The organism is Agrobacterium larrymoorei (assembly GCF_005145045.1).
GTDB lineage: Bacteria > Pseudomonadota > Alphaproteobacteria > Rhizobiales > Rhizobiaceae > Agrobacterium > Agrobacterium larrymoorei.
This window is the reverse complement of record NZ_CP039691.1, coordinates 1481195-1536637: the sequence shown is the minus strand read 5'-3', so window position 1 is coordinate 1536637 and position 55443 is coordinate 1481195. Positions and strand designations below refer to the sequence as shown.

Here is a 55443-nt window from a genome sequence, read left to right as displayed (position 1 = left end):
CCATTCCGGGCGGCGCGAAACGCCGCCGGAAAGCACAACGCGGTCTATGCCGTTTGTGCTGAGAAGCTGACCGAGACTTCTGACATCGCCAACGCTGATCGCAGCACTTTCGAACTGCGACCAATCGAGATCAGCTTCGTTTTCCAGGCGGATGATCAGCGGGTTTTCCCCTGCCTCCCGTGCGGCCAGAGCCACATAGTAGGGAAGAAAACCACTACCGGCGATGATTGCCAGACGCTGAACGGCCTGAGACACCGCTTATTTACCGCGGTTGGGCGAAGAAATCGCCCGGTCGCTGGCTGCTGCGATGAAGTCGATAACTTCAAGCGCCTGGCTGCACTCAAGAAACTCTTCGCGAATGGCCGCAGCATTGGAGCGGATGTTGCCTTCGCTCTCGAAAATCTGCTTGAAAGCGCGGCGAACCGTGTGAATATCGGCGCGCTCGATGCCGGATCGCGTCATGCCGACAACGTTGAGGCCACCCAGAATTCCGGGGTTGCCATTCAGCATGCCGTAGGGAATCACATCGTAATTCACAGCTGAAAGACCGCCGATAAAGGCCTGCCGCCCAATGCGGGTGAATTGATGCACGGCACAGCCGCCGCCGAGGATCGCCTTGTCCGCGATATGCACATGGCCCGCCAGCATGACGTTGTTCGACAGAATGATCTCGTTGCCGAGAATGCAATCATGCGCGACATGCGAGTTGGCGAGGAAAAGGTTGTCATCGCCAACCACGGTTCTGCTGCCACCATCGGAGCTACCCGTATTCATCGTCACGCCTTCGCGGATTGTGCAGCGCGCGCCGATATCGAGCGTCGTCTCAGAACCATCATGACGGATGGCCTGGGGCTGGCCGCCAATAACGGCCATCGGGTGAATGACGGTGCCCTCGCCCACCACGGTACGCCCGGTAACGACCGCGTGGTTGAGAAGCTTTACGCCATCCCGCAGAGTTACCTTGGAGCCGACATGCGCAAATGCGCCGATTTCGACATTCTCGCCGATGACCGCACCATCCTCGACAACGGCCAAGGGGTGAATCTTGGCCGTAGCCGCGACCGCACTCATTGCTGATCCTCGGGGATCATCATTGCGCCGATATCGGCTTCCGCAACCAGAGCGCCATCGACCTTGGCTTCGCAGTGGAATTTCCAGACATTGCCGCGCTGGCGCTGCTTCACCACGTGAATTTCAAGCCGATCGCCCGGCACGACCGGCTTGCGGAAGCGGGCATTATCGATCGTCATGAAATAAACGAGATAGCCGCCGCCGTGCTGGTTGCGTGCGCAGATGGCGCCCGCCGTCTGCGCCATGGCTTCTACGATGAGAACACCGGGCATGATCGGGCGATCAGGAAAATGGCCGGTAAATTGCGGCTCATTGACCGTGACATTCTTGATGCCGATGGCTGAATTATCGCCGTCGATCTCGATGATCTTGTCGATCAGCAGAAATGGATAACGATGCGGCAGCAGCTTCATCACTTCAAGGATGTCAGCCGCGCCAAGCGTCGTCTTCGTCTCTTCAGACATTCTTGTCTCCTGTTTTCTTGTCCCTGTCCTCGGCGCGGGCCAGAATATCGGCCATGTCACGCAGGAAATGTTTCATTGGGCGCGCGGGCGTCCCACCATATTTTGCTCCCGCAGGCACATCCGAGACCACGCCGCTCATCGCCGCGATCTGGGCGCCATCGCCAATATTGATATGACCGTTGATGCCAGCCGCACCACCAATCATCACGCCATCACCGATGCGCGTGCTGCCCGCGATGCCGACCTTGCTGACGATGCCGCAATGGCGACCGATTCGCACATTGTGGCCGATCTGCACTTGGTTATCGATCTTGGTGCCTTCACCAATCACCGTGTCATCCATGGTGCCGCGATCAATCGTGGTGTTTGCACCGATCTCGACGTGATCCTGAATGATGACGCGACCGATCTGGACGATCTTGATCATTCCGCGTGGCCCCGGAGCGTAACCGAAGCCATCCTGCCCGATGCGTACACCATTATGGATGATGACGCCATTGCCAAGCAGCGCCGATAAAATGCTGGCACCACCCGCAATCGTGCAATCGCGACCGATCTGAACTTCTGCGCCGATAATGGCGCCAGGGCCAATCCGTGTGCCTGCGCCGATATGCGCATTCGCGCCGATGACGGCAAAAGGTTCAACGATAACGCCCGGCTCAATCTTTGCAGATGGATCGATATGAGCGGCAGAGGAAATGCCGCCATCCTGCGCCGCAACAGCGGAAGGACGCATTGCGGAGGGATGCAGAAGCTCCCCAGCCTGCGCGAAAAGCGTATGGGGATTTTTTGTGATTAGTACCGGAATATGATCAGGAACGAGGCTTCGCAGCGGCGTGTCGCAAATCACGGCTGCCGCATCGCAAGTCGTCAACTCTTCGCGGTTACGGCGAGATAGGGTGTAGCAAAGCTGATCCTGCTTGGCGCGAGACACGGGCGCGATGGATCGCACGAGACGATCACCGGCTGCCTCATCAGACAGTTCCGCCCCAAGACGGTCCGCGATGTCTTTCAATCGCATGCCTTCGTGGGGCGGAAAAAATGCATTGTATTCCATCAAACGGAAACTCCAGAACATTCAAATATGCAGTTCTGGACTGCCGATATCAGAAAGTGTTGGACATGCCAAACCGGAAATTCTGCGTTTCGTCGTAGTCTTCCTTGGCAAACGGCACTGCATAATCTACGCGCAGCGGACCGAATGGCGAAGCCCACATGATGCCGATACCGGCAGAAGCACGGATCGAGCTGTCATCCTGAACGCCCGTCGCATTGGCAACCTTGTTGCCATAGAGCGTACCGGCATCCACGAAGCCTGCAAGACGAAGGCCGAAGTCTTCCGGAACGCCTGGCATCGGTGCGGTAACTTCAGCCGAAGCGGCAAAGTAAGTCGTGCCACCGATTGCATCGTCGCCGATACGCGGGCCGATACCGTCGTTCTTGAAGCCACGGATAACGCGACCACCGATCTTGAACTGATCGAAAACGTAGAGATTATCACCCGTCGGAGCAACGTAACCAGCCTGCGCGGTCAGAGAACCGATGATGTCATACTCGTCAGACAAAGTATGGTAGTAACGTGCCTTACCGTAGATCTTGTAGTACTCAGAATCACCACCAAGACCTGCAAATTCGTTGGTGAGAGCAGCCTGCCAGCCTTCACGCGGCATGTTGCGATCATCAAGAGTATTGTAGCTCAGCGTGTTAGAGATGATGGACTGTGTCCATTCACCGTTATTCTGATCAATCAGATCGACGTAAGGAGAGGCCAGATTTGTCTGGTAGTCACCCTTACCGTCATACTGAATCTGCTTGTACGTGTACTTGAACGTCGTCGCGAGATTTTCGGTGATCGGCGCGGTTACGCGAAGTGCGAAGCCCTGCTCGTCGTAGTTATAGTAGTCTTCGCTCTTGGTCTGGCTCTTGAACAGATCAAAACCGGCAGCAAGGCGATAGCCGAGGAAGTAAGGCTCGGTGAAGGACAGCGTGTAGCTGCGCGCATCATCCTGACCTGCACCAGCGGCCAAGCGGATGTACTGACCACGACCGAGGAAGTTCTTCTCTTCGATGGAGGCTTCGAGCAGCGCACCGTCGTTCTGCGAGTAACCAGCACCGATACCGAAGGAGCCGGTTGCCTGATCTTCTACGTCAACGACGATCACGACGCGGTCAGGAGCGCTGCCCTGCGAGGTGCTGATATTGACCTTGGAGAAGTAACCCAGCGCTTCAAGACGACGCTTTGCAGCGCTGACAACGGTCTGGTTAAACGCATCGCCTTCGCTGATGTCGAACTCGCGACGGATGACATAGTCACGCGTGCGGGTGTTTCCGCGGATTTCGATACGCTCGACGTAAGCGCGCTCACCCTGATCAACGATGTAGGTAACGCCAATGGTGTTGCCTGAAAGGTCACGGTCGCCGCGCGGCGTTACACGGGCAAAAGGATAACCTTCTGCGGCAACGCGCTTGGAAATGGCTTCCATGCTCTGCTGAACTTCCTTGGCGCTGTAATTCGAGCCAGCCTTGGTCTCAACGAGACCCTGAAGCTGCGAACCATCGACGCCCGGAACAGTCGATTCGACGGCGACGTTACCGAATGCGTAGCGCTGGCCTTCATCCACAGTGATGGTGATGGTGTATTCGTTGCTCGCCTCATCGAGGACGGCATTCGAAGAGATTACGCGGAAGTCGGCATAGCCGCGATTGTAATAGAACTGGCGCAGCGCTTCTTCGTCAGCGCGCAGCTTGTCCTCATTATAGACGTCCTTACGTGTCAGGAACGACAGCATGTTGGACTTCTTGGTGTTGATAACGGCAGCCAGACGGCCATCGCTGTAGGCATTGTTGCCGACGAAATCGATGCGCGCGATCTTGGTGCGCTCACCTTCGTTGATCTGGAAAGCGAGGTTTACGCGACCCTGACCTACGGGAACGACCTGAGTCGTAACCTGAATGTCACTACGGCCAATGGCAGCATAGGCATCCTTGATGCGGGCGATATCAGCCGTCACGATCGTCTGATCATACGGGCCGAGAGACTGCGTCTGAACGATGCCCTGAAGCTTGTCGTCCTTGATCTTGCGGTTGCCGTTGAAAACGACCTGATTGACGAGATTGTTCTCGGCGACCGTAACAACGAGAGCGTTGCCGGAAACGCGCATGCTGACATTGGAGAAGTATCCCGTCGCATAAAGGCGCTTTACCGATTCATCGATATCGGAATTCGAGAAATTACGACCTGGAGCGATCGTGATGTTGGAACGAACAGCATCCGCACCGGAGCGTTCAGCACCGCGAACATCAATTCTGCTGACAACAGCCGCATTGGCAACACCGGCAGAAGCAAGCACCCCCACAGCTGCAATCGAAGAAACACCAGCAGACAGCGCAACCGCCGATACCGCGTTCAAAAATCTTGAACCAGCCTTCATTTTCAATTCTTACCTTTTCCCGTTGTCCCTCAGCGGGCAGAACCCGACTCCGGCCATCTGCGTCGTTTTACCTGCTTTTCCTCTACAAGCAAGCCCGACCGTTAATTTCTGTTTACTTCGCAAGCCACCGTGGCTCAATCGCCACTTTGGCATCAAAACAAGGTAAACGCCCTCTTAAAAAAACAGCTCTAAACCGAGGTTTAGCCGATCAAGCTGCTGATATCATTCCAAGTCGCAAACACCATCAGGCTGAAGATCATTGCCAAGCCGATGCGGAAAGCGACCTCCTGCGCGCCGGAACCAAGCGGTCTGCCGCGCACTGCTTCTATCGCATAGAACACAAGATGGCCGCCGTCCAGAATTGGAACGGGCATTAGATTGAGTAGTCCAATGGAAACTGAAAGGACTGCAGCAAGCTGGATAACAGCCGCAACGCCAAGGGTTGCCATCTGTCCCGATGCCTGCGCGACGCGCACCGGTCCGCCCAGCTGATCGGCATTCATGCGCCCGGTCACGAGATTGCCAATATAATTGAACGTCCCCGTGATCACATGGCCGGTTTCGCGAACGCCTTCGACCACGGCTTCGACCGGTCCGTAGGTCACATGGCGGAAATTGCCGCGTGTCTGGTCGGTCACGATGCCGATGATTCCCAGCTCGATCTTGTTGCCGAACTGGTCCGTCGTTTCCGTGCGCGCAGGCGTCATGGGCAGCGAAAGCTCCTGCCCGTTCCGCTCCACGGTCACATCGATCTGCGTGCCAGGACGGATGCTGACATAACGGCGAACATCTTCGAAGGTCGTCACTTTCTCGCCGTCGATGGCGATCAGCCGGTCGCCGGGCATGATACCAGCCGCCTGCGCCGCGCTATCGGGACGCACTTCGGAGACCACGGGATCTGAGATCATGCGGCCATAGATGGTGAAGAGCGTTGCGAAGATGAGAATCGCGAGGATGAAATTGGCAATCGGACCGGCGGCGACGGTGGCTGCTCTTTTCCACAGCTTTGCGCCTGCCAGCGTCTGCGCCCTCTCCTCAAGCGTCAGGCCGGAAAGGCTGTCATTGTCCGGCTTGCTCGATGCATCATCGTCGCCGAAGAACTTGACGTAGCCGCCGAGCGGAATGGCCGAAAGCTTCCAGCGGGTGCCGCGCTTGTCGGTGAAACCGATGAGTTCGGGGCCGAAACCGACGGAAAAGGCGGTCGAGCGAATACCGCACCAGCGCCCTACGAGGTAGTGACCCATCTCATGCACGAAGACCAGCAACGAAAGAACCAGAATGAACGGCACCATATAACCGGTCACAAAACCAACCGCAGCCATGATAGTGTCCATCCCTTACCCGGTCCCTTGTTCTGTTATCGTTTCGCGGCAGGCTCAGAAACCGAGCAGAATGCCATCGCCTGAGCCTGGCACATCGCCGGTTACCGCCGCGTGAACGACAGCAATCAGGAATACGGTAAAGCAGGCGAAAACAAGACCGTCAACCCGGTCCATGAAGCCGCCATGGCCGGGGATCAGGTTGCTGGAGTCCTTCACCTTGAAACGCCGCTTGATGAAGGATTCGAAAAGGTCGCCGATCTGGCTGAAGATGGACAGCGCAAGCGCCAGCAGAACCACCACCAGCGCAACGCGCCCATGATAGGCAAAGGCCACGATACCACCGGCGATGACGCCCGAAACCGTTCCGCCCACAGCACCCGACCATGTTTTGCCCGGCGAAATTGCCGGCGCAAGCTTCGGCCCGCCAATAGCACGTCCAACAAAATAGGCCAGAATGTCGGTTGCCCAGACGATGGCGAAGACGAAGAGCATGGCAACGAGGCCAACCGATTCTTCGCCGCGAATGGCGGCGAGCGAAATTCCACTCAGGCCCGCATAAACGATGCCGCCGACCAGCCACCAGTTTTTTCCGCGCAAAATCGGAAACAAGGCGGCCGTTATGGTAAAGCCGGAAAGAAGCGGCAGATCGAGCGAGCTCTCGCCGAAAATCGTGTTACCGCTCATCACGGCAACGGAGAACCATCCCCAGGCATAGCCTGTCGGGTTGGCGTCGGAAAGTTTCGTGATCGTGCTCCACTCATAATAGATGAGGAGCGCCAAAAGACCCGCGACGATGCGGAACATCAGTCCGCCATACCAGGTGGCCGTCAGAATGATCGCGGCCAGCACGATGGCGGAAATGATCCGCAGCTTCAATTCGCGGCTCATTATGCGCCCGCCAGAGCGACTTGACTGGAAAGCCCGCCGAAACGGCGGTCCCTTGTCATGAATTGATCGATGGCCGAGACGAATATCTGCCGGTTGAAGTCCGGCCAGAACTCTGGAATGAACAGGAATTCGGCATAGGCCGCCTGCCAGAGAAGGAAATTGGAGAGGCGCTCTTCCCCGCTGGTGCGGATTATGAGATCGGGATCAGGCATACCAGCCGTATCCAGCCGCTCGTTGATGGCCTCAGGCGTGATCGCCGAAGCATCGAGACGCCCCGCTGCCACATCCTGCGCCAGAGACGCTGCGGCGCGCGCGATCTCATCGCGAGAGCCGTAGTTGAAGGCGATGACAAGGGTTAGCGCGGTATTATCACGTGTCGTCTGTTCCGCCTCTTCAAGCAGGGAGCGGATATCGTCCTTCAGGCCAGCGCGGTCACCGATGACGCGCACGCGCACATTCTCCTTGTGGAGCTCGGCCAGATCGCGGCGGATGAACGCCTTCAGCAGACCGAGAAGATCCATCACTTCCGATTCGGGACGGCGCCAGTTTTCGGAGGAGAAGGCAAAGAGTGTGAGGTATTTCAGCCCGAACTCGCCCGCTGCCTTCACTGTTTCGCGCACGGCTTCAACACCACGCCGATGCCCCATGACGCGCGGAAGCCCGCGCTGTTTGGCCCAGCGTCCGTTACCATCCATGATGATGGCAACGTGTTCAGGTAATGGGGAACGTGTTGTTTCCGACATCTCAATCCAGTTTAGGCAGTGCGGAGTTGAAAAAAGCAATAGTATGCAGTGACTGGCAGAAAGCCAATCAGACGTGCATGATTTCTTTTTCCTTGTCCGCAAGCAAGCGATCAATTTCCGAAATCGTGTCGTCCGTCATTTTCTGAACCTTGTCGGACTGACCACGGCTTTCGTCCTGCCCGATGTCACCATCCTTTTCGGCCTTTTTTAGACCGTCCATGCCGTCACGGCGGACGTGGCGAATGGCGACCTTGGCCTTCTCGGCATAGTCATGAGCGACCTTGACGAGCGACTTGCGCCGCTCTTCGTTGAGCTCTGGAAGCGGAATGCGCAGGTTCTGACCATCGACAATCGGGTTCAGTCCGAGGTTGGATTCGCGGATCGCACGGTCGACTGCGCCGACCATGGACTTGTCCCAGATGTTGACGCCCAGCATGCGTGGCTCAGGTACGGTGATGTTGGCAACCTGCGACAGCGGAACGCGGGAACCATAGGCATCAACCGTAACCGGGTCGAGAATGTTGGCAGACGCACGTCCCGTGCGCAGCGAAGCGATATCGCTCTTGAACGCGTTGATGGCGCCATCCATGCGGCGCTTGATGTCATTGAGGTCAATACCACTCATTTTCATACTCCGTCAGTTCTGGCCCATGAGGCCCAATTTCATAGCGTGGAATCAACGCCCGTTCGATTATTTGTCGTGCACGATGGTCTTGCGACCGCCGCCCGTCAATATTTGCGCAAAACCGCCCTTCTCGTGGATCGAGAAGACGATGATCGGAATGTGGTTTTCGCGCGCAAGGGCCACGGCTGCAACGTCCATCACGGCCAGACCCTTGCCCAGAACTTCCGAGTGGGTCAGCTCGTCGAAGCGGGTCGCGGTCGGATCCTTCTTAGGATCGGCGGAATAGATGCCGTCGACCTGCGTGCCCTTGAAGATGGCTTCAGCGCCCATTTCGGCGGCGCGAAGGGCTGCAGCGGAATCGGTGGTGAAGAAGGGGTTGCCCGTGCCACCAGCAAAGATCACCACCCTGCCCTGAGACAGATGATGAATTGCGGCGCGCTGGGAGAAGCTTTCGCAGATTTCAGGCATGGCGATGGCCGACAGAACGACCGTATCGATCGCCTGTTTGCGCAGCGATGTTGCCAGCGCCAGCGCATTGATGACGGTTGCCAGCATGCCCATGTGGTCGCCGGTCACGCGGTCGCCGCCCTTGGAGGCCACGGCCACACCGCGAAAGATGTTACCGCCACCCACGACGACACCGACTTCGACGCCCATGGCGCGGGCCTCGGCAATATCGGAAGCGATACGGTCTGCGACGGCGACGTCGATACCGAACCCTTGATCGCCCATGAGGGCTTCGCCGGACGCTTTGAGAAGGACACGTTTATAGAGCGGCTTGGAAGACATCATGACTCCTTTGGGCAGGTCGCGCAAAGTCTGGCACCGGATTTGCTGCAACGGTATGCGAAACATAGAAAATCTACAGCCGCATGAAAACTCTTGGAATTTATCATGCAATGTAGACTGTAACCGCAACGCGGATACACGAAGGGCACCGCGTTGTCACGCGATGCCCCATAGTTTTCCAGCATTAGGATGAATCGATCAGCCCTTGGCGACCGCAGCAACTTCAGCAGCGAAGTCGCTCTCTTCCTTTTCGATGCCTTCGCCGAGAAGCAGGCGAGCCATGCCGACGACTTCGATCTTCGCGCCAGCTTCCTTTTCAGCTTCCTTGACAGCAGCCTCGACCGTCAGGTCAGGGTTGATGACGAAAGCCTGCGAGAGAAGAGCAACTTCTTCGAAGAACTTGCGCATACGGCCATCGACCATCTTTTCGATGATGGCTTCCGGCTTGCCGGATTCGCGGGCCTGCTCGATGAATACGTTGCGCTCGCGTTCTGCAACGGCGGCATCAACTTCTTCAGCGCGGATGGCGAGCGGGTTCGTTGCAGCGATGTGCATGGCAATCTGGCGACCGATGGACGTCAGAACAGCCTTGTCGCCTTCGGACTTCAGCGCAACCAGAACGCCGAGCTTGCCGATGCCGTCGCCAGCAGCGTTGTGAACGTAGGTCGCAACAACGCCATGCTCGACTTCGAGCAGGGCTGCGCGGCGCAGCGTCATGTTCTCGCCGATGGTGGCGATTGCGTCCTTGATGGTATCTGCAACGGTCTTGCCGGTTGCCGGATAGGTCGCAGCAGCGATGGCATCAACCGAACCATTGGTCGTCAGGGCAACCGAAGCAACGCCACGGACGATGTCCTGGAAAGCGTCGTTACGGGCAACGAAGTCGGTTTCGGAGTTGATTTCAATAACGACAGCCTTGTGGCCAGCAGAAGCGATACCGATGAGGCCTTCAGCAGCGGTGCGGCCAGACTTCTTGTCAGCCTTGGCGATACCCTTGGCGCGCAGCCAGTCGATTGCAGCTTCCATGTCGCCGCCCGTTTCAGCCAGCGCCTTTTTGCAATCCATCATACCTGCGCCAGACTTTTCGCGCAGTTCCTTTACCATTGCGGCTGTGATTTCGCTCATTGTGTGCCTCTTGTCGGTTCGGTCGGTCACGGCAGTTTGCCAGGCCGAAAATCGGATTTTGGGAACGAATGTACCCGGAACTGTGACAGCCTGATGAAGCAGCCGTCACGAAACTTGCTCAAACCCCCGCTGTTCCCCAACTCATCGTCTTTTGACGCGGCTACGGGACGTGCAGTGGCTTTAAACGAACAAGGCCGTCGAACATCTAGTCCAGAACGGCCTTGTCTTATCCTGATTGAACGGCGGCGTCACGACGCCGCCAGACGGCCCATTATCAGGCGTTGGATTCGTCTTCGAGAGCTGGCTCGACAGGAGCTTCTTCAGAAGCGCCGATGTCGCGGCCAGAAGCGCCCTGCTGACGTGCGATACCGTCGATTGCAGCGCGTGCAATCAGGTCGCAGTAGAGCGAGATGGCGCGCGAAGCGTCGTCGTTGCCTGGGATCGGGAAGTCGATGTGGTCCGGATCGCAGTTGCTGTCGATGATAGCAACAACCGGGATGCCAAGACGCTTGGCTTCTTCGATTGCGATCTTTTCCTTGTTGGTGTCGATGATGAACATCAGGTCCGGAACGCCGCCCATATCGCGGATACCGCCGAGAGCCTTTTCAAGCTTCTCGCGCTCGCGCTCAAGGTTCAGACGCTCCTTCTTGGAGTAGCCCGAAGCTTCGGAGTTCAGGATTTCATCAACCTTGCGAAGACGCTGGATAGAGTTCGAAATCGTCTTCCAGTTCGTCATCATGCCGCCGAGCCAACGCGAGTTGACGTAGTACTGAGCGGAGCGCTTTGCGCTGTCTGCGATGATTTCGGAAGCCTGACGCTTCGTACCAACGAACAGAACGCGGCCACCACGAGCAACAGTGTCGGAAACGACCTGAAGAGCGCGCGACAGCATCGGAACGGTCTGAGCCAGGTCGATGATGTGGATGTTGTTACGGTCGCCGAAGATGTACGGCTTCATCTTCGGGTTCCAGCGATGTGTCTGGTGACCAAAGTGAACACCAGCTTCGAGAAGCTGACGCATAGAAAAATCGGGCAATGCCATGCCTAGTTATCCTTTTCCGGTTGAACCCCCACGAAGCGAACAGCGCCGTTTTGAAGCGGCACCACCGGGCGGAATGGACCGGATTTCTCCCGGAACACCCCAAGCTTCGCGTGTGGAATGGTGAGCCGCATACAGCGCCCTCACCCAAATTGCAAGCATGCGACATTAAAAAACGCGCAATGCCGCTGCTTTTCAGCGCATGGGCGCCGCTTCGCAAGTCTCGGGCTTCAAAACATCGAGCTTCGCGAGTTTACCCGTCAGCACGAAATCCCCGTAATCCATGGTCAGATCGCGCGTGATTCCATTTTCATAGAGCTTGAACGACATGCGGTAGATCGGCAGAGAATCCGTTCCCGTCTTGTCGTTGTAATAGGCAATCGTCACCGGCCAGAACGGCGCTTTGGCGAAATCGCCCGCCATGCCCGCATCGGCGTCCGTATCGCCGTCCTTCGGCGTCTGCTGCTTGCCGACCAGCGTGGAGGTGATCAGGCTCTGGTCACCATCATCGGATCCATCGAAAACACGCGATTCGAAGATGCGCTTGCCGAGTTTGGCATTTTCGATGACCTGATACATATGCTCGGTCGGAAACTCACCGGCGCCGAGATCGATCTTTCGCGCATCCGGCTTGGTCAGATCCACGGTCATGTTGCCGTCATTGTCAGCCGCAGAACCCGTTACTTCCTTGTCCAGCTTGTCATCGGTAAAGGACTTGGTTTCGAAGGTGAATTTCTTCGACGCCGCATCCTCGAAGGTCGTCGTCTGCTGGTCAGTCAGCCGCACCGCGTCGCCGGTATTGATCTGCGTTACGAAGCGGAAATCCGTCTTGTAACCCTTGCACGAAGAGCCGGTGAACTCATACACCATACGTCCCGTCATACCTTCGATGCCGGAGCGGTCGGAGGCGTCCTTCAACTCGAGATCGTAGACGGCCCGATGCGAGATCAGGCTGGGAACGCTGGCAGGCACGGCACTTGCGATGCAGGGTGTGAAACCCACGCCAGCGGCAAGAACGAGAGCAAGGTTCCTGACGATCATACAATATCTCCTGTTGGACTCATCGCTCATACTGTACAAGCAACCGTCCGGCTTTTGGACATCATGAACTGAATGCCGGATTTTTGAAAGATTTACAACAAAAGCGGAAACGGAAAAAATGTCGGAAGCCATCGAAGCTCGCCTGAAGGAACTCGGTTACACTCTTCCCGCTGCCGCAGCGCCTGCTGCAAACTACGTGCCCTTCACCATCAGCGGCAATCTGCTCTACATCTCCGGTCAATTGCCCATGGAATCCGGCAAGATTGCGGTTACCGGCCATGTCGGCCGCGATGTGGATGTTGCGACGGCTCAGAAGGCCGCAGAACTCTGCGCGGTCAACATTCTGGCACAGGTCAAGGCAGCGCTGAACGGCGATCTCTCCAAGGTTCGCCGCGTGCTGAAGCTGAACGGCTTTGTCGCCTCCGTCCCGGAATTCACCGAGCAGCACCTCGTCATCAACGGCGCTTCGAACCTTATCGCGAACGTTCTTGGCGATGCTGGCAAGCATGCACGCGCAGCCGTCGGCATGGCGTCCCTGCCCTTCAATGCCGCTGTCGAGATCGACGCCATCGTGGAAATCGACGCATGACATTGAAGCTTTCCTGGCTGACGGCGCAGCCCGTGGCCCACCGTGGCTATCACGACATGAACAAGGCCGTATGGGAGAACACGCTTTCTGCATTCTCCCGCGCAATCGAAGCCGGATTCGCTATCGAATGCGATGTGCAACTGGCAGCGGACAGCGTTCCGGTCATTTTCCACGATGACGAGATGACGCGGCTGACGGGCATTAAAGGCGATGTGCGGGAGCGCACGTCCGCAGAACTCGGCATGCTCTCCATCGGCCAGACCAAGGATCGCGTGCCGACACTGAAGCAGCTTTTGAAGCTTTGCGCTGGTAAAGTGCCGCTTGTCATCGAACTCAAGGGTCGCGAAGGCCAAGGCGTGGATGACGGTTTTGCCGAAGCAGTGCTGGAAGACCTCGAAGGCTATCAGGGCCACGTTGCGCTGATGAGCTTCGACCACCATTTGCTGAAAGACCTGAAGGCAGCTGGTTCCCCCTGGCCGCTTGGCCTGACGGCGGAAGGCGCCAAGCCGGAAGACTTCTTCAAGCATGACGAGGCGATGCAGATCGGCCTCGATTTCATCTCCTATTTCTGGGGGCATCTGCCCAACAGCTTCATTGAAGCGCAGAGAAAACTGAACGTTCCGGTGATTACATGGACCGTGCGGGATGAAAACGCCAAAGAGAAGACCTATACATATACTGACCAGATGACGTTCGAAGGTTTCGACCCGAAGGCGTCAGCACCGACAGCATAATCTAAAGCGGGTCGCAGTGAATAGGATTCACCGCGACCCGCTTTAGATCCTTATTTTCTCGCATGTACGTTATCGTTTAATTGAAGACAATTAGACGCGACATGCTTTAGCCATTTGGCAGGCCGCATGAGCGATGAATATTCCATTCGCGTTGCACAGTCCTTCAAGGACATTGATCCGGAAAGCTGGAACAGGCTTTTCGGAACATCTAAAACTACATTAACAAAACCGTACAACCCCTTCATATCGCACGCCTTCCTCTCATCGATGGAAGACTCCGGCTCGGCCACAGCCAAGACTGGCTGGCTCGGCCAGCATCTCCTGCTGGAGCGCGGTGATGGTGAATTGATGGGGGCGATCCCGGCCTATCTGAAAAACCACAGCCGCGGCGAATATGTCTTCGATCACGGTTGGGCGGATGCTTTCGAGCAGGCGGGTGGGCGTTATTATCCCAAGCTCCAATGCTCGGTTCCCTTCACACCTGCAACCGGCCCCAGGCTGCTGACAGCCGGATTGGATTCTGCCGCTTTCCAACAGGTCCTCGCATCCGGCCTCGCCCAAGTGACGGAAAAGCTCGGCGTATCCTCGGCACATGTGACGTTTGCGCCCGAAGACGAGATCGAAGCACTCGAGGATAGCGGCTTCCTGCACCGCACCGACCAGCAGTTCCACTTCATCAATGAAGGTTACCGCGACCACGCAGATTTTCTCGACGCCCTGTCATCGCGAAAGCGCAAGACGCTGAAAAAAGAACGCCGCGCGGCGCTGGAAAACGGCATTGAGATCGACTGGCTGACCGGCAGCGATCTGACGGAAGATATCTGGGACCAGTTCTTCACCTTCTATATGGATACCGGCAGCCGCAAATGGGGCAAACCCTACCTCACCCGTGAGTTCTACTCGCTCATAGGCGAGCGGATGCCGGATGACATCCTGCTGGTCATGGCAAAGCGCGAGGGTAAGTATATTGCGGGCGCCATCAACTTCATCGGCAGCGATGCGCTTTATGGCCGCCATTGGGGCTGCATCGAGGATCATCCATTTCTGCATTTCGAGGTTTGTTATCATCAGGCCATCGACTTCGCTCTGTCAAAGGGCCTGAAACGCGTGGAAGCCGGTGCGCAGGGCGAACATAAGCTCGCCCGTGGCTACACACCAGTCACCACCCATTCCGCCCACTACATCGCCCATCCCGGCCTGCGCCGCGCGATTGCGGATTATCTGGAGCGAGAGCGTAGCGAGGTGGAAGAGATCAACGACTATCTTGAAGATCACAGCCCTTTCCGCAAAGGTGAGCGGCAGGAAACCGACGACTGACGCAGGTTGAACACCACGTCAGATAGCAAATCACGGCATCAAGGCGTGATGCAAGCAAGCATTGAGGGAGACGACATCATGACGACCTATGACACCAACAACATCTTCGCAAAGATCCTGCGCGGAGAAATCCCGTCCGTGAAGGTCTTTGAAGACGAAGATACGCTGGCGTTCATGGATGTGATGCCCCAAGCCCCAGGCCACCTTCTCGTCGTTCCCAAGACGGAAGCACGCAACATTCTCGATGCCGACCCAATGGTTCTGGCAAAGACAATCGTCACAGTCCAGAAACTCGCCATGGCAGCCAAGGACGCTTTCGAAGCGGACGGCGTCTACATCGCCCAATTCAACGAACCCGCCGCCGGCCAAACCGTCTTCCACCTCCACTTCCACATCATCCCCCGCAAGGAAGGCGAACCACTGAAGCCGCATAGCGGCACGATGGCGGATGCGGAGGTGTTGAAGGGCTATGCGGAGAGAATCAAGGCTGAGCTGGCGTAGTCACGTTGAAGTCGCCTAAGCCGTAGCGCTTGATGCGAAAAACGGCGGCAGATCATCAGGCCGACTACCCCATTCAATGTAACAAAACGCGCGAGCGAACACTTGCTCGCGCGTTTTTTACAGGATTGTTGTCCAAGCCCCCTCGTGCTTGTTGCAAACAGCGCTTATCTCTCAATCGCAACAAGATGAAGGAGACTGAATGAGCGACCGATTTGGACCACATGTACAGATGGGCATTCTCGCCGAACGAATGGCCGCCATGTACCAAATGGACGCGAACCTCGAACTCGCTCCTCACCTCTCACATTATATGGAAGAGGTGGAAGTCAACATCGCCGCCGACAGCTTCGACCACATTGGCTTCATGACCAGAATCCACGACAGGCTCGAATCGACTCTCACAGGCACCGTCCAGCCCCGACGTCGCGATTTTCTTCAAGCTGTTGTGACGTCTCTACAAGCGCGGATTGAGGGCCACAGAGCAAGTCTCGTTCAAGAAAGCTGATCTGGTACGTCCAGAATCCTCGTTGCGACGAACAGCTACTGCGGAGCATCAGTTCCTTAACGCGTAGCTTGCAGCTGTAAAGGTGTAGAGCCATGGCAGCTCACCAGCTATACACTCTTATAAGTTGTTCATGTTGCCGAGAATCTACATCATTTTCAATCAGAATGCGTTTTAATGAACTCTCTACTAAGGAGTTTATAGAACGTGAAAAAGATTATTGCGACCTTCGGATTTATTCTCGCAGCCTCCACAACTATGGCGGCCGACGCTGTTAGCGAAGTCCCTTCAGCACCGGTGGCAGACATTGCGCCCGCTTTCAGCTGGACAGGATTTACCGTCGGTGTTCAGGGTGGATACAATTGGAACAAACAAGATTCCCTTATTTCGAACGGTACCGAGTTCTCTGGCCGTTTTGATGGCGGCATCCTCGGCGGGTTTGTCGGTTACAACTATGACTTCGGAAACAGCTGGGTAGTCGGTGTCGAAGCTGACTTCGATAAGAACTGGGCCGACGGCTCCGCGTTCGACGGCGGACTCGAATATGGATTCGATTGGCAGGGCTCCGTTCGCGGTCGCGTAGGCTACGCATTTGACCGCGCACTTGTTTACGGTACCGCTGGCTGGGCATACGCCCGCGGATACGAAGACGTGATCGGTTTCGCTGATGAGAAGAAAAACTTCAACGGCTACGCAGTGGGTCTGGGAGTGGACTACGCATTCACTGACATGGTGTTTGGTCGCGTCGAATATCGCTACACCAACTTCGGCGATAAAACATTCGACTTCGATGTAATCACAATCAAGACAGACGTAGATCAGCACGCAATTCGCGTGGGTCTCGGCGTCAAATTCTGACAGCAGAAACATCGATAAAAAAGCCCGGTCGCAGTGCCGGGCTTTTTTATTGTCTAATTTCGAATCAATGGCAGTATTTGCTCATGTGAGCGAAGAGCGATGAAAATCCGGTCGCCTTAAGTTCATATAATAACGGAAAATTTGATGGCGACCCCTGCAGGACTCGAACCTGCGACCTACTGCTTAGAAGGCAGTTGCTCTATCCAGTTGAGCTAAGGGGCCGTCTTGAGCGCCAATGGCTGGCGCTGGAATTTAAACTTAGTGCGTCGCTATGTTAGTGCGTCCAGGGCTGCGTGCGCGTGTAGCGGAAGTTGTCCGTGTAGGACACCACCTTGCGCGTTGCGTCCTTGGGCTCGATGACGCGGTATTCGATGCCCTTGCGCTGAGCGTAAGCTTCCGCCTGCTCCTGGGTTTCGAAGTTGAGCTTGAGCTGCTGCTTCATGTCCGACGAAGACGTGTAGCCCATGATCGGATCGATCTTGCGCGGAACCTCGGCATCGAACTCCAGCACCCAGATATTCGTCTTGGCCTTGCCAGACTGCATTGCGGTCTTTGCCGGACGATAAATTTTTGCAGACATTTCAACTGCTCCAGTCTTGCGATCAAGCGAGATCACGCTCTTTCTAAGCTGTCACCCGTAACCGATTTATTACAGGCTCCAGCAGAATTTCACTTGGACCGACTCATGGCCGAAGTCAAGCCGCTTGAGGTGCTCAGCTTAAGGAAACATCATGCCTTCTACCAACAGAAATTAGCACGGGCGCACTTGAAGCCGTGCCGCGAAGCATATTCTATCGCGGCATTATCAGGAGAAACCGTTCATGAACGAAAACGTTATCAAGTTCCGCAAACCGCAGCCCCCGAAGCAGCCCCGCCGCGGCCTGCGCAAGCTTTTAACCGTGCTAGGCATCATCGCCTTCTTCATCGCCGCATGGGCGTACTTCCAATATCTTGGATGAGACGCACAAAAGCAGCGTCAAAACCGCGACGCGACTTGCTCAAATTTTACATGAAGGGAAACACGAAAGTCATTCAAATCGAATGACATTTAAGTGGTCGGAGTGGAGAGATTCGAACTCCCGACCCTCTGGTCCCAAACCAGATGCGCTACCAGACTGCGCTACACTCCGCCGATGTCGTGAGGCGGGTAATACATAGTTCGCGGCGACCCTGCAACAGCTAAAATCACCTTTTTGTTGATTTTTTTATAGCCGCCTGTGGAAAGCTTTTGCGGCAGGGGTTTGCATTCGTGTTCCTGCATTACCAAGTTTTCACTTCCCCGTGCAACGAAGCTATGCCAAGCGGGGTTGAGCAGGCAGATTATTTATCGGCAGTTGCATTGGCTCGCCAAATCCGAGCCTCTCACATGCCAGACCGCTGTAATAAAGCGGATGACGGGAATGGAAGACGTGGACACCAGCGCTGAGAACAAGAACAAGCCCGATGCCAATACAGGGCAGAAGCCGGATCTGCGGGATATTTTGGTTTCCTCGAAATCCGGCAAAAAGAAATCCCGCCGCACACTTTATATCACGCTGGCCTTTCTGCTGATCGCGGGCATAGGCATCTATTACTACGCCTTCGCAGGCTCACGCGTGGCCTATGTCTACACCACCGAGGCGGCGAAGACGGGAGAGCTTTCCGTTATCGTTACCTCCACAGGTTCGGTGCAGCCAACGGATCAGGTGGATATTTCCAGCGAACTGTCCGGCACCATCCGCAAGGTGAATGTGACTTATAACAGCCAGGTCAAAGCGGGCGAGGTTCTGGCGGAGCTGGATACCAACAAGCTGGAAGCGGATGTGCAGAGCGCCCGCGCGAAGCTGGCCTCCGCCAAGGCAAGCGTGTTGAAGGCCAGAGCCGATCTCGGTTCCGCCAATACTTCGCTGACGCGCCTTAAATCGCTGGTCCAGAATCGCGTATCCAGCCAGCAGGATCTCGATGCCGCGCAATTTGCTTATGATGCAGCGGCAGCCACGCTGGAAGTCAACGAAGCAGCCGTTCTGTCATCTGAAGCGGACTTGCGGCTGGCGGAGGTCAATCTGAGCAAGGCAAAAATCGTGTCGCCCATCGATGGCGTGATTCTAACGCGTGATGTCGACCCCGGCGCGACGGTGGCCTCCTCGCTCAACGCGCCCGTGCTGTTCACAATCGCAGGCGATCTGCGCCATATGGAGCTTCAGGTTTCCATCGATGAAGCGGATGTCGGCAAGGTGGTGACGGATCAGGAAGCGACTTTCAATGTGGATGCCTATCCCGACAAAAGCTTCCCGGCCAAAATCGAGACCGTGCGCTTCGCTTCCGAAACCGTATCCAACGTCGTTACTTATAAGGGCATATTGACGGTGGATAATGCGGAGCTTCTGCTGCGCCCGGGCATGACGGCAACCGCCAACATCGTGGTGGAGCACGTAAAAGATGCCCTCCTTGTGCCCAATGCTGCGCTACGCTACACGCCGCCCCGTGAAAATGCCTCTCGCAACCGCGGCCTCATGGGGCTCTTCAGCCCTCCCCGCCCAAGGCGGCAGCAGAATGGCGGCGCCAATGATGCAGCCACGAGCAAGCGCACTGTCTGGGTGTTGCGCAACAATGCGCCGGTCAGCGTTTCCGTGGAAACCGGTTCGACGGATGGTCAGTTCACGGCGGTCAAATCGGATGATCTGAAACCCGGCGATCAGGTGATTACCGACGCCACGCAGCGCAGCAGCTAGAGCGGGAGGTGAAGCATGACAGCGCCACCCCTCATCGAGTTTCGCGATGTCGTCAAGCAATATGGCAAGGGCGAAGCCACAATCCGCGCGCTGGATGGTGTGAGCCTCTCGATAGAGGAACACGACTTCGTCGCGATCATGGGTCCATCCGGCTCCGGAAAGTCCACATCCATGAACATCATCGGCTGTCTCGATACGCCGACGGCTGGCGAGTATCTGTTTCAGGGCGTGCCCACCAGCGGTTTCGATAATGAGCATCTGACCCTGCTTCGCCGCCACATGCTGGGTTTCGTGTTTCAGGGCTTCAACCTTCTGTCCCGTACCTCCGCCGTTGAAAATGTGGAACTGCCGCTCATCTATCGCGGCATGAAATCCACCGAGCGACGTGCGCTGGCGATGGAAGCGCTGGCGCAGGTTGGCCTCAAGGGTCGCGAGCACCACACCACACAGGAGCTTTCCGGCGGCCAGCAGCAGCGCGTGGCCATTGCGCGCGCCATCGTCACCAAGCCTGCCCTGCTTCTGGCGGACGAGCCCACGGGCAATCTGGACACGAAAACCAGCATCGAGATCATGGACCTGATAACCTCCCTGAACCGGGATAAGGGAATAACGGTCGTCATGGTCACGCACGAGGAAGATATTGCCGCCCACGCCAAGCGCTTGCTGCGCTTTGTGGATGGCCATCTGGCCTCCGATAGCGCGGCGGAAGACATGCGGGAGACATCCGATGTTCTTTGAGACGACCCGCCTTGCGATGCGCGCCATCAGCCGCAATATGCTGCGCTCCTTCCTCACCGTGCTTGGCGTGGTCATTGGTGTTGCGGCGGTCATTGCCATGGTCACCATCGGCAATGGCACGACGGAGCGGGTGAAATCCGAGCTGTCGCGGCTTGGCACCAACATGCTTTTCATCCGCCCCGGCCAGTTCGGGCCCGGTCGCGCAAGCGTTGATGCCAAGCGCTTCAACGATCATGACATTCAGGCAATCAAGGACCAGATCAGCGGCATCCGCGCTGTCGCACCTCTCAACAGGTCGTCCGCTGCCACCGTCATTTATGGCGGCAAGAACCACCAGACGAGCGTGGTCGGCACCACCAATGACTACCTGATTTCACAGGACTGGACGATTGCGCTCGGGCGCGAATTCCAGCCCGCGGAAGATCGCGGTGGCCAGATCGGCTGCATCATCGGCGAAACCGTGCGGCAGGAGCTGTTCGGCGCATCCAACCCCGTTGGGCAAACGATCCGCGTCAGCAATATCTCTTGTCCCGTCATCGCGGTTCTGGCACGCAAGGGCCAGTCCGGCATGGGAGATGATCAGGATGATACCGTCATCATGCCACTGAAAATCCACCAGCGGCGCATCGGTGGCACGACCACGATTTCCTCCATCATGGTATCCGCGCAAGATGGCGTTTCCACAGCCAAGGTGCAGTCTGATCTGGAAAACCTGCTGCGCGAACGCAGGCGCATCGCACTTGGCCGTCAGGATGATTTCACCGTCAATGACATGACGCAGATCGCATCGGCCATGACGGGCACCACGACGCTTCTCACCGGGTTGCTCGGTGCCGTGGCCGCCGTCAGCCTTCTCGTCGGCGGTATCGGCATCATGAATATCATGCTCGTTTCGGTCACCGAGCGCACGCGCGAGATCGGCATACGCCTTGCCATCGGCGCGCTGGAAAAACAGGTGCTCACCCAATTTCTGGTAGAAGCCGTTATGCTTTCCGCTTTCGGCGGCATTGCTGGCATCCTGACCGGCCTTGGATTGGCCTATGCGGTCGTCAGCTTTCTCGGCGTGCCCTTCGTCACCAGCCCCTCCATCATCGCCATCGCCTTTGCGTTTTCGGCAGCAATCGGCGTCGTCTTCGGTTACTTCCCCGCCCGCCGCGCCGCCAGCCTCAGCCCCATCGATGCGCTACGCCACGAATGAGGTCGAGGTTGCCAATGGAGGCGCCAATCTCCATATGAGAGATTGCCTATGTTGATGGAGTTGAAACCTTGAGCGTCGCCTTTGTTAAGGAAGAAAGTGCTGAAACGGCAGCGGAAACCCACCTGCCGGATCGCCCTATTTCCGAGCACCCCAACCTTGTCACCGAACAGGGACTGAAGCTGCTGGAAGAGCAGCTCAAGGCCGCGCGTGCCGCTCATGAAATTGCCAATGCCGTGGAAGACATAAACGAGCGCCGCCGCCAGCTTGCGCCGCATCTGCGCGATATCCGCTATCTTGCAGAGCGCTTGCGCACTGCTCAACTGATGCCAACACCAGAAATCACGGACACCGTCGCCTTCGGTCTGAAGGTAACCTACACCCGGGAAGACGGGCGCGTGCAGTCCTACCGCATCGTCGGCGAAGATGAGGCAGACCCGAAAACCGGATCGATCTCCTACGTCTCCCCCGTCGCTCGCGCCCTCAACGGAAAATCTGTGGGGGATGTGGCGATGGTCAGCGGTCAGGAACTGGAAATCACCGCGATTGAGTGATGTCGTCCATTGCCGCGGTGCAAAATAACCGCTAACTCCGCCGCAGTGACTATTCTCAACAAAAGGCCTTTTCTCCAATGACGGTGGAATTTCTCGTCACCCATTCCGGTGGCTTCCATGCTGATGAACTGCTTTCCAGCGTCATCCTCGCGCGGCTCTACCCTGAGGCCCGCATCGTGCGCAGCCGTGCGCCCGAATGGATTACACCTGCCGATGATCGGATCATCTATGATGTAGGCGGCGCTTACGATGCGAATGCCCGCATTTTCGATCACCATCAGCGCGGCGCGCCGCTGCGTGAAGATGGCCAGCCTTACAGCTCTTTCGGCCTCGTCTGGAAGCATTTTGGCCGAGAGTATCTCACAGCCTATGGCATAGCTGCCGACCACATCGAAGACGTTCACACCTCCTTCGACAAAAGCTTCGTGCTGCCAATCGATCTGGTCGATAATGGCGCACTTAGCCCATCCACGGCAGGACAACTCGCAGGCCTCACACTGCCTGCGTTGCTTGAGACGCTGAAGCCGACATTCGATAATCGCGAGCCCGGAGCGGATGACGCCGCCTTCCACGGCGCTCTCGCAATAGCCCGCGCCTTTGTGGAGGCTGCAATCGAGAAGAAGGCCGCTAAACTGCGTGCTGAAGGGATGGTCCTCAAAGCGATCGAAGCCACCGGCCAGGGCCGCGTTCTCGAACTCCCGCTCGGTATGCCTTTCCGCCCCGCCATCGTAAAAGCCGATGCCGACCACCTGCTCTTCGTCGTCCACCCGCGCGACAAGGACTGGTGCGTCACCGGCATCCGCCGCGCCGAGGAAGGCTTCGACCTGCGCGCAGACCTCCCCGCCTCCTGGGCTGGCCTGACGAATGGTGATCTCGAAAAAGCCAGCGGAGTAGAAGGCGCCACCTTCTGCCACAACGGCCGCTTCATCGCCGCAGCGAAGACCCGCGAAGCTGCACTTGCAATGGCGGAGATTGCGGTAAGGGAAGCGATTGCTGAGGTGGAGTTGGCGTAAAACCAACTCCACTGCTCAAGGACGATCCAAGTCTGGCCAAATCTCGATGTAACGAGATGGAAGTGCGGTGTTAGCAGCCCTCATCCTGAGGTGCCCCGCAGGGGCCTCGAAGGGCGCGGGTTGCGGGCGTAACACTAAGACTTTGAAGATAGAATGCCTGGCGCTATGCTTCGGGGCACCTCAGCATGAGGGTGGAGTTTGCGGCCACCTAAATTCACACCCGGCAAATAATCACACGCCCGCGCCCGCTGCCTCGCGCTGCTTGGCAAGCTCGGCAAGATCGGCGGCCTTGAGTTCTACGGATTCACCGCAGCCGCAGGCTGATGTCTGGTTCGGATTGCTGAAAATGAAGCCGGAGCGCATTTTGGTGACTTCGAAATCCATCTGGGTTCCCAGAAGATAAAGCACTGCCGAGGGCTGCACCCAGACGCTCGCACCATCGCGTTGGATCAGGTCATCCTTGGCGTCGGGCTCGGTCACGAGGTCGATGGTATATTCCATGCCCGCGCAGCCACCTTTTTTGATGCCGACGCGCACGCCCTTGGCATCCGGGCCGGAATTCTCGACGATTGCCTTGACGCGGGAGGCCGCGGCCTCCGTCATGGTCATTACTGCGAAGCCCATGGGCTTATTCTCCTTAAACAGTCGGGTTCAAGGCCCGATGCTTCATGGTATTCAATTTAGTCTCGGTGGACGACGGCCGCAAGAGGCGGTCACCATGCACTTACTTCGTCACCACGCACTTGTACTGCGGGGTCCAGCCGACGCGTGTCTACGCTGCGAGAAAACTCTTTCAGGCCAAAGACTTGGCCTGACTGGATACCGGCTCAAGGCGGGTATGACGGCGTTGTTAGTACCAACCAACCGCAACCTGAGCCTCTTCCGACATGCGGTCAGGCGTCCATGGTGGATCGAATGTCATCTCTACGGTGACACCTGAAACGCCTTCGACAGCACCGACGGCATTTTCCACCCAGCCCGGCATTTCGCCAGCTACAGGGCAACCGGGTGCGGTCAAGGTCATGACGATCTTGACCATGCGGTCGTCTTCGATATCGATCTTGTAGACGAGGCCGAGTTCGAAAATATCGGCGGGGATTTCCGGGTCGTAGACGGTTTTCAGCGCAGCGACGACATCGTCGCTAAGGCGGGCCAGTTCATCCGGTGGGATACTGGAGGCCTTTGCCGGAGCGGCGGTCTGCGTGGGAGCAGCGTCTTGCGCCACATCCGGAAGCTGTTCGGTCGTATCGGTCGTCATGGTCCTGATCCTCAGTTCGATCTCAGGCGAAGAAATTGCGGGCGTAATCCAGCGCTTCGGCAAGTGCATCCACTTCCGCGCGCGTATTATAAAGCCCGAAGGATGCACGGCATGTGGAGGTCACGCCGAAGCGTTTCAAGAGTGGCATGGCGCAATGCGTTCCCGCGCGCACCGCAACACCGCGACGGTCGATGACCATCGAAACATCGTGGGCGTGAATGCCCTCCAGCTCGAAGGAAAAGATGCCACCCTTATCCGGTGCATTGCCGATGATGCGCAGCGAGTTGATGTCGCGCAGACGCTCCGCCGCATAGGCAGCAAGATCAGCCTCATGTGCGGCAATCGCGGCGCGACCGAGATTGTCCATATAATCCAGCGCATAACCAAGGCCGATGGCCTGCACGATGGGCGGCGTGCCTGCCTCGAAGCGGTGCGGCGGCTCGTTATAGGTAATCTCGTCTTCGGATACGTCGAGGATCATCTCCCCGCCGCCCTGGAACGGGCGCATCTCGCGAAGGCGGTCGGCCTTGCCGTAAAGCACGCCAATGCCTGACGGACCGTAGAGCTTGTGGCCGGTCATCACATACCAGTCGCAATCGATATCGCGCACATCCACCGGCATGTGGACGGCACCTTGCGAGCCATCGATCAGCACCGGAATGCCACGCTCATGCGCGATGCGGCAAATCTCTTTGACCGGAACGATGGTGCCGAGCGCATTTGACATATGGGTGATAGCGACGAGCTTGGTGCGCTCCGTCAGGCTTCTCTCGAAAGCCTCGATGTGAAACGCGCCTTCATCATCCACCGGCACCCATACCAGCTTCGCACCCTGACGTTCACGAATGAAGTGCCACGGCACGATGTTGGAGTGGTGCTCCATGATCGAGATGACGATCTCGTCGCCTTCGCCGATACCGGGCATGCCATAACCGTAAGCGACCGTGTTGATCGCCTCGGTGGAAGACTTGGTGAAGACGATTTCGTCCACCGAACCGGCATTCAGGAAGCGCCGCACCTTTTCGCGTGACGCCTCATAAGCATCGGTCGCGGCATTGGAAAGGAAATGCAGGCCGCGGTGGACGTTGGCATATTCGTTTGCATAAGCATTCGAAATGGCATCGATGACCACCTGCGGCTTTTGTGCGGACGCGCCGTTGTCCAGATAGACCAGCGGCTTGCCATAGACCTCGCGCGAAAGGATTGGAAAATCCTTCCGCACGGCTTCGATGTCATAAGGGGCCACGGTTGCGGCGCGTTCGCTATGATCAGGCATGATGTTCCAGCCAGCCGGAGATGATACTCTCCAGCGCCTCTACCAAATTGTCTTCTTCCAGCTCTTCCACGATTTCCGCGACGAAAGCGTTGACGAGCATGGCGCGTGCCTTTGCCCGCGGCACGCCGCGCGCCATCAGGTAATAAAGGTGGTTGTCGCTGATATCGGCAACCGTCGCGCCGTGGCCGCACTGCACGTCGTCTGCGAAGATTTCAAGCTCGGGCTTTGCCGAGAACTCGCCGTCGTCAGACATCAGAAGCGTGTTGCAGGCCATCTTGGCGTCGGTCTTCTGGGCATCGGGCGCAACCCGGATCATACCCTGGAAGATGCCCTTCGCACGGTCGAACACAACGTTGCGGAAGACTTCCGTCGAGGTGGTGTTCGGCACGTTGTGGCCGAGAACCATGGTCACGTCCGTATGCGTTTCGCCGCCAAGAAGGTTGACGCCGCGAACGGAAAGATCCGTGCCCTCGCCTTCCACATCAATGCGCAGTTCCTGGCGAACCAGCTTGCCACCGGCATTGATGATGAACAGGCGAAGCTTGGCTTCCGCACCCAGCTTGATGCGAAGCTGCGAAAGGTGAATATCAGCCGCGCCCTGCTGTTGCAGAATGATGTAGAGCGCATCCGCGCCGTCCTGAACCTCGATGTCACTGACATGAGATACGAGAGCGGCTTCTTCAGTCACAGACAGGTGACGCTCGATAACCGTCGCCTTCGAGCCCTTGCCGAAACGCACTGGCGAGCGGCTGTGAACCTGACCCGCGCCGTGGATAGCCTGCAGCTCGAGCGGCTGCTCGATTTCGGCACCATCGGGCACTGCAACGGCAAAACCGTCACGCACGAAGCTGCCATTCAGGCGGCCGATCATGTCGTGGCTATCTGCTGCCACAAGAGCAGGTGCAGCCGTGCCATCCAGCAGGCTTTCGGCATAGCTGGTAACTTCGAAGTTTTCGATCTGCGCATCCGCAGCCTTGCCGTGCAGCAGGTAAGCCACCTGCGAACCGGAAATAGCGGCAGCACGCTTTTCGATAACCGGTGCGGAAACATCCTCTGGGATGCTGCGCAGCAGGCTCTTCATGTCGGTATAGTGCCAAGCCTCGATGCGGCGCGTCGGAAGACCGGCGGTCTTCAGATCATCGAACAGCACATCACGCGCGGCAACGACATCGCCATTGCCCGGCAACTCGCTGAACTTGGCCGTGAAGGCTTCCACCAGTGCGGTTTCCGCAGGTGTCAGCCGGTTGGTCGTTTGAATGTTCATGGACATCACCTCCTGGCCCTAAACTTAGGCCGCTTCACCGATGATGTCGGCGTAACCGTTGTTTTCCAGCTCCAGCGCCAGAGCTTTGTCGCCCGAACGGATGATCTTGCCCTTGTAGAGAACGTGAACGCTATCCGGCACGATGTAATCGAGCAGGCGCTGGTAGTGGGTGATGACGACGGTTGCACGATCCGGAGACTTCAGCGCGTTGACGCCATCGGCAACGATCTTCAGCGCGTCGATATCGAGACCTGAGTCCGTTTCATCCAGCACGCAAAGCTTCGGCTCCAGCAGAGCCAACTGCAGGATTTCGGCACGCTTCTTCTCACCACCGGAGAAGCCGACGTTCAGCGGGCGCTTCAGCATATCCATGTCGATCTTCAGATCGCCAGCGGCTTCCTTGACGCGCTTGATGAAATCAGGCGTCGTGAGTTCAGACTCGCCGCGTGCCTTGCGCTGCTCGTTCATCGCAACCTTCAGGAATTGCATGGTCGCAACGCCGGGAATTTCCACCGGATACTGGAATGCGAGGAAAACGCCCTTCGCCGCGCGCTCGGCAGCGTCCAGTTCCAGAATGCTTTCGCCGTTGTACAGAATGTCACCGGAGGTGACTTCATAGTCTTCGCGGCCGGACAGAATGTAGGACAGCGTAGACTTGCCGGAACCGTTAGGCCCCATGATAGCCGCCACTTCACCAGCAGCAACCTTCAGGTTCAGACCCTTGATGATCTCGGTTTCAGTATCGGCGATCTTTGCGTGCAGGTCGATGATTTCAAGCATGTTTTAGTTCCTATCCGTAGTGCGGTTTCAAAAACCGCCTCGCAGACCCGGTTTACGGGCCGTTCTCAATTCTCACATCCGTCATCCTCGGGCTTGACCCGAGGATCCAGTCGGTCAATTCAATTTGCACGTCGCGTCAATGGATCCTCGGGTCAAGCCCGAGGATGACGCCGAGCGAGGGGTTAGCCCACAGAACCTTCCAGCGAAATCCCGATCAGCTTCTGCGCTTCGACCGCAAATTCCATCGGCAGTTCCTGAATGACTTCCTTGACGAAGCCGTTGACGATCAGCGCGATTGCCGCTTCTTCGGGGATGCCGCGTTGCAGGCAGTAGAACAGCTGGTCCTCGGAAATCTTGGACGTCGTCGCCTCATGCTCGAAATGCGCGGACGAGTTCTTGGCTTCGATGTAAGGCACCGTATGCGCGCCGCACTTGTCGCCGATCAGCAAGCTGTCGCACTGTGTGAAGTTACGGGCGTTGGTAGCCTTGCGGTGCGCCGAAACCTGGCCGCGATAGACGTTTTCCGAGAAGCCGGCGGCGATGCCCTTGGCGATGATGCGGCTCGACGTGTTCTTGCCGAGGTGGATCATCTTGGTGCCGGAATCGACCTGCTGGTAACCGTTGGAAACGGCAATCGAGTAGAACTCGCCACGGCTGTCATCGCCGCGCAGAATGCAGGATGGGTACTTCCAGGTAATGGCGGAGCCGGTTTCGACCTGCGTCCAGGAAATCTTCGAGCGGTCGCCACGGCAATCGCCACGCTTGGTCACGAAGTTATAGATACCGCCCTTGCCTTCCTTATCGCCCGGATACCAGTTCTGGACGGTGGAATACTTGATCTCGGCATCATCAAGTGCAACGAGCTCGACCACGGCAGCGTGCAGCTGGTTCTCGTCGCGCTGGGGTGCGGTGCAGCCTTCGAGATAAGAAACGTAAGCGCCCTCTTCCGCGATGATCAGCGTGCGCTCGAACTGGCCCGTGTTCTTCTCATTGATGCGGAAATAGGTGGAAAGCTCCATCGGGCAACGAACGCCCTTCGGCACGAACACGAAGGAGCCATCGGTGAAGACGGCAGAGTTCAGCGTCGCATAGAAGTTGTCGGTCGTCGGAACGACGGAGCCGAGATACTTCTTCACCAGCTCAGGATGCTCGCGCACGGCTTCGGAGATGGACATGAAGATCACGCCCGCCTTCTTCAGCTCTTCCTTGAAGGTGGTGACGACGGAAACCGAATCGAACACGGCATCGACGGCAACCTTGCGCGTCTGCACACCGGCCAGAATTTCCTGTTCCTTCAGCGGAATGCCGAGCTTTTCATAAACCTTCAGAAGCTCCGGATCGACTTCGTCCAGAGACTTCGGGCCCGGCGTGCTCTTCGGCGCTGCATAATAATAGAGATCGTTGAAGTCGATCTTCGGGTAGTTGACGCGCGCCCATGTGGGCTCTTCCATCGTCAGCCAGCGCTGATAGGCTTCAAGACGCCATTCCAGCAGCCATTCCGGCTCCTGCTTCTTGGCGGAAATGAAACGGATCACCTCTTCCGACAGGCCCTTGGGCGCCTTGTCGACTTCGATCTGCGTTTCGAAACCGTATTTATACTGGTCCACATCGATCTGGCGAACCTGATCGATTGTTTCCTGAACCGCTGCCATTTTCGTTCTCCAATCTCGCCGGATACAAGGTCCGGTGGCTTGTCAACGTATCAAGGCGAAAACTCCGCCTTCATTCGCGCTTTCACATAAATGCGAGAGGCTTTGGAAGCCAGCGCTTTTATGCGTTAATTTAAGATCGGGTTGGCGCTTTTCACACCGCACCGCAAGCGAAATTTTGACATTTCGCAATTTATTGCCGCCTATCAGGCGGCCTGACCGGAGAGCTTTCGCCGCCCGGCAATCTTCGCAAAGGCAGTAATAGCCTTTTCAATATCGTCTTCCGTGGTGGCGTGACCGAGCGAAATGCGCAAAGCACCAAGCTTCGGATCATGCCCCATTGCCGTCAGCACATGGCTTTCACCCACCTTGCCCGAAGAGCAGGCCGAACCGGCAGACAGTGCAACACCTTCGATATCGAAAGCGATCTGCCCCGTTTCGGACTTCAGACCCGGCAGGGTGAAAAATGTCGTATTGGCAACGCGCTGAACATCGGCACCATGGATAATGACGTCAGGTGCCGCGGCCCGCATCGCATTCTCAAGCTGCATCCGCAGCCCCGCCAAACGCTCGCTTTCCGTGTCCAGCCTCTGCGCCGCTTCTGTTGCAGCAACGCCAAAGCCAAGAATGGCAAGCGTGTTTTCCGTGCCGGAACGATGCCCTTTCTCTTGACCACCGCCATGGATCAAAGGCTTCGGCATCATCACTTCGCCGCGCGAAATCAAGGCACCTACGCCCTTCGGACCACCGATCTTGTGCGAGGAGATGATCAGAAAATCAGCCCCAAGCGCCTCGATATCGACAGGGATACGCCCAACCGCCTGCACGGCATCGACAACCATCAACCCGCCAGCGGCGTGAACGAGCTTTGCTGCCTCTTCTACAGGCTGAATAACGCCCGTCTCGTTGTTGACGAGCATCACCGCCACCGTCGGCAGCCCGCTTGCCGCATCATGCCCGGCAAGCAGAGCTTCCAAAGCCGCCAGATCGACAAGTCCCTGGTGGGTGACAGGTACTTCCATCACATTCGAACGCTCGAAGCGACCGCCTTCGCGAAGCGCCGGATGCTCGATTGCCGAAACGTAGAGATGACCGATATTTAGGGAAGCACGGCCCATTTTAAAGAGCGGCGAAAGCACCAGATTGGCCGCTTCCGTCGCGCCGCTGGTAAAGACGACGTGCGATGCCTGCGCACCGACCAAAGCCGCAACATCCCGACGGGCCGATTCTATAGCGGCACGGACAGCGCGTCCCTCCTTATGAACGGACGATGGATTGCCGGACATTTCCAGAGCAGAAACAAGCGCATCACGGACGGCGGGCAACAGCGGTGCTGTCGCGTTCCAGTCCATATATGTGCGTGTCGTCATGCTCATGGCGCAAAAGCTGCCTTTATCCGGGTCATTCGCGCGTGAAAGCGCATTTTCCTTGAAATTTCCGTCGCCCTTGCCTTATGACACACCCAACTGTGCTGAAGGCACGCAAAGTTTCGAATAATTCTAAACTGGGTTTTAGAAAAGCTGACCATCCGCGTCAAGTCTTCTTGCGCATGGAAAGCGGTCAGAAACAGAAAAACCGACCGGAGTACCAATGCCCGAAGTCATTTTTAACGGCCCTGCGGGTCGCCTCGAAGGCCGTTACCAGCCCTCCAAGGAAAAAAGCGCACCGATCGCGATCATCCTTCATCCACACCCGCAGTTCGGCGGCACGATGAACAACCAGATCGTCTACCAGCTCTTCTACATGTTCCAGAAGCGCGGTTTTACGACATTGCGCTTCAACTTCCGCTCCATCGGCCGCAGCCAGGGCGAGTTCGACCACGGTGCGGGTGAGCTTTCCGACGCCGCTTCCGCGCTGGACTGGGTGCAGAGCCTGCATCCGGATTCGAAGAGCTGTTGGGTCGCCGGTTACTCCTTCGGCGCATGGATCGGCATGCAGCTTCTGATGCGCCGCCCGGAAATCGAAGGCTTCATGTCGATTGCGCCGCAGCCGAACACCTACGACTTCTCCTTCCTCGCTCCCTGCCCGTCCTCCGGCCTCATCATCAACGGTGATTCCGACAAGGTCGCGCCGGAAAAGGACGTGAACGGACTGGTGGAAAAGCTGAAGACCCAGAAGGGCATCCTCATCACCCACCGCACCCTGCCCGGCGCCAACCACTTCTTCTCCGGCAAGGTGGACGACCTGATGAACGAATGCGGCGACTACCTGGACCGCCGTTTGAACGGCGAACTGGTGCCGGAACCGGCGGCCAAGCGCATTCGGTAATCGAATTTGACGGCTGCCTCTGGCAGCCGTTTTGCTTTGAGGCACGTATTCAATGAAAGCTATTTCGATTTATGTATTCGCCGGATTGTCACTTTTGTTCGGCTTGCCCTCGGCCTTTGCATCCGGTGAAGACCAAAAACCCTGTGTGGGCCTATCCGGTGTAGATAAAGAAAATTGTCAAGCAGCCTTTGACCTGCTGACCAAAGAACAGGAAAAAGGTCCCGACTTCAAGATTTTTGCCAGTGGCAAGGCGTCGGGCTGGAAATTTCGTTATGACGCTGCCGACGGAACGTGCATCGAAAGCACAGAACTGCGTCTGCCGCACGATCAGCAACTAACTCTGCTGTACACCTCAGCGGATTATGCGAACACAGATGAGCTTCCAACCCTTCGAATTGATAGGCTTGGAGTAAACGTTACGGCGATACCAGGCCGAATATCTGAGTTAGCTATCAAAGCACAGGAAGAAGGAAAGCTAGAAGTAAGAGCCGGTCGGGAGGCGTTTCGCAGCCAAAACACGGAAGAATCCAAAGCAGATCAAGTCGTGCTAGCGGAAGTGATCAGCCCAAATAAATTTAGGGCTTGGATGAAGGAAAATGGCCGCAAGAACTGCGACGATTGATTCCCGCCTTTTCTTAGACCTGACTGCGCCATTCTCCCTTACATTCAAAAGTCGGGCACACCAGACCGTCAATCGTCATCGGCTGACACGGTCGCATACCGATCTTGGTGAGAACGTTTTGCGAAGCACGGTTCTCAGGATGGGTGAATGCGATGAAACGGTCGGCAACTCTTCTTTCGAAAAACCAGTCTCGCAAGGCAGAACTGATTTCAGTTGCATACCCCTTGCCCCATTCATGGTGGTGTAGGGAATATCCAAGCTCGAAATCGGGCCTCTCGTCGCCATAGAACGAGAAACCCGCCCGCCCCATGAACCGGTTATCATCCCGAGCCAACAGCTTGTACTTCGCAGTGCCGTGAAGCGCGTGCTCTTCAATCCATTTCGACAAGCGCTCCTCGCATTTTTCGAGGCTCCAGGGAGCGGCACCACCGAGATAACGCGTCGTTTCTATCGTGGAATGCAATTGATGAAGGTGTCTGATATCGCCGGGTTCCCACATCACAAGTCGCAGCCTGTCGGTTTTGAGAATGACCTCTTCATGCATAGCCGTTACCTCCTCGCGCCGGTGAAGACCCCACCCGTCACCGGCTCCTCCACCCCGGTCGTGCCGGGATAGGTAAGCGGCAATCCTTTCAGCGAACGGACCGCGAGATAGGCCCAGGCCTCCGCCTCCATCGCGCCACCATCGAAACCCGCCTCCTCCGCGGCAATCACACGTGCCCCGAGCTTGGAAGCCTGCTCGGAAAACTCCGTCATGATGACCGGGTTGAGGCGACCGCCGCCGCAGATGACGTAGGTTTTGGCAAGCTCCGGCAGATAGCTAGCGGATTTGAGGATGGCGGCGCCGGTGAGATGGGCGAGCGTTCTTGCGCCGTCTGCGAGGCTGACCTCGCCTTTTTCGGGAGGCGTAAAGTCCGAGCGATCCAGTGATCGGCGGATGTTGGCGGAGAAGAAGGGGCTTTGCATATAGCGCTCAACGAGCGATGGGACGACCCTGCCCTTTGCGGCGGTTTCGCCGCCCCTGTCGTAGGATTTGCCGGTATGGGCCTCGATCCATTGATCGATCAGCATATTGCCCGGGCCGCTATCGAAAGCGGCAAGCGTGCCGCTCGCGCCAATATGGGTGAGGTTTGAAATCCCGCCGATATTGACGAAGACGGCGGGCGTTTCGAAACGTTCCGGCAGATTGGCGGCAAGCGCTGCATGGTAGACCGGGATCAGCGGCGCGCCCTGCCCGCCATGCACCATGTCGTTGGCGCGCATGTCGTAAACGACATCGATGCCGGTTTCCTCTGCCAGGAGCGGCCCATCACCGATCTGAACAGTCAGGGCATCGTCAGGCCGGTGCAACACCGTCTGGCCGTGGAAGCCGATGACATCGACATCCCGCGAATGAAGCTTGTGTCGCGCCAGAAAGGATTTGACGGCAGCGGCGTGCGCGAGTGTTAGCTTGCGCTCTGCATCCGCCAGATCACCTGGACGCTCATCGCGCTGTTTAATGGCGCGGGCGGTGACGAGGGCCTTTTGCCAGATGCTGCGCAGTTGCGGATCGTAAGGGAAATAGCCGGATGGGCCGTGGCGCACGATGGTTTCGCCATCGGTCCGCAACAGCGCGATGTCGATGCCATCCATCGATGTGCCGCTCATCAGGCCGATTGCTGTTTTCACGTTGCCCATGCGCCGCTCCGCCTTCAAAGAATCATATCCTCATCAATGAGAACATTCATGGCGCAAACGGGTGCACTTTACAAAAAATGATGATAAAGGCGCTGGCATTCACTGAAACGCAGTGAGCATCACGACAAATCCCAGAAAGAAAAAGGTTATGTCCAGGTTCAAGTCCGATTTCCTCCGCACGCTCGATGAGCGCGGCTTCATTCACCAGATCTCCGATGAGGCAGGTCTCGACGAACTGTTCGCCAAGGAAACCGTGACCGCCTATATCGGCTATGACCCGACCGCATCGAGTTTGCATGTTGGCCATCTGACGCAGATCATGATGCTGCACTGGCTGCAGGCCACCGGCCACCAGCCGATTTCTCTCATGGGCGGCGGCACCGGTATGGTGGGCGATCCTTCCTTCAAGGAAGAGGCGCGCAAGCTGATGACGGTCGACTTGATCGAGGACAACATCACCTCGCTCAAGCACGTCTTCGCGAATTACCTCGATTACGATCGCAAGCCGAACCCGGCCTTGATGATCAACAATGCCGACTGGCTGCGCGGCCTGAATTACCTCGAATTCCTGCGCGATGTTGGCCGCCACTTCTCGGTCAACCGCATGCTGTCCTTCGACAGCGTCAAGACGCGTCTGGATCGCGAACAGTCGCTGTCCTTCCTCGAATTCAACTACATGATCCTTCAGGCCTACGATTTCGTGGAACTGAACCAGCGTGTCGGTTGCCGTTTGCAGATGGGCGGTTCGGATCAGTGGGGCAATATCATCAACGGCATCGACCTCGGTCACCGCATGGGAACGCCGCAGCTCTACGCACTGACTTCGCCACTTCTGACAACCTCTTCCGGTGCGAAGATGGGCAAATCCGCCTCCGGCGCCGTATGGCTGAACAAGGATTTGCTGCCGGTCTACGATTTCTGGCAATACTGGCGCAACACGGAAGACGCGGACGTCGTTCGCTTCGCCAAGCTGTTCACCACGCTGCCGATGGACGAGATCAACCGTCTGGCCCAGCTTGGCGGATCGGAAATCAACGACGCCAAGAAGATCCTCGCGACGGAAGTAACAGCCATCCTGCACGGCCGCGCCGCGGCAGAAGAAGCAGCAGAAACGGCCCGCAAGACCTTCGAAGAAGGCGCGCTGGCCGATAACCTGCCCTCCATCGAAGTGCCAAAGGCCGAACTGGAAGCCGGTGTCGGCCTGCTTTCGCTGATCGTCCGCGCCGGTCTCGCCACCTCCAACGGCGAAGCCCGCCGCCACGTTCAGGGCGGCGCGGTTCGTATCAACGACGAAAGCATGTCGGATGAGCGCAAGCTGATCGGTTCTGGCGAAGTAACTGCGGATGGCGTGATCAAGCTTTCGCTGGGCAAGAAGAAGCACATTCTGGTGCGTCCGGCCTAAATTGTAGGCCCTACGCCGGACTTTATCTTCATTGAATTTCTGTCGCCATGCACTGCTTGGCGACAGAAAATCGGCGTCCAAGCCGCGATCATTGATTAGAATTCCGGAAATTCAAGCTTGCTCGTATCGTAACCAAGCGCCCTCGCCTTTTTCACCATCACCGCAAGTTTCGCCTTGGACGGGACGGAACGTGAATAAATCCACAGGTTTTCCATGTCCGGTGTTGCGCTGATGAACCATGTGCGGTCGGGGGAATTGTAGAGTACCCAATAATCGAAGGTGAAGAAAAGCGGGTAGCGGACGTGCAGCTTGGCTTTCGTGGTTTTGGAATCTTTCAGCGTGCCCACGCCTTCTATCGTCTTCGGCTTGCCATTGGGTGAGCCTTCGCGACAGCCGTCCTCCACCAGAACCTGATCGGGTGACGCGCCGGGCTTGTAGATGGAGTATCCGGCCACGCAGCCGTCCGTCAGGCGCATCGGTGTTCTGCCGATTTCCAGCCATTTGCCTCGATAGTGAGACATGTCGGTCTGTGCCACGGCGGGCTCTTTTGCCTGCGCTTGAGGCACGATACCAAGGCTGCCGGTGCATAATGCCAGGCTTATGCCTGCAAGTCGAAGCAGTGTGTTCATGACTGTTCTCCGCGAGAGTATCGCGGAAAACGCCGTCTTATGAAGGCGGTTGCATCAACAAGATGGTGAAGAGGACATCAGGAGACGACGGCTCGCCCGTCGGGATATTCTGCCGGCCCCTTGATCTCCAGCGTGTTGCCGAAGGGGTCCTGTATATAGAAGGAGTGGCCCATGCCGCGCGCGCCGCCATGCATGGCCTCGCGGTGGATCAGCACGCCATGGCTCTCAAGGTGAGAACGCAGCGCATCATGCTCGAAAGGTCCGGTGGCGATGCAGATGTGATCGACATTGCGCCCACCGGCAACGGGCGGGCGGGCCTTCTCACCTCCGGGATGCGTCGTATCCCACAGCACGATGAGTGAGGCTCCGCACCATACCTGTTCCACGCCAAGTGCCGGGTAGGTGTAGCCGGGACGGCAACCCAATACGTCGTGATAGAATTTCAGCGCTTTTTCCATGTCGTCCACCAACAGAACGACGTGGTCTATACCCACAAGCGAAAACGGCACGTCCGATGTCACAGATATTTCCTCCCAGAATGTCGGCCTAACAATCGCCGTATCCAGAGGAAGGTCAACTACAAAACTCTACCCGTTGCCCGTGACCACTTTTTCCAAAAGCTCGTCTAGCTCAGTGGTTTCGCCAACCGCTATCTTCTGTAGCCCAAAGCGCTCCACCTCCTCCGCCATCAGATGGTTGAACGCCGCGGCGCGTTCTGCGAAGCTGTCGATCAGGAACCTGCCTTGAGCATCCCGGCTGTCATAGGCGCTTTCAATCCTGATCCGCCGTTCGACCACGCCTTCATCCGCAACGAGCCAAACCGCGCGCATCTCCTGCGAAAGAACCGTAACGACAAGTTCCGGAAGAAGCGCGGAGCCCTCAAGCACCAGCGGCTCATCACCCGTCATCAAAGGATGAACGAGCGGCTCCCACATGGAGCGGTAATGCTGGAGAACGGATTGCATGCGTTCATCCAGCGAAAGATCGCGATAATATTCGATGACGTGCGGCGGCACCTGCTCCGGCGCGTCCCGCCATGGACGGCCCGGATGCCGCGCGAGGCTATCGGTAGACACGCAGCGCCAGCCCAGACGACCGGCAACCGCCGCACCGAGCGTCGATTTTCCGGCATGAGACGTACCGCCGATGATGAACAGCCGTGGTGTCATAAAGTCCTCGTGCGTTAACAGGCAGCATGAAGACATACATCGACAACGGCAAAGGCGGACATATTTTAAGGGGAGAATATCAAACCAAGTGGTACGCCCTAGGGGAGTCGAACCCCTCTTTTCAGAATGAAAATCTGACGTCCTAACCGATAGACGAAGGGCGCATGCGCTTGGTTTGTGGCGCCCTTATAATCAGAGGTTTTGGATACGGCAAGCGGGAAAATGCGTGATTTGACAAAAAAATGACATCGCGCCCCAAAAGCCCTGCAAAACAAGGATTCTAAATTCAAAACAAAGGCTTGCTTGGCTGTGGATAAATGGTTTTAGAGGCGCTTTTCTGGATAAAAAGCGAAAGCCGATGGGGAATCCCCGGTGAATCGTCTATTGCGCCCAATCCTGTTTCTCGTCTTTGTGACAGCAGGATTTGGCTGCGAACGCTTCGCTTGCACCGCCGCCATCCCCCGTAAAAGTGAGAACAAAGTGCCGGATTGTGGGCATTCAAATGTATTTTCCTGTCGCACCGGAAAGCCTCTTGCGTTAAAGAACCGGAAAATCCCGTACCGGCTCGAACCCCGTGAGACCTATGACATTTCCAAATCATATTCAGATCACCCCGGAACTCGTTGCATCCCACGGGCTGAAGCCCGACGAATATCAGCGCATCCTTGACCTGATCGGGCGCGAGCCGAGCTTTACCGAGCTTGGCATCTTCTCTGCGATGTGGAACGAGCACTGCTCTTATAAGTCCTCCAAGAAGTGGCTGAAGACCCTGCCGACCACGGGTCCGCGCGTCATTCAGGGTCCGGGCGAAAATGCCGGTGTGGTAGATATCGATGACGGCGACTGCGTCGTCTTCAAGATGGAAAGCCACAACCACCCCTCCTACATCGAGCCCTATCAGGGCGCGGCGACCGGCGTCGGCGGAATCTTACGTGACGTCTTCACCATGGGCGCACGCCCGATTGCGGCCATGAACGCACTGCGTTTCGGCGCGCCTGACCACCCGAAGACCCGCCACCTCGTGGCTGGCGTCGTGGCCGGTGTCGGCGGTTACGGCAACTCCTTCGGCCTGCCGACTGTCGGCGGCGAAGTCGAGTTCGATCCGCGTTATAACGGCAACATCCTCGTCAACGCGTTTGCGGCTGGACTTGCCAAGTCCGACGCGATCTTTCTGTCGGAAGCCAAGGGCGTTGGCCTTCCGGTCGTTTATCTCGGCGCAAAAACAGGCCGTGACGGCGTCGGCGGCGCGACCATGGCCTCTGCGGAATTCGATGAATCCATCGAAGAAAAGCGCCCCACCGTTCAAGTCGGCGACCCCTTCACCGAAAAGTGCCTGCTGGAAGCCTGCCTCGAACTGATGAAGACAGGCGCCGTCATCGCCATTCAGGATATGGGTGCCGCTGGCCTCACCTGCTCCGCCGTCGAAATGGGCGCGAAGGGCGATCTCGGAATCGAACTCAATCTCGATCAGGTTCCGGTGCGCGAAGAGCGCATGACGGCCTACGAGATGATGCTTTCCGAAAGCCAGGAGCGTATGCTCATGGTTCTGGAACCCTCCAAGGAAGAAGTTGCCAAGGCGATCTTCGTCAAGTGGGGTCTGGATTTCGCCATCGTCGGCAAGACCACGGACGATCTGCGCTTCCGCGTTCTGCACAATGGCGAAGAAGTCGCCAACCTGCCGATCAAGGAACTGGGCGATGAAGCCCCGGAATATGATCGCCCATGGACCCCTGCCAAGGTTTCCGCACCACTGGCCGCAAACGACGTGCCGGAGGCAGATGTTGCCGACGCACTCGTCAAGCTCGTAGGTTCCGCCAACAACTCCTCGCGCCGCTGGGTTTACGAGCAGTACGACACGCTCATTCAGGGCAACTCGCTTCAGCTTCCGGGCGGTGACGCCGGCGTGGTGCGCGTCGAAGGTCACGACAAGAAGGCGCTGGCCTTCTCGTCTGATGTGACCCCGCGCTACGTGGAAGCCGATCCGTTCGAAGGTGGCAAGCAGGCCGTGGCCGAATGCTGGCGCAACATAACCGCGACTGGCGCTCTGCCGCTGGCTGCGACAGATAACCTGAACTTCGGCAATCCTGAAAAGCCTGAAATCATGAGCCAGCTCGTTCATGCCATCAAGGGCATCGGCGAAGCCTGCCGCGTTCTGGAATTCCCCATCGTTTCGGGCAACGTCTCGCTCTATAACGAGACCAACGGTCAGGCGATCCTGCCGACGCCAACCATCGGCGGCGTTGGCCTCATGAAAGACTGGGGCAAAATGGCCCGCATCCGTTTTGCCGCCGCAGATGACGTCATTCTCGTCGCTGGCGCACCGGAAGGCCTCGGCACGCACATCGCCCAGTCCGTTTACATGCGCGATATCCATGGCCGCATCGATGGCCCTGCCCCGCATGTCGATCTGGAAAACGAAAAGAAGACCGGCGACTTCGTCCGCTCCATCATCACCGAGGGACTGACGAGCGCGGTCCACGATTGCTCCTCCGGCGGCCTCGCTCTCGCCGTTGCCGAAATGGCAATCGCCTCCGACATCGGCGCGATTGTGGATGAAGTCTCGGGCAACCCGATCGTCGTTTTCTACGGCGAAGATCAGGGCCGCTACGTTCTGACGGTGAAGCAGTCGGACCTCGAAACCGTCAAGGCGCGGGCATCTTCTGCAGGCGTTTCGCTCGTTGCCATCGGCAAAACCGGCGGCTCCAGCGTTAAGCTGGGTAAGGCGCGCACAATCGAGATTAAAGAATTGCGCAACGCCCATGAATCGTGGTTCCCTCAATTCATGGACGGCGAAACGCTTGTCGCAGCAGAATAAGAACTGAGGAGTGAACACATGCCCATGAAGCCCGGCGACATTGAAGACATGATTAAGGCCGGAATTCCCGGAGCAAAGGTAACCATCCGCGATCTCGCCGGTGACGGAGATCACTACGCAGCCGAAGTCGTGGCGGATGCCTTCAAGGGCAAGACCCGCGTGCAGCAGCACCAGATGGTCTACGACGCGCTGAAGGGCAACATGGGCGGCGTTCTGCACGCTTTGGCGCTACAGACGTCTGCCCCGGAGTAAGCCTACCTATCGACTTGAAATGAAAATGGCCTGCGTGATGACATCACGCAGGCCATTTGTTTTTGGGAACGGGAAATGCTTGCTCCGTTTTCTCCCAACCACTGCCGTCATCCTCGCCCTTGAGGCGAGGATCCACTGGTCTGGCCGCAGTAATGGATCCTCGCCTCAAGGGCACTACTGTCCGGTTTAAATGTGCGGATGCGAGGCAAGGCTTTGAATACATTGCAGTTCCATCCTTCAAATCCGGTTGTGACACGCTTTGACCACGTTCGCTGCACGTTGACGACGGGTGCAACCCCCACATCCGTCATCCCGGACTTGATCCGGGATCCAGCCAGACCAAGTCCTTGGTCAAAAAGACTCTTTTGACACGCAGACGCGCGTCTGCTGGACCCCGCATCAAGTGCGGGGTGACGGGTGGGGGAGCTGTTCTCGCCCCAAACTACCCACCCACTTTAAACCGGACAGTAGTGCCTCAAGGGCGAGGATGATGCTGGAGGGTTAGGTTCGGCTGGAACAGCTTTTGAAAACCAACGCCTTACCGAAACATCTCCGGTGGCACGTCCGATTTTAGCTCTGCGAACTTCGCCGCAGGCAGCGGCCCCGCCGTCAGCAGCGTGAAGTCGAAGCCGGACTTTCTGTCAGAGCCCAGCACATATTGCCGGTGCATGCGCAGGAAATTGAGCTTGTTTTTCTTGTAGCGCTCATCCGAAAGCGAATGCTTGAACTTGATCCGCACAAGCCTTGGCTGGGCGGCATCGATATGGCCAGTCAGCGCCGCCGTATTACACTTGTAAAGGTGGATGGGGTCCGAGATACACTGGATATCGAACCAGTTCACCTCACGGTGACGCGCGAGGGTGCCGATGCTTTCCCGCAGCCGCGTTGCGCTGGAAACGAAGGCGCATTGCAAGGCCGCGCCGCCAAGCGTGACGAAGGAGACGTTGCGTCCGTCGAATGCGCTCGGCTTCAGCTCGAGCACGCGCGCGGCCACCGCGAGAGCCAGGCTCGCGCCCATGCTGTGCGAGACGAAGAGCACTTCGTCGCAAGGTGCGTCCAGCGCAAGCAATATCTTTTCCGCACGATCCTCGATCCAATCTCGCGCCATCGGCTCATCGCGACCGACGATCAGGGCGAAGCGCCAATCGGCGAAGAGGTGCAGCGTGTGGAAACGTTGGGAGAAACGCATGACGCAGAAGGCGAAAAACGCGTAAGCCGCCGGAATGCTGAGAAGACAGAGAAGCGGCGAGACGCCGAGCAAAAGCGGCAGGCTGGCGATGAAGCCGGAAAGAAGAAGCCCGCAGAGAATAAACAGATAGGGAAAGAGGAAAAACAGTCCGAAGCGCCAGGCGTGGCGGAAATATTGCGCTGCCGCACCCTCAGCGATGATCCCTGCCCCGGCTTTGAAGCCGAGAGCGATCTGTATCCAGACGGGAATCGCGCGTAAGCGCGATATGATAGCGTTGTGATCGTGGATAAAGATCGTGGATTCCGTGCGTTCGGACCCAACCGCCGAAGTCACATCGATGCGGCTTCCCGCCTCGGTTTCCGCAACATCGCTGACAGCATAATCGATGCCGAATGTCCTGCCGGATTGCGCCGCGCTTCGGCTGTAACGCTGCTGATGCGCCTTGGCGTCCAACGGGTCGAAACCCGGAAAATAAAAGACAAGACGTGAGTCGACAGACGTCATGATAACGATCCTTTGGTTCCAGAAAGCCCCAAAAGGATCGCTTGATACAGTGGGTGACGCCCGTATAGTAAAGACCGTGGCTTAATTATGATTTTACATCATAATCCACTGCTATGCCGGTTCGTTGTTGCGAGGTTTTCTTGTCCAAAATAGTCGAAGATATCATTGGCAGCGTCGTCAAAGGTGCCATGTCGGAAATATTGTCCAAGACGGGTGTTCGAAAGACGAGAAGGACGCGCGGAAAAGCGAAGGCTGGCACCTCTCTTGGCGGCGGCATCGTCGGAAGCATTCTGGAGGCTGCCCTCGGCGGAAAGCCTGCCAAGAAGACCAGACGCGCGCCCGCAAAGAAGCAGGTCAGCAAGCGCCGCACCGCCGCCGCGCGAAGCAGGCAGCGATCGCGTTAATCTGAACTCCTGGAAATCAGGTCGGACACGGTGACGAACTGAAAACCGCGCGCTTTCAGGCCGTCGATGACCTTAGGCAGAGCCTGCCGCGACGCCTCTCTGCTTCGATACATGACGTGCAGCAGAATGATCGATCCGTTGCGCGCATTCTCGATGACATGTTTTGCCATCGCATCCGCGTCTTCTGCAATATCGGCGTATGATTCAGGCTCAACATCCCAGGTGATACTGGTGCGTCCGGTTTGCGAGAGATACCAGGGCAATGTGATGAGCTTCTTGCCATAGGGCGGGCGAAAATAGATTTCGCCTTGATAACCCGCATTTCGAATGGCCTTGTCCGTGCGCTCGATTTCGTCGCGGATTTTGCCCGTGCTCATCAGCGTCATGTCCGAATGGGAATAGGAGTGATTGCCGATCTGGTGGCCACGGCGCACGATTTCGGCTGCTAAGGCTGGCGTTTCTTCGATTTCCCTGCCGGTCAGAAAGAAAGTCGCCTTGACGTCGCGATCATTCAGAATGTTCAGCACATCACGGGTATAGCGCAGCGTCGGCCCGTCATCGAGGGTCAGCGCCACCACCGGCTGGGCCGTTTCGACACGGGGAATGATCTTGCCGAAAAGCTGGTAACCACGAGCTTTGCTAAGCTGGAAAAGCCCGAACAGGATCGCAAAAACGAGAACCAGAATACCTGCTGCTATAAAATATCTACGCAAAGCTTGCCTCGGAATCAATTAAATAGGCTCGCAACGAAATACAGCTTTAGAGCGAAAGAAAGGCCTTGGGTTTCATTTAAATGACTCTGCCTTTTTTCGGCTTTACGACTGGAAATAATGGCATTCCGTGTTATTTAAGAGCAAACGAAGCAGCGGCCTTGAACCGCATGTGAAAGGAATTCGGCCATGAGCGGCATCCACGAAATGATCGACAACGAAGTGAAGAGCAACGACATCGTTCTTTTCCTGAAGGGCACCCCGCAGTTTCCACAGTGCGGATTTTCCGGTCAGGTCGTTCAGATTCTCGATTACCTTGGCGTTGAGTACAAGGGCGTGAACGTGCTTGCGGATGCCGATATTCGTCAGGGCATCAAGGATTATTCCAACTGGCCCACCATTCCGCAGCTCTATATCAAGGGTGAATTCGTTGGTGGCTGTGACATCGTGCGAGAGATGTTCCAGTCCGGCGAACTGCAAAGCCACTTCCAAGAACAGGGTATCAGCGTCCGCGGCGCGGCCTGATTTCGGCCGGTTCAAACCGGCCCATCCTGAACGTCAAAAATCTCTGCCAGGCGTTGCCCCAAGCAACGCCTTTGCCGTTCTTTCGGGACAATGTCTGTGACAAATCCTTCACAATCCACTTCCCGCTCCGTCACAATGGGGCGCACGGAATTCATATGTCTGGCCGCAGCGCTGATGGCGCTTAACGCACTCGCCATCGATATCATGCTGCCCGGTCTGCAGGAAATCGGGGCCTCGCTTGGTGTCGATAATGAAAATCACCGCCAATACGTGATTTCGGCCTATCTTCTCGGCTTCGGCATCGCCCAGCTTTTCTATGGCCCGATTGCGGATCGCTTCGGTCGCCGCAAGCCCATGCTGTTCGGTCTGGGCATCTACATTCTCTCCTCCATCGCCGTCGTTTTCGTGCCCTCCTTCGCCGGGCTTCTTGCCCTGCGTTTCATCCAGGGCATCGGCTCCGCCGCAACGCGCGTCATCACCATCTCCATCGTCCGCGATATCTATGGCGGTCGCCAGATGGCGGAAGTAATGTCGCTGATCATGATGGTGTTCATGGTCGTTCCGGTCATTGCGCCGGGCACGGGCCAGATCGTGCTGTTCTTCGGTGACTGGCACCTGATCTTCGGTTTCATGGCAGCGATTGCAGCCATCGTGTCCGTCTGGATGTATATTCGCCTGCCGGAAACGCTGCATGCGCAAGATGTTCGCCCGCTTACCGTTTCTTCGGTCATCGGCGGCTTCAAGATCGTCCTGACGAACCGTGTCGCCCTGTGCTACACCATTGCCAGCACCATCATCTTCGGCGCGCTGTTCGGCTTCATCAACTCGGCAGAGCAGGTCTACAAGGGCATTTACGATCTCGGCGCATGGTTCGCGGCGGCCTTTGCGGGCGTGGCGCTGTTCATGGCGCTGTCGTCCTTCCTGAACTCGAAGCTCGTCGGACGCTTCGGCATGCGCAAGCTGTCGCATGGCTCGCTGATCGGCTTCATCTGCATCACCTTCCTGTGGCTGGTGGCGCATGTTCTGGGGCCGCAGCCAATGCCATTCGCCATCTTCATCGCCTTCTTCGCGCTTGCCATGTTCCAGTTCGGCCTCATCGGCTCGAACTTCAACTCGCTCGCCATGGAGCCGCTCGGCCATGTTGCCGGAACGGCATCTTCCGTCATCGGCTTCATGAGCACGATTGGCGGATCGATGATCGGCGCTGCCATCGGTCAGGCATTCAACGGCACCGCGCTGCCAATGGTGATGGGCTTCTTCACCGTATCGCTCGTCGGTCTTGTCTTCGTTCTGATCGGTGAAAAGGGCAGGCTTTTCCACGCCCAGAACGCACCGACCCATTAAGAGCAGACACGAAACAAAAAGGGCGCGGCTGCATGGCAACCGCGCCCTTTTCTTTTGATAAGCCCAATTTAAACGGTGAAAATCTGCTCGCGCAGCAGGGTCCAGGTTTCCTTGTCCGGTGCCAGCAGCAGTCCACCGCTTACATGATGCGGCAGGTAGGGCGTGCCATCGAAGCGCGCGGCGTAGGCGCCGGCTTCCTGCGAGATCAGCGTTCCGGCCAGATGGTCCCAAGGCATCAGCTTGTTGTACATAAGGAAGTGCATGTGCCCGCCGCAGAAGATGCGGTATTCATGTGCGGCACAGCGATAGCTGGTAAACAGGCGCACATCGGCGAGATTATTCAGCAGGCGGCGACGCGTTTCGCCTTCGAAATAGCCCGTATTGGCAATGCCGACCATCTGTGAAAGCTCGGGCGCAGGAGAGACGTGCATTTGCGTCTGCGAACCATCGGCGCTGCACATCCACGCGCCGGAGCCCTTCTCCGCAATCACCCAGTCATTGCCCATTGGGTCGAAGATTAGGCCTGCAACGGTCTCGCCCTTGGAGATGACGCTCAGCATCACGCCGAAGAGCGGCAGGCCGGACGCGAAGTTGTAGGTGCCATCGATAGGATCGACCACGACGGCAAGATCCGCCCCGGCAAGCTTGTCCAGAAGCGAAGCATCCGCCGCCACCGCTTCTTCACCCACGAACAGCGCATCGGGCATGAACTCGGCCACGCGGGCGCGGATCAGGCGTTCCGCCGCCTCATCGGCCTCGGTCACGAGGTCGATTGCTTCGGTCTTCATCCGAACATCGCCATCTCCGAGATTTCGAAATCGTGGCAAAATTTCCACCGCCGCCGCTTCCTGCAAAGCATTGGCCAATGAGGCGATATCGAGTTCAACGGACATGGCTATTCCTTTTCACATTTTCAGTTCAGACCCAGTCTATAGGCCGACGATTTCGCGGCGAAGCATCTTCCAGCTTTCCTTGGTCGGGGCAGATAGAATGCCGCCTGCCGTTTCACCCGGGCGATAGGGCGTGCCATCCAGCTTTGCCGTGTAACCGCCCGCTTCCTGATGGGTTAGCACGCCTGCCAGATGGTCCCAAGGCATAAGCTTCTCATGGCCGATGAAATGCAGCTTGCCAGCCGCAACCAGCCAATATTCATGCGCCGAGCAGTTCAGCGAAAGCGCCATCCTGGCTTTTGCCATATTGGCGGCAATCACCGGGCGGCGGTCCTGATGAGCGTGGCTCCAGGAATAGATGCCGACCATTTCGGAAAGCTCGACTGGTTCGGCCACGCTCAGCTTCACATCGCTGCCGTTCTTGCGCTTCAGCCTCGCGCCCGCGCCTTTCACCGAAACGATGCTGTCTCCCATCACCGGATCGTGGATGATGCCCGCAACCGTTTCACCCTTTACGGTAACGGCCAGAAGCGTGCCGAAGGCGGGAAAGCCGGATGCAAAATTGAAGGTGCCATCGATGGGATCAATCACGAAAGCCAGCGGCGCATCGGCCAGTGCCGGAACCACGGAACGGTCCGCATCATAGGCCTCTTCGCCAACGATATGGGCGTTCGGAAAGCGGGCGAGCAGTGCGGCGGTGATACGCTTTTCTGCCAGCACATCTGCCTCGGTCACGAGGTCGACAGCAGATGTCTTCTCGGAAATGGCAGAGGCGCTGAGATTGCGAAAGCGCGGGAGGATTTCATTGACGCCCGCATCGGCGACGGTGGCAATGAGAAAATCGAGATCGGAATCGGAAAGCGTCATGAGGATTGAATTACCTGATGGGAGGGTGCGCCTCCCTACGCCTCTAGCATGACGGATCGGTGACAGTGAGACCCGAAAAATCGAAGAGTTTCGTGTCGAGAAGATGCGACGGATTTACATGGGAAAGTGCGCGCAGCATCACATCCTTGCGGCCCGGCATCCGCCTTTCGATATCCGCCAGCATGTCCTTCATGGCATTGCGCTGCAAGCCATCCTGCGAGCCGCACAGGTCGCAGGGGATGATCGGAAATTCCATGGCGGAGGCGAATTTCGCCATGTCTTCTTCTGCACAGTAAGCCAGCGGACGGAGAACCATGAGGTCGCCCTCGTCGTTCATCAGCTTGGCAGGCATGCCCGCCAACCGCCCGCCGTGAAAGAAATTCATGAAGAAGGTCTCGAGAATATCCTCGCGGTGATGACCGAGCAGAAGCGCGTCGCATCCCTCTTCCCGCGCAATGCGGTAGAGATTGCCACGGCGAAGGCGCGAACAGAGCGAACAATAGGTCCCGCCCGCCGGTACCTTCTCCTTCACGATGGAATAGGTATCGCGATACTCGATGCGGTGTTCGACGCCGATCTTCGAAAGATATTCCGGCAAGATATGCTTGGGAAAATTCGGCTGGCCCTGATCCAGATTGCAGGCAATCAGCTCCACCGGCAGCAGACCGCGCCATTTCAGATCGAGCAGCAGCGCCAGAAGACCATAGCTGTCCTTGCCGCCGGAAAGGCCGACAAGCCAGCGCTTCTGGCCCTTCAGCATATCGAAATCATCGAAAGCCTGACGCACATTGCGCAGAAGCCGCTTGCGCAGCTTGTTGAACGATACCGAGCGCGGCGCATTGGCAAAGAGCGGATGCGAACCACCCGTTTCCTCAACCTCACCGGTCTCCTGCATGTCATCGATGTTTGCGGCAATGTTCATGGTGATCTCGTTCAGAAGCGTCGAGGACAGGGAATGCCCTCATATCCGGCGAAGATCAAGCCCCGAATACGGACCAGCCCATGCGGTTCGCCAGCATTTCCAGCGCATCGGAGCCGAGCGCGGAGTTACCGACCTTGTTCAACCCCGGTGACCAGACCGCGATGGAGGCCTTGCCCGGTGCCACCGCCAGAATGCCGCCACCCACGCCGCTCTTGCCCGGAAGACCCACATGATAGGCGAAGTCTCCCGAGCCATCATAATGGCCGCAGGTCAGCATCAGGGCGTTGATACGGCGTGCGCGTCGATCCGAAACGACCGTATGGCCGCTCAACGGATTGCGCCCGCGATTGGCAAGGAACAGCCCTGCCCGCGCCAGCTGCACGCAGTTCATGGCCAGCGCGCATTGGTGAAAATAGACGCCTAGCGTGTGGTCCACCGGATGGTGTATATTGCCGAAACTGCGCATGAAATTGGCAAGCGCGAAGTTGCGAAAACCCGTCGCCTGCTCAGATTTCGCCACCGTGTCATCGATGGAAATCGTGTCGTCATCCGCAAGATAACGCACGAAACGAAGCAGCTCCCCAATCGCTTCCCGTGGCTGGTGCCCGGCCAACACCATATCCGTGACGACGATGGCGCCTGCATTGACGAAAGGATTGCGCGGAATTCCGTGTTCATGTTCCAGTTGGACGATGGAATTGAAGGCGGAACCCGATGGCTCCCGCCCTACCCGCTTCCAGACGGATTCACCCGCCTTGCCCAGCGCCAGCGTCAGCATGAAAACCTTGGAGATACTCTGGATCGAAAAGGGAACCGCAGCATCACCCGCAACGAAGGTCTCGCCTTCGACGGTGGTAACGGCGAGCCCGAACTGCCGCGGATCGATCTTGGCAAGCTCGGGAATATAATCCGCGACCTTGCCCTCGCCGAGCCGGTTCTTCATCTCATCATAGATGGAATCGATGACCGTCTGAATATTCTGCATGCCCCTGCCCACAGATGATGAATATGGTCACATTGGAAATTGGGGCCGCAACGCTCGGCCTTTTCTCGGCGTCTCCCTCAACCTTATTCTTGGCGTTATCCTCGGGCTTGACCCGAGGATCCACGTAGAGGGTGATGGATCCTCGGGTCAAGCCCGAGGATGACGATACGAGTGGGCCTCTGCGCCAAATCGCATCCGCACCACTTGCACCTCAGATCGAGGTGCCGCGTGCCTTGGTGGTGACATCGAACGCCTTCATCACGTAGCTATCGCGATCATAGACGTCATCGAAATACTGCACCTTGCCGTCCTTGTCCGGCCATGCAGTGAAATAGGACACGTAGACCGGAATCTTCGTCGGAACCTGAACCGCACGGTTCTGGCCGGAAGCGATCTGCTTGTTTACATTGTCCAGCGTCGTGCCAAGCACGGCTGCTGCCATGCGGCGGGGATCGACCAGACGAATGCAGCCGTGGCTCAGCGCGCGCATATCGCGGTTGAAGAAGCTCTTCGCTGGCGTGTCATGCATGTAGATGGCATGCGCGTTCGGGAAAAGGATTTTCAGGTCGCCCAGCGCGTTGTCACTGCTCGGTGGCTGACGCACGGAGATGGCGTTGGTGGAGCCGTACCAATTGACGCTGGAGGACGACACGGCGCGGCCATTGACCGAAACTTCGTATCCCAGACGATCCAGATAGGACGGATCGTTGCGCAGCTTTGGCAGCATTTCATTGACGATGATGGACTGCGGAACGCCCCAATATGGGTTGAACTCGACGGTTTCGATTTCGTCCTGGAAGAAGTAGGTCTGGTTCGTCTTGGAACCTATGACCACCTTCATGCCGAAGTCTTCCTTGCCCTCATTATGGTAGTAAGCCATGAACGCAGGCTGGTTGATGAAGACGAAACGGTCGCCGAGATCGGCAGGCAGCCAACGCACCTGCTCCATGGCAACTTCGAGCTTGGCAATCTTTGCCTCGTTGCTGTCACCCGTCATTGCACGCACGGTCGCGCGACCGATGACGCCATCCGGCTTCAGGCCGTTTTCGCTCTGGAATGCCTTCACCAGATCGACCAGATCCGGCGTGTATTCCGGCGTATGCTGATAGGAAGAGAAGGTCGCGGCATGCTGCGTCTTGAACGTATCGGAAGAGCGATGCTCGATGGCCTTGACCACATTCGCCACTTCCGGGTTGTTCTCACCCGGCTTCAAAACCAGATCGTTTGGAACAACGACCTTGCCTTCGCCCGACTTGTCCTCGTTATGCAGCTTCACGAGCTCGGCCTTCAGCGCCTGATATTCAGGGTTGGAAGGCTCGCGCGAGCGCAGATATGCGGTGATATCCGGGCTCATGGAGGAGAGCTTGAGAACCGGCGAAAGGTTCACCGTCTTGCGCTTGAAATCGTGGTAGCCGGAAAGCTTGTTAGGATCGACGCGACCGCGCGTCGTGTCCTGCACGTAGGCAAGAACCTTGGCGGAAAGCGCCAGTTCGAACTGCATCATGGCAGGGCTTGCAGGCTTCGTCTCGGCTTTCGTCACGCTGACCGTCTGCACTTCTGCCTGAGCCTGATCGGTAATGCTGGCGGTAACATCCTGCGAAGGCGCGGAGATGCTGTAATCGGTTGGGTTGAGGCCGCTGTCGCCGACGGTCTCGAAGAAAGCGAGAACGGCGCTGGCGCGTTCATTGATATCGCCATTCGTGACCCAGATCGGGTTAGCGTTGCCGGTGTAATAGGCTTCCAGCGCCTTGGCGATTTCCGGAGTGGCGGAAAGCTTTGCGCCAGCAAATGCCGGACCGAATTTGGACGTATCGACAGCGCGCGTACCATCGGCCTTGTAGGTATAGTAACGCGGGCCGGAAATCTTCGGCGTGGGCTCGGGATCGATATCGCGCGTTGCCGCCATGCCCGGCTGAACGACGCCTGGAAGGCCGCGATCCTGCCGCTCGCGCTCTACCTTGCCGGGGCCGCCGCGCAGAAGGTCCATGAGGGTAATTGCGCTAGCGGGCGCGGGAATGCCCGCCGAGACGGAAAGACCGAGAGCCAGTACAAATGCCGCCGATTTTTTTCCTGAAGTGATTTGCAATTTCGTCCTCATCGCGTCCAGCGCCGTCATCCATCGCGGCGCATGTGAATTATCTGTCTGTCTAGCCGATTGGCCTTCCCTTGGGAAGAAAACGCGCGAAGTCCAATCTCGTGCCAATATGCGGACGTCAATACCTCAAAAAAGCATTCCGCCATCCTCTTAACGTTTGTCAGGAATAGTTAAATTTCTCTTTAATTTCTTAACATTGCTGGCAGATGTTTTTCGTCTTCGGCAAGATATTTTGCAGCGCTGCTGCACTGGAATGCCACGTTACCGAAAAGTCACGGCGACAGACTTTCGAATCTGCTGCAAAATCTGACGCCGTGTGAGAAGTCAGACTTTCCAGACCTGCGCTATCCCTCTATATGTCGGGCCGCGCGCAAGGCGGGCGGAACGCGCCCCTTGCCGGAGGAACACTGGAGAGAAGGCAAGACTGATGACAGCCACACGCACGGAAACCGATACTTTTGGCCCGATCGAAGTCGCAAGCGACCGTTATTGGGGCGCTCAGGCACAACGTTCGCTCGGAAACTTCAAGATCGGCTGGGAAAAGCAGCCCACCTCCGTCATCCGCGCTCTCGGCATCGTCAAGCAGGCTGCCGCGCGCGCCAATATGGCGCTGGCAGGTCTCGATGCACAGGTCGGCGAGACCATCATCAAGGCCGCTCAGGAAGTCATCGATGGCAAGCTGAACGACCACTTTCCGCTGGTGGTCTGGCAGACCGGTTCGGGCACGCAGTCCAACATGAATGCCAATGAAGTCATCTCCAACCGCGCGATTGAACTGCTCGGCGGCGTGATGGGCTCCAAGAAGCCTGTTCATCCCAACGACCACGTCAATATGAGCCAGTCGTCCAACGACACCTACCCGACCGCAATGCACATTGCCTGCGCCGAGCAGATCGTTCACCACCTTCTGCCGGGCCTGAAGCATCTGCATGCAGCACTGGACAAGAAGGCGAAGGACTTCGCCCACATCATCAAGATTGGCCGCACGCACACGCAGGATGCAACGCCGCTGACACTCGGTCAGGAATTCTCCGGCTATGCCGCGCAGGTTGCCTCCGCCATCAAGCGCATCGAGCTTACCCTTCCCGGCCTTTGCGAACTGGCGCAGGGCGGCACCGCCGTCGGCACCGGTCTCAATGCCCCTGTCGGTTTTGCCGAGAAGGTTGCGGAAGAAATCGCCACCATCACCGGCCTTTCCTTCGTCACCGCGCCAAACAAGTTCGAAGCACTGGCCGCGCATGACTCGATGGTCTTCGCTCACGGCGCCATCAACGCCGCTGCCGCTGCCCTCTTCAAGATCGCCAACGATATCCGCTTCCTCGGTTCCGGCCCGCGCGCCGGTCTGGGCGAACTTTCGCTGCCGGAAAACGAGCCGGGCTCGTCCATCATGCCGGGCAAGGTCAACCCCACGCAGTCCGAAGCGCTGACGCAGGTTTGCGCCCACATCTTCGGCAATCAGGCCGCAATCACTTTTGCCGGTTCGCAGGGCCACTTCGAACTGAACGTCTATAACCCGATGATGGCCTACAACTTCTTGCAGTCGGTCCAGCTGCTGGGCGATGCTGCGGTATCCTTCACCGATAACTGCGTCGTCGGCATCGAAGCGCGCGAAGACAACATCAAAAAGGGCGTCGAAAACTCCCTGATGCTGGTCACGGCGCTGAATTCCAAGCTGGGCTACGACATTTGCGCCAAGATCGCCAAGACCGCGCACAAGAACGGCACCACGCTTCGCGAGGAAGCCGTGGGGGGTGGATATCTGACGAATGAAGAGTTCGACCAGTATGTCCGCCCGGAAAACATGATCGGCCCCAAGTAATAATAATGACACGGGACAACGGCATTCGCGCCGTTGTCCCTCCGCCCAAAATTGGCACCGCTGGATTTCAGAATTACTGTTTACAAAACAGTAATATGCCTAGATAAAATTACCCACAAATTGTAATAGGACTCACTCTTTCTGAAATGATTCCTCCGCTGAGGTTTCATCATCAGAAATCGGTGGATGACGCATGTAAGAAACAAGACTTACAACTTGAGAGAGTTTAGGTTTTGGGAACAGCTTCAGTCATATTATCGACCTGAAATATATTCCAATTCTTCGGAGGCGCTTGATGAGTACGGGTTCTACGCCAAGGGCGCCGATACCTGACATCGCCGGACAGATACTTTTTGCCATGCGCAATATGGGTGTCGCTCCCATTCCGCGTAACTATAACCTGTTCTATGAAGCCTATATCGGTTCCAATCCGGCGCTCAGCAAGGATTTGGCGGCACTCGGCAGCCGCGCCACTCAGGAAGAACTGGACGATCTCGGCGCGCGCTACTTCGACCACAACCACGCGCAGATCATCGAAACCGTTCAGGAAAAGCTCCACACGGAACTGGAATCTCTGCTCCTTCTTCTCAGGCACGAGCAGACGAGCCTTGAGAACTACAATCGCATTCTCGATGAAACCCGCGAGCGCATCGTCGACAAGAACCTTGCCAGCGCCAATATTCTGAAGACCGCGATCACGCTGCTTGCGGACGCAACCGGCCACAAGATTGCGCAGGGCGAAAACACCTCGCGCGATTTCGACCGCCACGCCGAAGAAATGCAGCAGGTGCGGCTGGAACTGGATGAATACAAGCGCATCGCCAACACCGATTCGCTGACCCGCCTCGCCAACCGCCGCGCCTTCGATGACAAGCTGGCCGCCGTGTACGACAGCAGCATGGGCCTGCATCTCTGCGCCCTCGTTCTGCTGGACATCGATAATTTCAAGCGGATCAACGACACCTACGGCCACCCCGTCGGCGACAAAATCCTCGCCAGCGTCGCCTCGGTCATTCGCGCCACGGTGCGCAAGGATGTCTTCGTTGCCCGAAGCGGCGGCGAGGAATTCGCCATCGTTCTGGAAAGCAGCAATGCGGAAGAAGTGATGGCCATGTGCGAACGCATCCGCTCCTCGCTCGAACGCACCCCCTTCCGCAACTCCAAATCCGGTACGGATTACGGCCAGGTCACCATCTCCATCGGCTTCGCCATGGCCTCGCAGGCTGGTAATCCAGGCGATCTCTACTCGCACGCTGATGTGGCGCTGTATAACGCCAAGGAGAATGGGCGCAATCGCACGGTGCTGTTCGAAGAAGGCATGCAGAAGAATTATGCCGGGAAGAGCTGGCTGATTTACAAGAAGTAGGATTTGTTTAAGCTGGCTTCTGCCGTCGGGAGCCCCTGAAGCTTGTCCGGCATTTTTGAACACACTTCTGATCGGTTCAGGATGGCCATCCCCACCACCTTCGTACCGCACTTTATTCGGTGCGCAAGTCAGACCCAGGTCATTGGCTTGAAAGACACTTGTTACGCGCAGACGCGCGTCTGCTGAATTCCGACTCAAAACCGCTTCTGTCCAGTCAAGTTGACTAGCGTTCTCGCATAGTCGCCCAAGTGAAGTAACTCAACGGCTCCGCCCCCCTCGACGTCATCCTCGGGCTTGACCCGAGGATCCATAACCGTTTGATTTCGTTGATAACGATGGATCCTCGGCCCAAGGCCGAGGATGACGGCAGTGGGTGTGGCAACGGTGTACCCACATATCCCACGGTATTCCTCCACCTGCGTCCACAGCCGCGCAAATGAACAGGATACCCTGTACATGCCTGAATATTTAAACCGGACAGCAGCGAAACAATGTCTATGCATAATCCGCCAGTAGTGCGCTCGAAAAACTCACACCACCTCACCACATCGTTTTCGCCGCGCGTTCCGGCCATTCCTTGTCATAGGCATCCTTATCGAAATCCGCCTTGGCGGCCTTCAGCAGTGCGCCGGGTGTTGGCAGGGTAGCCGGATCTAGGAAGTTTTCCGGCTTCCAGAGTTCCGAGCGGATCAGGGCGCGGGCGCATTGGAAGTAGACTTCATCGATGGTGACGACGGTCACTGTGCGGGGGTGTTTGCCGTCCATCTCGAAGCTTTCCAGCAGAGCGGGCTCTGCCGAAACGACAGCTTTGCCGTTGATCCGCATGGTCGTGGTGGAGCCCGGCACGAGGAACATGAGGGCGACGCGCGGGTCTCGAACGATGTTCATCAGGGAATCGACGCGGTTGTTGCCGCGCCAGTCCGGCAGGAGGATGGTCTTGTCGTCCTGAACCCGCACGACGCCACCCTTGTCACCGCGTGGTGAGCAATCCATTCCTTCAGGCCCAACTGTGGCCAAGGCAAGAAATGGTGCGGCTTCGATCATCTGCTTGTATTCAGGCGTCAGCGCGGTCGTCACCTTAACCAGCGACGCCTCGGAACAGCCCTCGTAAATCTTTCGCAGGTCCTCGACCGAACGAATAATGCTCATTTCCAACTCCCTTTGAAAATCCTTCACTGAAAACAGATCAGCCGCTTGCCTCGACCTCTTCGCGCGCCTCTCGTTCGGCACGCTCACGCGCGGTTCGGGCAGCCACGAGGTCGGCAGGAGATGCATTGCCGCGCATCAGCGAGCGACCGGCATAAATACCCCCGACGATTTCCAGTGCGAAGCGCTCCTTGTCGACATCGCGGAATTCACTGACCAGCTGCTGAGCCAGATCATGCTCCTCACCCACCGAGGTCAGAACCTTCTCGGTGAAATCCAGTGCGGATTCGTAGGTCTCGCGGATCTGATAATCCACCCCGGCCTTGACGAGATCGATGGCGTGGCCGCGGTCGAAAGCGCGCGCCA

Annotated in this window: 57 protein-coding genes and 3 tRNA genes (2 of these 60 only partly in view); 22 read left to right on the top strand and 38 right to left on the bottom strand. The window is 57.3% G+C overall.

Features of this window, described 5'->3' with window-relative positions; all coding sequences use genetic code 11:
* From CFBP5473_RS07275 to CFBP5473_RS07215, 13 genes are all read right to left on the bottom strand, one after another.
* Positions 1–255, bottom strand: partial view of an LpxI family protein gene (locus tag CFBP5473_RS07275; protein WP_027673330.1) — the start only. 612 nt of this gene lie to the left of the window's left edge; only the first 255 of its 867 coding nucleotides appear in the window; it begins with the start codon at positions 253–255; its stop codon lies off the left edge, out of view.
* Between the two features lie 3 nt (positions 256–258).
* A complete protein-coding gene (gene lpxA / locus CFBP5473_RS07270) occupies positions 259–1071 on the bottom strand; it encodes an acyl-ACP--UDP-N-acetylglucosamine O-acyltransferase (RefSeq protein WP_027673331.1) in 813 nt (270 codons plus the stop codon).
* On the bottom strand, positions 1068–1535 hold the full coding sequence (gene fabZ, locus CFBP5473_RS07265) for a 3-hydroxyacyl-ACP dehydratase FabZ (RefSeq protein WP_027673332.1): 468 nt from the start codon (positions 1533–1535) through the stop codon (positions 1068–1070). The genes lpxA and fabZ overlap by 4 nt, the downstream gene beginning before the upstream one ends.
* Complete coding sequence (gene lpxD / locus CFBP5473_RS07260; protein ID WP_027673333.1) at positions 1528–2592, bottom strand: UDP-3-O-(3-hydroxymyristoyl)glucosamine N-acyltransferase; 1065 nt, start codon at positions 2590–2592, stop codon at positions 1528–1530. The genes fabZ and lpxD overlap by 8 nt, the downstream gene beginning before the upstream one ends.
* A gap of 49 nt (positions 2593–2641) precedes the next feature.
* Positions 2642–4966: an outer membrane protein assembly factor BamA gene (gene bamA, locus CFBP5473_RS07255; protein WP_027673334.1), complete on the bottom strand. Its 2325-nt coding sequence runs from the start codon at positions 4964–4966 to the stop codon at positions 2642–2644.
* Positions 4967–5166: 200 nt separating this feature from the next.
* Positions 5167–6288, bottom strand: a complete 1122-nt coding sequence (gene rseP / locus CFBP5473_RS07250) for an RIP metalloprotease RseP (protein ID WP_169696878.1) — start codon at positions 6286–6288, stop codon at positions 5167–5169.
* Positions 6289–6342: 54 nt separating this feature from the next.
* Entirely contained in the window at positions 6343–7176 is an 834-nt protein-coding gene (locus CFBP5473_RS07245) for a phosphatidate cytidylyltransferase (protein WP_027673336.1), read from the bottom strand.
* Complete coding sequence (locus CFBP5473_RS07240) at positions 7176–7919, bottom strand: isoprenyl transferase (RefSeq protein WP_027673337.1); 744 nt, start codon at positions 7917–7919, stop codon at positions 7176–7178. Before CFBP5473_RS07240 ends, CFBP5473_RS07245 begins: the two co-directional genes overlap by 1 nt.
* Before the next feature lie 67 nt (positions 7920–7986).
* Positions 7987–8544, bottom strand: a complete 558-nt coding sequence (gene frr / locus CFBP5473_RS07235; RefSeq protein ID WP_027673338.1) for a ribosome recycling factor — start codon at positions 8542–8544, stop codon at positions 7987–7989.
* Between the two features lie 66 nt (positions 8545–8610).
* Positions 8611–9333: a UMP kinase gene (pyrH, locus tag CFBP5473_RS07230; RefSeq protein WP_027673339.1), complete on the bottom strand. Its 723-nt coding sequence runs from the start codon at positions 9331–9333 to the stop codon at positions 8611–8613.
* A gap of 198 nt (positions 9334–9531) precedes the next feature.
* Entirely contained in the window at positions 9532–10458 is a 927-nt protein-coding gene (gene tsf / locus CFBP5473_RS07225) for a translation elongation factor Ts (protein ID WP_027673340.1), read from the bottom strand.
* Between the two features lie 274 nt (positions 10459–10732).
* Complete coding sequence (gene rpsB, locus CFBP5473_RS07220) at positions 10733–11500, bottom strand: 30S ribosomal protein S2 (protein ID WP_027673341.1); 768 nt, start codon at positions 11498–11500, stop codon at positions 10733–10735.
* 192 nt (positions 11501–11692) lie between these two features.
* Positions 11693–12538 carry a cell envelope integrity EipB family protein gene (locus tag CFBP5473_RS07215; RefSeq protein ID WP_027673342.1) on the bottom strand — a complete coding sequence of 282 codons (846 nt, stop codon included), beginning with the start codon at positions 12536–12538 and terminating at the stop codon, positions 11693–11695.
* Between the two features lie 118 nt (positions 12539–12656).
* Between CFBP5473_RS07215 and CFBP5473_RS07210 the strand changes: the two genes are divergently transcribed.
* The 6 genes from CFBP5473_RS07210 (at position 12657) to CFBP5473_RS07185 (ending at position 17039) form a co-directional block, all read left to right on the top strand.
* The gene (locus tag CFBP5473_RS07210) at positions 12657–13127 is read left to right on the top strand and encodes a RidA family protein (RefSeq protein ID WP_027673343.1); all 471 of its coding nucleotides are present in this window, start codon (positions 12657–12659) and stop codon (positions 13125–13127) included.
* Positions 13124–13861, top strand: a complete 738-nt coding sequence (locus tag CFBP5473_RS07205; protein ID WP_027673344.1) for a glycerophosphodiester phosphodiesterase — start codon at positions 13124–13126, stop codon at positions 13859–13861. The genes CFBP5473_RS07210 and CFBP5473_RS07205 overlap by 4 nt, the downstream gene beginning before the upstream one ends.
* A 126-nt stretch (positions 13862–13987) precedes the next feature.
* Positions 13988–15178 carry a GNAT family N-acetyltransferase gene (locus CFBP5473_RS07200; RefSeq protein ID WP_027673345.1) on the top strand — a complete coding sequence of 397 codons (1191 nt, stop codon included), beginning with the start codon at positions 13988–13990 and terminating at the stop codon, positions 15176–15178.
* 78 nt (positions 15179–15256) lie between these two features.
* On the top strand, positions 15257–15679 hold the full coding sequence (locus CFBP5473_RS07195; protein ID WP_027673346.1) for an HIT family protein: 423 nt from the start codon (positions 15257–15259) through the stop codon (positions 15677–15679).
* A gap of 199 nt (positions 15680–15878) precedes the next feature.
* Positions 15879–16184 carry a hypothetical protein gene (locus CFBP5473_RS07190; RefSeq protein ID WP_027673347.1) on the top strand — a complete coding sequence of 102 codons (306 nt, stop codon included), beginning with the start codon at positions 15879–15881 and terminating at the stop codon, positions 16182–16184.
* Between the two features lie 204 nt (positions 16185–16388).
* Positions 16389–17039 carry an outer membrane protein gene (locus CFBP5473_RS07185; protein ID WP_027673348.1) on the top strand — a complete coding sequence of 217 codons (651 nt, stop codon included), beginning with the start codon at positions 16389–16391 and terminating at the stop codon, positions 17037–17039.
* A 145-nt stretch (positions 17040–17184) separates the two neighbouring features.
* Here the strand turns inward: CFBP5473_RS07185 and CFBP5473_RS07180 are convergent.
* Both CFBP5473_RS07180 and CFBP5473_RS07175 read right to left on the bottom strand, forming a co-directional pair.
* Positions 17185–17261, bottom strand: a tRNA-Arg gene (locus tag CFBP5473_RS07180).
* A 52-nt stretch (positions 17262–17313) separates the two neighbouring features.
* Positions 17314–17619, bottom strand: coding sequence for an ETC complex I subunit (locus CFBP5473_RS07175; RefSeq protein ID WP_027673349.1), 306 nt, complete (start codon positions 17617–17619; stop codon positions 17314–17316).
* A 241-nt stretch (positions 17620–17860) separates the two neighbouring features.
* On the opposite strand from CFBP5473_RS07175, the gene CFBP5473_RS25015 reads away from it, so the two are divergent.
* Positions 17861–17998 carry a hypothetical protein gene (locus tag CFBP5473_RS25015; RefSeq protein WP_169696877.1) on the top strand — a complete coding sequence of 46 codons (138 nt, stop codon included), beginning with the start codon at positions 17861–17863 and terminating at the stop codon, positions 17996–17998.
* Positions 17999–18092: 94 nt separating this feature from the next.
* Here CFBP5473_RS25015 and CFBP5473_RS07170 read toward each other — a convergent pair.
* Positions 18093–18169: transfer RNA gene (locus tag CFBP5473_RS07170), tRNA-Pro, on the bottom strand.
* 270 nt (positions 18170–18439) lie between these two features.
* Between CFBP5473_RS07170 and CFBP5473_RS07165 the strand changes: the two genes are divergently transcribed.
* The 5 genes from CFBP5473_RS07165 (at position 18440) to CFBP5473_RS07145 (ending at position 23250) form a co-directional block, all read left to right on the top strand.
* Positions 18440–19750 carry an efflux RND transporter periplasmic adaptor subunit gene (locus CFBP5473_RS07165; protein WP_027673350.1) on the top strand — a complete coding sequence of 437 codons (1311 nt, stop codon included), beginning with the start codon at positions 18440–18442 and terminating at the stop codon, positions 19748–19750.
* Between the two features lie 15 nt (positions 19751–19765).
* On the top strand, positions 19766–20488 hold the full coding sequence (locus CFBP5473_RS07160; protein WP_027673351.1) for an ABC transporter ATP-binding protein: 723 nt from the start codon (positions 19766–19768) through the stop codon (positions 20486–20488).
* On the top strand, positions 20478–21686 hold the full coding sequence (locus CFBP5473_RS07155; RefSeq protein ID WP_027673352.1) for an ABC transporter permease: 1209 nt from the start codon (positions 20478–20480) through the stop codon (positions 21684–21686). The genes CFBP5473_RS07160 and CFBP5473_RS07155 overlap by 11 nt, the downstream gene beginning before the upstream one ends.
* Positions 21687–21754: 68 nt before the next feature.
* On the top strand, positions 21755–22237 hold the full coding sequence (gene greA / locus CFBP5473_RS07150) for a transcription elongation factor GreA (protein WP_027673353.1): 483 nt from the start codon (positions 21755–21757) through the stop codon (positions 22235–22237).
* 77 nt (positions 22238–22314) lie between these two features.
* Entirely contained in the window at positions 22315–23250 is a 936-nt protein-coding gene (locus CFBP5473_RS07145) for an MYG1 family protein (protein WP_027673354.1), read from the top strand.
* 231 nt (positions 23251–23481) lie between these two features.
* On the opposite strand, the gene sufA is transcribed toward CFBP5473_RS07145, so the two are convergent.
* From sufA to CFBP5473_RS07110, 7 genes are all read right to left on the bottom strand, one after another.
* Complete coding sequence (gene sufA, locus CFBP5473_RS07140; RefSeq protein WP_027673355.1) at positions 23482–23874, bottom strand: Fe-S cluster assembly scaffold SufA; 393 nt, start codon at positions 23872–23874, stop codon at positions 23482–23484.
* A gap of 226 nt (positions 23875–24100) precedes the next feature.
* Entirely contained in the window at positions 24101–24508 is a 408-nt protein-coding gene (locus CFBP5473_RS07135; RefSeq protein ID WP_027673356.1) for an SUF system Fe-S cluster assembly protein, read from the bottom strand.
* A gap of 22 nt (positions 24509–24530) precedes the next feature.
* On the bottom strand, positions 24531–25784 hold the full coding sequence (locus tag CFBP5473_RS07130) for a cysteine desulfurase (protein WP_051441111.1): 1254 nt from the start codon (positions 25782–25784) through the stop codon (positions 24531–24533).
* Positions 25777–27048: a Fe-S cluster assembly protein SufD gene (sufD, locus tag CFBP5473_RS07125; protein WP_027673358.1), complete on the bottom strand. Its 1272-nt coding sequence runs from the start codon at positions 27046–27048 to the stop codon at positions 25777–25779. The genes CFBP5473_RS07130 and sufD overlap by 8 nt, the downstream gene beginning before the upstream one ends.
* Positions 27049–27072: 24 nt before the next feature.
* Positions 27073–27828, bottom strand: a complete 756-nt coding sequence (gene sufC / locus CFBP5473_RS07120; protein WP_027673359.1) for a Fe-S cluster assembly ATPase SufC — start codon at positions 27826–27828, stop codon at positions 27073–27075.
* 182 nt (positions 27829–28010) lie between these two features.
* Positions 28011–29480: a Fe-S cluster assembly protein SufB gene (sufB, locus tag CFBP5473_RS07115; protein ID WP_027673360.1), complete on the bottom strand. Its 1470-nt coding sequence runs from the start codon at positions 29478–29480 to the stop codon at positions 28011–28013.
* A 203-nt stretch (positions 29481–29683) separates the two neighbouring features.
* Positions 29684–30853 (bottom strand): cysteine desulfurase family protein, encoded by a 1170-nt coding sequence (locus CFBP5473_RS07110; RefSeq protein WP_027673361.1) that lies wholly within the window; start codon positions 30851–30853, stop codon positions 29684–29686.
* A gap of 214 nt (positions 30854–31067) precedes the next feature.
* Between CFBP5473_RS07110 and CFBP5473_RS07105 the strand changes: the two genes are divergently transcribed.
* A complete protein-coding gene (locus tag CFBP5473_RS07105) occupies positions 31068–31745 on the top strand; it encodes an alpha/beta hydrolase (RefSeq protein ID WP_027673362.1) in 678 nt (225 codons plus the stop codon).
* A gap of 52 nt (positions 31746–31797) precedes the next feature.
* A complete protein-coding gene (locus CFBP5473_RS07100) occupies positions 31798–32367 on the top strand; it encodes a cytochrome c oxidase subunit II (protein ID WP_027673363.1) in 570 nt (189 codons plus the stop codon).
* 13 nt (positions 32368–32380) lie between these two features.
* Here the strand turns inward: CFBP5473_RS07100 and CFBP5473_RS07095 are convergent, their stop codons facing one another.
* Together CFBP5473_RS07095 and CFBP5473_RS07090 are read right to left on the bottom strand one after the other, a co-directional pair.
* Entirely contained in the window at positions 32381–32911 is a 531-nt protein-coding gene (locus CFBP5473_RS07095) for a GNAT family N-acetyltransferase (RefSeq protein ID WP_027673364.1), read from the bottom strand.
* A gap of 5 nt (positions 32912–32916) precedes the next feature.
* Complete coding sequence (locus CFBP5473_RS07090; RefSeq protein ID WP_027673365.1) at positions 32917–34044, bottom strand: anhydro-N-acetylmuramic acid kinase; 1128 nt, start codon at positions 34042–34044, stop codon at positions 32917–32919.
* A gap of 148 nt (positions 34045–34192) precedes the next feature.
* On the opposite strand from CFBP5473_RS07090, the gene tyrS reads away from it, so the two are divergent.
* Entirely contained in the window at positions 34193–35446 is a 1254-nt protein-coding gene (tyrS, locus tag CFBP5473_RS07085) for a tyrosine--tRNA ligase (protein WP_027673366.1), read from the top strand.
* A 95-nt stretch (positions 35447–35541) separates the two neighbouring features.
* Here the strand turns inward: tyrS and CFBP5473_RS07080 are convergent, their stop codons facing one another.
* The 4 genes from CFBP5473_RS07080 to CFBP5473_RS07065 all read right to left on the bottom strand — a co-directional run bounded on the left by CFBP5473_RS07080 (position 35542) and on the right by CFBP5473_RS07065 (position 37408).
* Positions 35542–36075 carry a lipocalin family protein gene (locus tag CFBP5473_RS07080; RefSeq protein ID WP_027673367.1) on the bottom strand — a complete coding sequence of 178 codons (534 nt, stop codon included), beginning with the start codon at positions 36073–36075 and terminating at the stop codon, positions 35542–35544.
* 77 nt (positions 36076–36152) lie between these two features.
* The gene (locus CFBP5473_RS07075; protein WP_234881735.1) at positions 36153–36596 is read right to left on the bottom strand and encodes a VOC family protein; all 444 of its coding nucleotides are present in this window, start codon (positions 36594–36596) and stop codon (positions 36153–36155) included.
* 66 nt (positions 36597–36662) lie between these two features.
* Positions 36663–37244: a hypothetical protein gene (locus CFBP5473_RS07070; RefSeq protein WP_051441112.1), complete on the bottom strand. Its 582-nt coding sequence runs from the start codon at positions 37242–37244 to the stop codon at positions 36663–36665.
* Between the two features lie 89 nt (positions 37245–37333).
* Positions 37334–37408 (bottom strand) — tRNA-Glu (locus CFBP5473_RS07065).
* Between the two features lie 419 nt (positions 37409–37827).
* On the opposite strand from CFBP5473_RS07065, the gene purL reads away from it, so the two are divergent.
* Together purL and CFBP5473_RS07055 are read left to right on the top strand one after the other, a co-directional pair.
* The gene (gene purL / locus CFBP5473_RS07060; protein ID WP_027673370.1) at positions 37828–40059 is read left to right on the top strand and encodes a phosphoribosylformylglycinamidine synthase subunit PurL; all 2232 of its coding nucleotides are present in this window, start codon (positions 37828–37830) and stop codon (positions 40057–40059) included.
* Positions 40060–40077: 18 nt separating this feature from the next.
* A complete protein-coding gene (locus CFBP5473_RS07055) occupies positions 40078–40311 on the top strand; it encodes a BolA family protein (RefSeq protein WP_003516012.1) in 234 nt (77 codons plus the stop codon).
* A gap of 538 nt (positions 40312–40849) precedes the next feature.
* On the opposite strand, the gene CFBP5473_RS07050 is transcribed toward CFBP5473_RS07055, so the two are convergent.
* Positions 40850–42004 carry an alpha/beta fold hydrolase gene (locus CFBP5473_RS07050; RefSeq protein WP_027673371.1) on the bottom strand — a complete coding sequence of 385 codons (1155 nt, stop codon included), beginning with the start codon at positions 42002–42004 and terminating at the stop codon, positions 40850–40852.
* 140 nt (positions 42005–42144) lie between these two features.
* On the opposite strand from CFBP5473_RS07050, the gene CFBP5473_RS07045 reads away from it, so the two are divergent.
* A complete protein-coding gene (locus CFBP5473_RS07045; protein ID WP_027673372.1) occupies positions 42145–42408 on the top strand; it encodes a hypothetical protein in 264 nt (87 codons plus the stop codon).
* Here CFBP5473_RS07045 and CFBP5473_RS07040 read toward each other — a convergent pair.
* The gene (locus CFBP5473_RS07040; protein ID WP_051441113.1) at positions 42405–43121 is read right to left on the bottom strand and encodes a polysaccharide deacetylase family protein; all 717 of its coding nucleotides are present in this window, start codon (positions 43119–43121) and stop codon (positions 42405–42407) included. The genes CFBP5473_RS07045 and CFBP5473_RS07040 overlap by 4 nt on opposite strands.
* A 186-nt stretch (positions 43122–43307) precedes the next feature.
* Here CFBP5473_RS07040 and grxD point away from each other — a divergent pair, with 186 nt between their 5' ends.
* Positions 43308–43643, top strand: coding sequence for a Grx4 family monothiol glutaredoxin (gene grxD / locus CFBP5473_RS07035; RefSeq protein ID WP_027673374.1), 336 nt, complete (start codon positions 43308–43310; stop codon positions 43641–43643).
* A 135-nt stretch (positions 43644–43778) separates the two neighbouring features.
* Complete coding sequence (locus CFBP5473_RS07030; RefSeq protein WP_027673375.1) at positions 43779–44987, top strand: multidrug effflux MFS transporter; 1209 nt, start codon at positions 43779–43781, stop codon at positions 44985–44987.
* Positions 44988–45055: 68 nt separating this feature from the next.
* Here CFBP5473_RS07030 and CFBP5473_RS07025 read toward each other — a convergent pair whose 3' ends face one another.
* The 5 genes from CFBP5473_RS07025 to CFBP5473_RS07005 all read right to left on the bottom strand — a co-directional run bounded on the left by CFBP5473_RS07025 (position 45056) and on the right by CFBP5473_RS07005 (position 50749).
* Entirely contained in the window at positions 45056–45880 is an 825-nt protein-coding gene (locus CFBP5473_RS07025; RefSeq protein ID WP_027673376.1) for an inositol monophosphatase family protein, read from the bottom strand.
* A 36-nt stretch (positions 45881–45916) separates the two neighbouring features.
* Positions 45917–46744 carry an inositol monophosphatase family protein gene (locus CFBP5473_RS07020; protein WP_027673377.1) on the bottom strand — a complete coding sequence of 276 codons (828 nt, stop codon included), beginning with the start codon at positions 46742–46744 and terminating at the stop codon, positions 45917–45919.
* A 43-nt stretch (positions 46745–46787) separates the two neighbouring features.
* Positions 46788–47666 carry a tRNA 2-thiocytidine(32) synthetase TtcA gene (ttcA, locus tag CFBP5473_RS07015; RefSeq protein WP_027673378.1) on the bottom strand — a complete coding sequence of 293 codons (879 nt, stop codon included), beginning with the start codon at positions 47664–47666 and terminating at the stop codon, positions 46788–46790.
* Between the two features lie 55 nt (positions 47667–47721).
* Complete coding sequence (locus CFBP5473_RS07010) at positions 47722–48651, bottom strand: glutaminase (RefSeq protein ID WP_027673379.1); 930 nt, start codon at positions 48649–48651, stop codon at positions 47722–47724.
* Between the two features lie 211 nt (positions 48652–48862).
* Positions 48863–50749, bottom strand: a complete 1887-nt coding sequence (locus CFBP5473_RS07005; protein ID WP_084631397.1) for a L,D-transpeptidase family protein — start codon at positions 50747–50749, stop codon at positions 48863–48865.
* A 424-nt stretch (positions 50750–51173) separates the two neighbouring features.
* On the opposite strand from CFBP5473_RS07005, the gene fumC reads away from it, so the two are divergent.
* Together fumC and CFBP5473_RS06995 are read left to right on the top strand one after the other, a co-directional pair.
* Positions 51174–52565, top strand: a complete 1392-nt coding sequence (fumC, locus tag CFBP5473_RS07000; RefSeq protein WP_027673381.1) for a class II fumarate hydratase — start codon at positions 51174–51176, stop codon at positions 52563–52565.
* A 295-nt stretch (positions 52566–52860) separates the two neighbouring features.
* Complete coding sequence (locus CFBP5473_RS06995) at positions 52861–53931, top strand: GGDEF domain-containing protein (protein ID WP_027673382.1); 1071 nt, start codon at positions 52861–52863, stop codon at positions 53929–53931.
* Between the two features lie 540 nt (positions 53932–54471).
* On the opposite strand, the gene CFBP5473_RS06990 is transcribed toward CFBP5473_RS06995, so the two are convergent.
* Positions 54472–55080 carry a pyridoxamine 5'-phosphate oxidase family protein gene (locus CFBP5473_RS06990; RefSeq protein ID WP_027673383.1) on the bottom strand — a complete coding sequence of 203 codons (609 nt, stop codon included), beginning with the start codon at positions 55078–55080 and terminating at the stop codon, positions 54472–54474.
* Positions 55081–55117: 37 nt separating this feature from the next.
* Positions 55118–55443 carry the final stretch of a monovalent cation:proton antiporter-2 (CPA2) family protein gene (locus CFBP5473_RS06985; protein ID WP_027673384.1) on the bottom strand. It continues 1492 nt past the right edge of the window, so the window shows 326 of its 1818 coding nt (coding positions 1493–1818); its start codon lies off the right edge, out of view — the gene reads right to left on this strand; it ends in the stop codon at positions 55118–55120.

What these genes read in the sequence shown, in the direction of transcription:
- fabZ (WP_027673332.1), bottom strand. Translation starts at nt 1,535, where the DNA reads ATGTCTGAAGAGACGAAGACGACGCTTGGCGCGGCTGACATCCTTGAA.
- sufD (WP_027673358.1), bottom strand. Translation starts at nt 27,048, where the DNA reads ATGAACATTCAAACGACCAACCGGCTGACACCTGCGGAAACCGCACTG.
- purL (WP_027673370.1), top strand. Translation starts at nt 37,828, where the DNA reads ATGACATTTCCAAATCATATTCAGATCACCCCGGAACTCGTTGCATCC.
- CFBP5473_RS07025 (WP_027673376.1), bottom strand. Translation starts at nt 45,880, where the DNA reads ATGTCCGTTGAACTCGATATCGCCTCATTGGCCAATGCTTTGCAGGAA.
- CFBP5473_RS07005 (WP_084631397.1), bottom strand. Translation starts at nt 50,749, where the DNA reads ATGAGGACGAAATTGCAAATCACTTCAGGAAAAAAATCGGCGGCATTT.
- CFBP5473_RS07030 (WP_027673375.1), top strand. Translation starts at nt 43,779, where the DNA reads ATGGGGCGCACGGAATTCATATGTCTGGCCGCAGCGCTGATGGCGCTT.
- CFBP5473_RS07055 (WP_003516012.1), top strand. Translation starts at nt 40,078, where the DNA reads ATGCCCATGAAGCCCGGCGACATTGAAGACATGATTAAGGCCGGAATT.
- sufC (WP_027673359.1), bottom strand. Translation starts at nt 27,828, where the DNA reads ATGCTTGAAATCATCGACCTGCACGCAAAGATCGCCGATACTGAAACC.
- CFBP5473_RS07195 (WP_027673346.1), top strand. Translation starts at nt 15,257, where the DNA reads ATGACGACCTATGACACCAACAACATCTTCGCAAAGATCCTGCGCGGA.
- CFBP5473_RS07175 (WP_027673349.1), bottom strand. Translation starts at nt 17,619, where the DNA reads ATGTCTGCAAAAATTTATCGTCCGGCAAAGACCGCAATGCAGTCTGGC.
- CFBP5473_RS07155 (WP_027673352.1), top strand. Translation starts at nt 20,478, where the DNA reads ATGTTCTTTGAGACGACCCGCCTTGCGATGCGCGCCATCAGCCGCAAT.
- CFBP5473_RS07070 (WP_051441112.1), bottom strand. Translation starts at nt 37,244, where the DNA reads ATGACACCACGGCTGTTCATCATCGGCGGTACGTCTCATGCCGGAAAA.
- CFBP5473_RS07080 (WP_027673367.1), bottom strand. Translation starts at nt 36,075, where the DNA reads ATGAACACACTGCTTCGACTTGCAGGCATAAGCCTGGCATTATGCACC.
- rpsB (WP_027673341.1), bottom strand. Translation starts at nt 11,500, where the DNA reads ATGGCATTGCCCGATTTTTCTATGCGTCAGCTTCTCGAAGCTGGTGTT.
- CFBP5473_RS07145 (WP_027673354.1), top strand. Translation starts at nt 22,315, where the DNA reads ATGACGGTGGAATTTCTCGTCACCCATTCCGGTGGCTTCCATGCTGAT.
- CFBP5473_RS07160 (WP_027673351.1), top strand. Translation starts at nt 19,766, where the DNA reads ATGACAGCGCCACCCCTCATCGAGTTTCGCGATGTCGTCAAGCAATAT.
- pyrH (WP_027673339.1), bottom strand. Translation starts at nt 9,333, where the DNA reads ATGTCTTCCAAGCCGCTCTATAAACGTGTCCTTCTCAAAGCGTCCGGC.
- CFBP5473_RS07130 (WP_051441111.1), bottom strand. Translation starts at nt 25,784, where the DNA reads ATGCCTGATCATAGCGAACGCGCCGCAACCGTGGCCCCTTATGACATC.
- CFBP5473_RS25015 (WP_169696877.1), top strand. Translation starts at nt 17,861, where the DNA reads ATGAACGAAAACGTTATCAAGTTCCGCAAACCGCAGCCCCCGAAGCAG.
- fumC (WP_027673381.1), top strand. Translation starts at nt 51,174, where the DNA reads ATGACAGCCACACGCACGGAAACCGATACTTTTGGCCCGATCGAAGTC.
- CFBP5473_RS07020 (WP_027673377.1), bottom strand. Translation starts at nt 46,744, where the DNA reads ATGACGCTTTCCGATTCCGATCTCGATTTTCTCATTGCCACCGTCGCC.
- CFBP5473_RS07215 (WP_027673342.1), bottom strand. Translation starts at nt 12,538, where the DNA reads ATGATCGTCAGGAACCTTGCTCTCGTTCTTGCCGCTGGCGTGGGTTTC.
- CFBP5473_RS07090 (WP_027673365.1), bottom strand. Translation starts at nt 34,044, where the DNA reads ATGGGCAACGTGAAAACAGCAATCGGCCTGATGAGCGGCACATCGATG.
- lpxD (WP_027673333.1), bottom strand. Translation starts at nt 2,592, where the DNA reads ATGGAATACAATGCATTTTTTCCGCCCCACGAAGGCATGCGATTGAAA.
- CFBP5473_RS07245 (WP_027673336.1), bottom strand. Translation starts at nt 7,176, where the DNA reads ATGAGCCGCGAATTGAAGCTGCGGATCATTTCCGCCATCGTGCTGGCC.
- bamA (WP_027673334.1), bottom strand. Translation starts at nt 4,966, where the DNA reads ATGAAGGCTGGTTCAAGATTTTTGAACGCGGTATCGGCGGTTGCGCTG.
- CFBP5473_RS07205 (WP_027673344.1), top strand. Translation starts at nt 13,124, where the DNA reads ATGACATTGAAGCTTTCCTGGCTGACGGCGCAGCCCGTGGCCCACCGT.
- CFBP5473_RS07190 (WP_027673347.1), top strand. Translation starts at nt 15,879, where the DNA reads ATGAGCGACCGATTTGGACCACATGTACAGATGGGCATTCTCGCCGAA.
- ttcA (WP_027673378.1), bottom strand. Translation starts at nt 47,666, where the DNA reads ATGAACATTGCCGCAAACATCGATGACATGCAGGAGACCGGTGAGGTT.
- tyrS (WP_027673366.1), top strand. Translation starts at nt 34,193, where the DNA reads ATGTCCAGGTTCAAGTCCGATTTCCTCCGCACGCTCGATGAGCGCGGC.
- sufA (WP_027673355.1), bottom strand. Translation starts at nt 23,874, where the DNA reads ATGGGCTTCGCAGTAATGACCATGACGGAGGCCGCGGCCTCCCGCGTC.
- CFBP5473_RS07200 (WP_027673345.1), top strand. Translation starts at nt 13,988, where the DNA reads ATGAGCGATGAATATTCCATTCGCGTTGCACAGTCCTTCAAGGACATT.
- CFBP5473_RS07165 (WP_027673350.1), top strand. Translation starts at nt 18,440, where the DNA reads ATGGAAGACGTGGACACCAGCGCTGAGAACAAGAACAAGCCCGATGCC.
- rseP (WP_169696878.1), bottom strand. Translation starts at nt 6,288, where the DNA reads ATGGCTGCGGTTGGTTTTGTGACCGGTTATATGGTGCCGTTCATTCTG.
- frr (WP_027673338.1), bottom strand. Translation starts at nt 8,544, where the DNA reads ATGAGTGGTATTGACCTCAATGACATCAAGCGCCGCATGGATGGCGCC.
- CFBP5473_RS07135 (WP_027673356.1), bottom strand. Translation starts at nt 24,508, where the DNA reads ATGACGACCGATACGACCGAACAGCTTCCGGATGTGGCGCAAGACGCT.
- CFBP5473_RS06995 (WP_027673382.1), top strand. Translation starts at nt 52,861, where the DNA reads ATGAGTACGGGTTCTACGCCAAGGGCGCCGATACCTGACATCGCCGGA.
- CFBP5473_RS07100 (WP_027673363.1), top strand. Translation starts at nt 31,798, where the DNA reads ATGAAAGCTATTTCGATTTATGTATTCGCCGGATTGTCACTTTTGTTC.
- lpxA (WP_027673331.1), bottom strand. Translation starts at nt 1,071, where the DNA reads ATGAGTGCGGTCGCGGCTACGGCCAAGATTCACCCCTTGGCCGTTGTC.
- CFBP5473_RS07010 (WP_027673379.1), bottom strand. Translation starts at nt 48,651, where the DNA reads ATGCAGAATATTCAGACGGTCATCGATTCCATCTATGATGAGATGAAG.
- CFBP5473_RS07110 (WP_027673361.1), bottom strand. Translation starts at nt 30,853, where the DNA reads ATGAGCATGACGACACGCACATATATGGACTGGAACGCGACAGCACCG.
- CFBP5473_RS07210 (WP_027673343.1), top strand. Translation starts at nt 12,657, where the DNA reads ATGTCGGAAGCCATCGAAGCTCGCCTGAAGGAACTCGGTTACACTCTT.
- grxD (WP_027673374.1), top strand. Translation starts at nt 43,308, where the DNA reads ATGAGCGGCATCCACGAAATGATCGACAACGAAGTGAAGAGCAACGAC.
- CFBP5473_RS07240 (WP_027673337.1), bottom strand. Translation starts at nt 7,919, where the DNA reads ATGTCGGAAACAACACGTTCCCCATTACCTGAACACGTTGCCATCATC.
- sufB (WP_027673360.1), bottom strand. Translation starts at nt 29,480, where the DNA reads ATGGCAGCGGTTCAGGAAACAATCGATCAGGTTCGCCAGATCGATGTG.
- tsf (WP_027673340.1), bottom strand. Translation starts at nt 10,458, where the DNA reads ATGAGCGAAATCACAGCCGCAATGGTAAAGGAACTGCGCGAAAAGTCT.
- CFBP5473_RS07050 (WP_027673371.1), bottom strand. Translation starts at nt 42,004, where the DNA reads ATGACGTCTGTCGACTCACGTCTTGTCTTTTATTTTCCGGGTTTCGAC.
- CFBP5473_RS07095 (WP_027673364.1), bottom strand. Translation starts at nt 32,911, where the DNA reads ATGCATGAAGAGGTCATTCTCAAAACCGACAGGCTGCGACTTGTGATG.
- CFBP5473_RS07105 (WP_027673362.1), top strand. Translation starts at nt 31,068, where the DNA reads ATGCCCGAAGTCATTTTTAACGGCCCTGCGGGTCGCCTCGAAGGCCGT.
- CFBP5473_RS06990 (WP_027673383.1), bottom strand. Translation starts at nt 55,080, where the DNA reads ATGAGCATTATTCGTTCGGTCGAGGACCTGCGAAAGATTTACGAGGGC.